The organism is Shewanella sp. 5_MG-2023 (assembly GCF_030547465.1).
In the GTDB taxonomy this organism is placed as follows: Bacteria; Pseudomonadota; Gammaproteobacteria; order Enterobacterales; family Shewanellaceae; genus Shewanella.
The window spans coordinates 57,672-115,342 of sequence record NZ_JAUORC010000001.1 but is presented as its reverse complement, the minus strand read 5'-3'; the positions used below and the strand labels follow the sequence as shown (position 1 = coordinate 115,342).

Genomic DNA, 57,671 nt, shown 5'->3' with positions numbered 1-57,671 from the left:
TGGGATAGCTGGCTTTTCCAATGTCGCCTGATCTCAGCCATATCGTGAACATTAACCGCTAAGTAAATCAGTGAAGCGGCAAGAAAAAACCAACCGCCAATATGGGCATATTCAGCCCGACTTGGGAAAAAAAAGAAACTGCCAATAACAAAAAGAATACCGCCGACTTTATAAGCAATTGCGTTGATGGTTTCCCAGCGAAATTGTGCTCTAAGTTCTTTCTTATTTGCAGTTAAATTAAGAATACGTCGACGATTTGAAAATATATGCGGCATGTAAGTTTTGTCTCGGTTCTGGGGGGAAGAGGTTTCTTAAGTTAGTTTTGCTCATAATCTACAAGTACATCAATAAATGTGTTTTACTGACGTTTGTTTAACCTAGGTGCCTAAGCGTCTAAATTAACACTTCGATTTAAAAATTCTGCTACAACTGCCAAAGGATGATAAACCACAGCTGTGAATAAGTGAAATATTCAACTCCACATCAGCCTAATTATAATCGCTAGTTACATTTATTGTTAAAACGAGTTGTCGCGACAAGAGTTGGCGGTTTGGATACAAGAAACCCTTGATAAATGGATAAAACTGGATTGATGTTCGTATTATGCACAATCAAGGTGTCCTAGCAGAGGATGATTGGCACTTAATCGCTTGGAATAATGCCTTAACTTATAGTCCAATATTTTCAGAAAATATAGTAGATAAATTTTCGCAAATTAGTAGTGAAACCTTTCTAATCATCGGCACTAGGGATAGAACAGGCCCTGGCCGAGGTTGGTTAAAAAAAGGTGTTAATAGAAAACTTGGAGATGACCAAAACCTTGGCAAACAAGCTCAGGCAATGATTAAAGGTTCAAGCCTTATTGAGTTGGAAGGTTTAGGTCACATGCCAAAATATGAAAATTATAAAGCTTTTCATGCGGCATTTACTCAAGTGATTGATGAATAGTTTACTTTGTTAATTAGGGTGACTTATCTATTTTAGCCATTCAAAACATTAAAAAGGCCGAACATATTACACTGTTCGGCCTTTTTATTATCGATTATTTGTGTTGTTGATAAGCTCTAAATCAGGGCTTAGCGCTTAGATTCAACCTCGTTATAACGCTCAAATGCTGCGGTTAAGTCGGCTATAAGATCATCGGGATCTTCAAGGCCAATATGTAGGCGAATAAGCGGCTTGCTGGTGTCCCATGTGGTGGCAGTTCTAATTCTATCAATGCCAAAGACACCGAGAATTAAACTTTCATAACCGCCCCAAGAAAAGCCCATTTTGAAGTGACGCATGTTTTCTACAAAAGCGGTCACAGAGGCTAAGTTGCCTTGTTTGAGTACGAATGAGAATAAGCCATTACCGCCACTGAAATCTCGCTGGTAAAACTCATGGCCCGGACAAGTTTCAAACCCAGGGTGGCGCAGGTGATCCACTTCAGGTCTGGTGGCTAACCAATTAGCGACCTTTAAGGCATTTTTGTCATGTTGCGCTAATCTGACGCCTAAGGTGCGTAAACCTCTTGCGGCAAGATAAACATCATCTGGTGAGGTGGTTTGACCCATGATGTAACTGTTTTCACGCAGTTGTTCCCAGCAGGCTTCATTAGCGGTTGCTGTGCCCATCATCACATCAGAGTGACCAACAATGTATTTAGTGGCAGCTTGAATTGAAATATCAACGCCCATCTCAAATGGACGACAATTAATTGGGGATGCCCAAGTGTTATCGAGCATGACGACCATATCATGTTCGTGTGCGATACGACTTAAAGTGGGAACATCTTGAATTTCCATGGTAATAGAGCCTGGAGATTCAAGGAATAACACCTTGGTATTGGGTTTAATCAGCGCTTTAATCCCTTCGCCAATTAACGGGTCGTAATAGGTGGTTTCAATGCCAAAGCCAGCTAATAGCTTATTACATAAATCGCGGGTGGGTTCGTAAGCATTATCAACCATTAATAAATGGTCACCACTTTTTAAAAATGACAATAACGCGCTGCTTATTGCTCCCGCGCCTGACGGATACAAAGCGGTGCCTACGCCACCTTCAAGTTCACTGATGGCTTGCTGAAATGAAAAATGCGTTGGGGTGCCACGGCGACCATAAAACATTTCGCCATTGGTTTTATTTTTAATGGCAAAACGCATGTCATCCATGGTGTCAAAGACTACGGTTGAGGCGCGAAATACCGGTGGGTTAATAATCCCTTTGGTGTATTTTTTGTCTCTGCCGACACTGACGATTTGCGTGGCTAATTTGTCTTGCTGATTGCTCATAGATTCATTCCCAACTGGCACAACGGACGTTATGAATTATTGTTTTAGCCATCCTAACATCTATACGGCTAAAATAAAGGTTATTTTGAGTCTGCTAAGGGGAATATCAGCACGAACTTAACCCCACTGCCATCGGCTAGATTCTCAGCCTTAATGCTGCCTTGGTGAAACTCAGTCACTAATCTTGCAATGTACAAACCTAGCCCTAGATGCGGCTTGGCTTGCACGCCTTGTGGACGTATTGACACCATAGATTCAAAGATTTGCGCTGTCATGTCTGCAGGCAATAATGGCCCTTGGTTAGCCAGTTCGATAATCGCAGTTTTAGCGGTGCGTTTAAGTGTCAGCCTAATAGGATCATCAGTACTGAACTCAATGGCGTTATTAATCAGTTTATCCATCAGCTGCGCTATGTATTCAGGTACACCGAACATGATCATTGGGCCATCATCAATGTCTAGGGTAAATTGAGTTTCAGGGTAGGTATATTGATAACCTTGCATGCAGCCGCTAATGACTTCTGTTAAAGAAAACTGGCTTTGCTCTGCATGGGATAAGCTGGCCTCTAAGCGGGTTGCTTCACTTAAGTTATTTAAGATTAAATGCAAACGGCTGACACCTTCTTGAGCGCGAGCGACGTATTTTTCACTGGCGGGCTCAAGTTGTTGCAAGCTTAAATGCTCAAGGGATGAACGCACTACGGCAACTGGGGTACGTAGTTCGTGTGACAGCCTTGATGACATGTTCTCTAAGTAGTGGGTGTATTGACCTAAACGGCCAACAATATTGGCAAAGCTGCGAGATAAATCGCCAATTTCATCACGGGTTTTAGAGGGGACAATTTGCTGTCTCACTCGGCCTTGGCTATCGATCGCTTGTTCAGATTGATCTCTGAGTTTGCGAATGCGGCTTGAAATGCTGGATGCAAAGATAAACAGCGCCAAGGTGCCCATACTCATGATGGTTAAGATGACATTAAACAGTTTTTCTAGCGCGCGGTTACGCAGGGTTCGAATTCCGTGGGTGGTTTCTTCTGCAATGACGGCGCCCATGACTTTATCATCAATCCAGATAGGACTGGCCGCGGCTAATACCACAGCTTTACTATCAGGGGTTAAGCGCCAGGTTGAGCCTTGTTTTCCATTAAGGGCTTGTTGAATATGACTGCCACTTAACTCGGTTGAGTCTTGCAATGAATCGACAAAATCCTTCGGCGGTTTAGTGAGGATTTTATAATATAGCGGCAATAGGTAATCAGTTTTAAATTGTCCCCAAATGCTTGGCTCACGGGTGTCATCTAAGCTTGATGACCAAAGATTATTGCTGGCGCGAATGTCACCCGATTTAGCTAATACCCGGCCATGATTATCAACCACCCAAATACGCGAGCTGTTATGACTCATACCTTTGATAATATTTTCAATTTCAGGTGATGGCACTAACACTGTGCCTAAATGCGCCACAGAATCGATAGCTGAGGTACCGATAATAGTATTCACTGTACGGGTTTGACTGTCATCAACATTGTAAATGGCGAACCCGAGTTTACTGCCTAGCATATTTAGCGGCATTCTAAATTCAATGTTATAACCACTATCGGTGGCAAGCCATTGTCCTTGAATGCGAATTTCTGGTGTTACGGGCATTGATTGAGTTGGATCTTGTGGCAGCTCAAAGGCACTTAACCAACCGTCTTGAGTGTTGGCGACAATATAACGCTTAAATTGGCCATCAGGTGTTTGAGTGGCAATCACTAAATGATCGTTTTTATCTACCCGTAAGCTATTTTTACTACGATAGACCAGATGCTTATCGGCAACCTCAAAAAATCCATATAAATAGCCGGCGTATTTACCCACCATGTGACTAAAGTGAATATCAACGACTTGGTTTTCATTACGATTAAAAATCACGTGATCAGTGCCATAATTGATCACTCTATGCTGATATTGCTGCCAATCAGTCAGTTTACCATCAAGTTGAATTGGCCCCGAAAGTGGATAGGCGTATAAGTCGCGGCCTTTTTCAACCTGACTTAAAAAACTGGCTTGGTGATTAAACAGTTTCGGGCGTTCATGCAATGCGGTGGCTAAGGCTTGAGTGGTGCCCACCAAGGTTTTTTCTTGGCCGTGGCGCAGGTATTTTTCCATTTCCCACACGTATTCATAGCCAAGCCAAGGTAAGCACAGCAAAAATAGCGATAAGATAACGACTTTAGCGCGCAGCCCTATGGGAATATTAAACATTAACTGACACTGTCCCAGCGGTAACCCATGCCATACACGGTATCGATGCAATTAAAGTCTTTATCTGCGCTTAAAAACTTTTTACGAATACGTTTAACGTGGGAGGTAATGGTACTGTCATCGACAAATATTTTAGCTTCTTGCATTAAGTCTTGGCGACTTCGCACATGACCTGGATGTTTTGCCATCGCGTGCACCATCCAAAACTCTGTCACGGTCAACTCTATAGGTTGCTGCTGCCAGTACACCTGAATACGGTTGCCATCAATGGTGAGCTTGCCGTGTTCAATCAGGTTATCTTCAACGATGGCTGCGCCAATCAGTTCTGAGCGTCTAAATAAAGCGGCAATACGAGCAATTAAGTGCGGAAAGCTGACATCTTTTGATAGGTAATCATCAGCGCCTAATCTAAGGCCGCAAACGGTATCAAAGTCACTGTCTCGGGCGGTTAAAAAGATAATCGGTAAACTGCTAGACATAGATCGCAGCGACTGACATAAGGTAAAGCCGCCATCTATTTCGGTCTCAAGGCCAATATCAATAATGGCTAGGTCAGGTAAACGGGCATTAAAAGCCAACATGGCAGCAGGGCGGTTGGCATAACCCTGCACGCTATAGCCTTGTTGTTGCAGTAACTCTTTATAGTTTTCTCTAATGGCTACTTCATCTTCTACAATCGCAATTCTTTTCATATCACCATCTTTGTTTTGTCTTATATGGCTGACTATACATTATTTTTATGGCCAAAAAAGCGCTCCCTAGCAATTGCCATATTGTTGCCACATTTCATCGCTACATTGCCACTTTTACGCCCCTTAATTGCCATTTCAATGCTGTTTAATAGTTTCATCGAATGAGCAAACGCACTTCATTCAAATTTAATTATTAATCTGAAATAAAGGACAACACCATGAAAAAGCAATTAATCGCCATCGCAATCATCAGCAGTTTATCGATCGCCAACATCACTCACTTACACGCAGAAGAAATGAAACCAGCGATTGATTCAACCATTGATTCAAGTGATGTTTTAGCACAAACACCAGAAAGAGAGCACACAGAAGAGTTAGTCGGCTTGTCATCTGGGGCCATATTAGGCGCTGTGGTAGGCGGACCTGTTGGCGCCATCGTTGGCAGCTTTGTTGGGGTACTTATTGGTAAGACTGTGGGTGATGATTCTGAGATTGAAACTCAAAATGAGTTACTCGCCAAGCAACAACAGGCACTCGAGCTGCAAACTTATGAACTTACGGCGCTACATGAAAAGCAACAGTCTTTGGCGGAGGTCAATGATGAATATATACAAGTGCAGACGCAATTAGCCGATTTGCGCCATGCTCAAGAGCAAAAAATGCAAGAGCTGGCCATCGGGCTAAATGTGCAATTCAAAACCGGCTCAGCGACTATCGAGCCTCATTTTGAACAACAACTCGATGATGTTGCTTATGTGATGGCATTATCACCAGATTTAATGTTGGATTTAACCGGTTACGCTGACCGCCGCGGTGACAGTAAATTTAACCAAGCACTATCAGAGCAGCGTTTAATAGCAGTGACCAAGTATTTGGCTAATCAAGGCATAGCTGATGAACGCTTACATGCCAAAGCCTATGGCGCGACAGCGCCTTTACATGAGCAACAAAATTTTGAAAACGACTTTTTTGATCGCCGCGTGACTTTAAAAATTATCCCTGTGGGTGAAGCTTTAGCCGCTAATTAATATGACGAAAATTCAGTGTAAACCTTGGACTGGTGAGAATGCTGGTTTTGAGGTTTACGCTAATTTCATGGAGAGAAAACAATGAATATTAGTGTTAATCGTCATAGGGTGCATTACCTTTGCTCGAGCTTAATTTTACTGGGTTTAGTGATTTTGAATGTGCTATTTCCAGTATATGCAATGCCAACAAGTAAAGCAGATGGGCGCTCTGCTGAGATAACCCAGGGTGTGCTTGAATATATACAAGAGGGTGAAATCCACTATAGCTTGCCTTTATCCACCGATGTGTCAATGAAAGTATCTGGCTGGGTTAATCGCGTTAAGGTTAAGCAAACCTTTACCAATAACACCCAAGGCTTTATAAACGGTAAGTATCATTTTCCGTTATCCCACAATGGAGCGGTGGATCAAATGCGGTTAGTCATTGGCGAGCGTATTATTGAAGGCGAAGTACAACCAAAATTACAAGCCAAAGCCACCTTTGAAAAAGCCAAAGCTGCAGGTAAACGTGCCAGTTTAGTGAGTCAGCAAAGGGTGAATATTTTTACCACAGAAGTGGCGAATTTAGCCCCTAACGAGACTTTAACTGTTGAGATAAGTTATCAAGAAAAACTTAATTATAAAGAGGGTCAGTTTAGTTTACGGTTTCCAATGACCATTACGCCGCGTTATTCGCCAACAGCTTTATCAGAGCAAGTTTTAGTCGGTAATAGTGCTAGCAGTCAGAGTTCTAGTGAAAGTCCTAGTCGGCAACAGCGCCATAACCATTTGGGCATATTTGATTCTATTGCTGAAATGCTACCTGAGATGCTAACCGGCTTTAATTTGAATAACTTTGCAGAAGGGGCTGTAACTGATGATGCCTCTTCGGATTCTGCTGGTAATATCATGGTTAATATTAATGTCGAATTAAATACAGGTTTTGAACTTGGTGCGGTAACCAGTCCGTATCACAAAATTAAAGCAGCGCCAGTGGTAGGCAAGCAACAATGGATGGTAGAACTTGATCGCGCTGTGGTCGCCAATCAAGATTTTGTATTGAATTGGAAGCCTGTTGATGCAGCTAAATCGCATGCTGCAAATCATGCTGAAGTTGCGTTGCCGCTGCCATCAATGTTCATTCAACAAGGATTAACTCATCAATCAGCTGAACTTAGGTCAGCTAAAAATAGTATCAACAATCAAGATTATTACGGCTTAGTGATGTTAACGCCGCCACAAGTTAAAACGTATAACGGGGTCACTCCTCGGGAGTTAATCTTGGTTATTGATACCTCTGGCTCTATGGAAGGGGACTCTATAGTGCAGGCCAAACAGGCTTTACTGTCTGCGCTTGCAGGTTTAAGAACGAAAGATAAGTTTAATATTATTGGATTTAATCATCAGTTAACAAAACTATCTGCATCATCTTTGAAAGTTAACAGCCGTAATATTGCTAAAGCCAATCAATTTGTCCAAGGATTACAAGCCAATGGCGGCACTGAAATTAGCATGGCGCTTTCTGCCTCTTTGCTAATTCAAGATCAAAGCAATCAAATCGGGAGTGAAAACGCGCTACGTCAGGTGATATTTATTACAGACGGCGCGGTGGCTAACGAGCAAGGTTTATTTAAGCAAATAGAAGCCGACTTAGGTCAAAGTCGATTATTCACTGTCGGGATAGGCTCGGCCCCGAATACGCACTTTATGGAGCGCGCAGCCATGTTTGGCCGTGGCATTTACACCTACATTGGTAAAACGGCTGAGGTAAAACAAAAAATCGAAGGGTTACTGCAAAAGATTGAGCAACCAGTGGCAACAGATGTAAAAGTCACTTATCAAGACGGCACAATTCCTGATCATTGGCCTGTAAGAATCCCTGATTTATATACTGATGAACCAATCTTAGTCAGCTTTAAATCTCCGGCATACAATCAGCAAGATATTGTTATATCAGGCGAGACTCAGGGCGAATATTGGCAACTACAGATACCTAATCCACACCAGACTCGTCATTTAGATAATTCAGACATTGAGGCCCCAGGGTTAGATCTTATCTGGGCTAATGCGCAAATCAATGCCATTGAAGCCACCCAAACTAGGGCGAACAGTGAAAGAATAAAACAGCAAGTTAAAGCATTAGGAATGAAGTATCACCTGGTGACTTCACAAACAAGTCTAGTGGCGGTCGATAAAACCCCAGTTAATTTTACCCCTGAATTTAACGCTGATTATCAAGTAAAGCCACATTTACCAAAGGGATTACAAAAAGCAGGTGTCTTACCGCAAACAGCAACATCGAGCCGTTTGAATATACTCATTGGATTAAGCTTTTTATTGATTGCGCTTTTGCATGGACTTTGGCTTAAGCAGTGTCTTCCTGGTCAGCGGTTAACCATACCTAAGCATAAATAAGGAGCGCTGCGTTGATAAGTTTAAAAATGCTCATCCCTGGTTGTTTAGCCGTCTTAGGAGTCAGTTTTTTATCACATGGAGCCTATATGCAAGTTAAAGCGAATTTTGCGCAATATTTAATTGAGCAAGCATGGAATAAAACCTTGCAAGACCAAACACCCCATAAGCCTTGGAGCTGGGCTGATACGCATCCAGTTGGCAAGTTAATGCTTTATGCAGATAAAGAAACAGATGTTTATCCTGTAGGAGATCCTATGTTTGTGCTAGCGGGGGCTTCGGGCCGAAATTTGGCGTTTGGCCCAAGCTTGATGCTTAAAGGTGCAGGGGTTGGAGAGGTTGGTAATACAATCATTGCTGGCCACAGAGACACCCATTTTTCACACTTAAAAAATGTTAAAAAAGGCGACATCGTAGAATTAGAAACCGCAATTGGGCAAATACAAAGTTACTTAATAACCGGCATCGATATAGTACATGAAACGCAAACAGAGATACTCGATATGACGGCGGATAATCAGCTAACATTGATAACCTGTTACCCGTTTGAAGACTTGTCTGCAAGCAGTGATTACCGTTACGTGGTAACGGCAAAACAAGTAAATCACAGTTAGTTGTTTTAATTGGACGGTTTAATTTAACTCGCTACTTAATCGCTTTAACTATATAGGCATGACTCTATTACGCCCTAATCTTTTTGCTTGATATAACAACTGGTCAGCAGCCTCAATTAGCTGACTAGTTGTTTGATTTTCTTGCCACTGCACCACACCAAATGACGCATTGACATTATCAATTCGAGTGTCACTGCGCCTGTCTTTGACCCTGAGTTTTTCAATGGAGCGTCTCATGGCTTCGGCTAATTGTCTGGCGATCCTTAATTGGCTATTTGGGACGATAATGGCAAACTCTTCACCGCCAAAACGGTATAACTTTACCCCTTCTCGACAAGATTCCTGTAGCCGTTTGGCTACCACTCTAAGTACTAAGTCCCCAAGCTGGTGGCCATAAGTATCATTAAATAGTTTAAAGTTATCAATGTCAGCCATAATCAAGCAGCAGCCTTGGGGCGATTGTGCAATAACCGCATTAATATCGTCATTAAAGGCGCGACGATTTAACGTTTCGGTGAGTGCATCATACAAAACATCTTTTTCTGTTTTAGCCAGCTTTTGTTTTAAAATATTAATCTCGGACTGCGCTTTATTGAGTTGTTCAGTAAAACTCTTGCTACTTGATTGAATACGCGAAGATTCTTTAACCATACTGCGCACCACAGTGACCAATTGTTCCAGTGAAAAATCTTGGTTTTCAAACTCAGTTAATTTACGGACATTTTTTTGTATTTGAGATTGAAAAGTACGGGTGTCATGATGGGTATCTTTGATTGATTGAGATAACTCGCACACCATAGCATCAAGATTTTGACGCATAGTTCTGACATCTAACTCAACAGGATCGGCGATATGTTCTCGATACAGTAACTCACTTGAAACGGGTGAATATTGTTGATTTAGCTTAATATTTTCATCAAGTGCCAGATTTAGCTTAGGATTGGTTTCGCTAACATAGGCATACCAAAGTGCATAATTGGTTGGTGTTGTTGGAATGCTGTGTTTTAGCATTAAAGGTACGGCTTTTTTTAGATGAAGCGCGGCCGTTTTCAATAAATCGTTAGACATTCAATCCCTCAACAAAATAGGTAATAAAGCGAATGAACCAATTAGGTTTATCAATGAAATATAACAATTAATTAATGTGATAGATATTTTGTTAGTAAGTTTTTTGATAAACAGGCAAACCTTAAATAAAGTTTGCCCGTTTATTGATTGAAGATAAGATATTTTGCCGTGATTAAAAATGTAGTTGTTTAAAAGCGGTAGGACACTGCAAACATAGGGCCGGTGAAACCATAGTTTATGTTGTAATCTAGGGTACGATATTCTTCATCTAAAATACTTCTAGATTGTTCAATATCAACATCGACATCATAATAGTTATACGCCAGTGCTAATTGCCAGTTATCGCTAATTTTTGCCTGCACGCCAGCCCTGATGTCGATTAACGAACCTTTAAAATTATCATATTTGATCGCAAAATATTGAACATGGGCGCCAAATGTCCAACCAGGATAAAATTCATAGTTACCATATAAGCCGATATTAGGCAGAGGCGCAGTGATTGCGTTATCAACAACTTTTGGAGTAAAGGTCGTCGTATCACACAAACTATTGGGGTCACTGTGACCTTCACATAAACTAATATTGCCTTCGAAAATGGTTTCAACAAACATGGTGTGAATACCAATCGATGCGCCGACAAAATATTGTTCACCTTGCCAAATATCATAACCATAACCTAAACGGAGGATATCGATATTTAACGTGGTGGAAATAGTGGCACTACCATCAATAAGGTAATTCTGATCATTATCGCCAAATTCAGGGATTTCAATATCAAACCCCAGTTGTGGGGTTTCAGCATCTCGATGTAGAGATTTCCAATCAAGGTAAATATTATGACGGTCTTTGAAGTGATAGCGGAATTCGAAAAAAGGTAGAAATTGATCTTCTGTTAAAAGTAAGTCGTCTTCAAAATCAAGCAAATAGTAATTACCTGTATCTCTGGCACTTTTAACTAACATGGTGGAATCTGTATTGGCATAAAAAGCCCCGAGAGTAAATTTATACTCGTCAGCAGACACACTGTTAGATATACATAGGGCTGTCAATAGACCGATAGGGACTCGCTTTAACATTATTTCTCCGCACTCTATGGGGCTCATTTGGGGTAATAAATGAGGGTCGTGCATTATTATTTTTTTAGTTTTACTAGGCTAATATCTTAGCGCTGAAATATATTAGCATTATGTAAGCAAATGTGAAGTTTTTGTTGCTAAAGCGGTGGTTTTTTTGATCTAGTACAGGTTAACTAGCGTATTGGGCTAAAAACAAACGAAAGTCGCATTAAACCAGCTTGTTTAATGCGCATTTATAACCATACCTGATAATAACTACATCGTAGAGGGGCGCAGAATTGCTGTGGCTGATTGACAAGATTAAAAAGTAAAAGAGACTAATTCAGCACATAGGCATTAATCAAAATACATGCCCAAGTGATCCCACATAGGGCTAGGCTCATAAATACTGCTGCAGAGGCAGTATCTTTGGCTTGGCCACTTAAGGGATGAATTTCATCACTAATGCGATCCACTACAGCTTCAATTGCAGAGTTAACTAATTCGGTGATCAGAACAATAAATAAAGTCATGATTAACAGCAACTTTTCAATAAGGCTGACATCGACCATAATAGCCACTGGCAGTAAAATCCCCGCTAAAATCAGTTCTTGTCTGAATGCTGCTTCGTTAACCCATGCACTTTTAAGCCCTTTAAATGAAAAACCTGTCGCACGTAAGACACGTTTTAATCCATGATTGTTTTCAGGTTTCATATTGGCTGACTTAGTCCCTAAATGGTTTGGTGGATGATGGTCCAATTGATGACAAAAGTAGCCAAACATTGGCTAACTTATGGCAGTTTATTGATCATGCACTAAAATTGCTAATCAATTTGTTTAATTATTAGTTTACTTTTACGGCAACAGGATGTTGTTCCAAATACCAGCAAGGATGCAGCTATGTCTATTTTTTTATCAAAAACTATTGCTACGCCAGTGTCAGCTCTGTCGTTGATAGTAATTATATTGGCTGATTTTATAAGGCGTAATATATCAATCATCATGACAGTATTGAGTCTCTTTGCGCCCCCCATATTGTTTGCTGCAGATAAGCCAGCAATCCAACTTGCTACCAAAATCACTGAAGGAATTGATATTAATCAATATTATGTCAGTGAAAAGTTAGATGGTGTACGTGGTTATTGGACTGGGGACAAAATGCTTTCACGTTCAGGTCGAGAGTTCATTTTACCGCAATGGTTCGTGGCAGATTTTCCCAAGCAGGTTTTAGAAGGGGAGTTATGGCTAGGAAGAGCAAGCTTTGAAGCCATGTCAGGGCTTGCACGAAAAAATATCCCAGACAGTGAAATGTGGCGGCAAGTGAAGTTTATGCTGTTTGACTTACCTGAACATGGGGGCATTTTTCGTGACAGATACATAGCACTGCAACAGCTGGCCAAGCAGTCTAAATATCTGCAAGTCATACCCCAAGAAACGATAACCTCTGACACCATGCTGTATAAAAAACTGCATTTAGTCGTGAGTGCCCAAGGTGAAGGGCTAATGCTTCATCGCAAGCAAGCTTTTTATAAAGTAGGTCGCAGCCAAGATATTATGAAATTAAAACCCAAATATGATGCTGAAGCCATTGTTATTAAGCATATTGAAGGCAAGGGGAAATATACCGGTATGCTAGGGGCAATAGTTGTCAGCATGCCCGATGGGCTTGAGTTTAAAATCGGTAGCGGCTTTAGCGATGAACAAAGGCGTAAGCCGCCCCAAATAGGCGCAACGATAACTTATCAGTACTTAGGTCTAACCAAAAATGGTGTGCCACGATTCGCTCATTTTTTAAAAGAAAGACCTAAAATGTGATAGACATAAAAACAATTTTTAATACGCTGAAAAAGGAACTTATGTGAATACAATTAACTCGGTACTATTCGTATGCCTAGGTAACATCTGCCGCTCACCTAGCGCTGAAGCTGTGTTTCGTAGTAAAGCGGCTGAATATGGCTTAGTCATCGAGATTGCCTCTGCTGGCACCTTAGCTTACCACCAAGGTAATGCGCCCGATCCGCGCGCGATTAAAGCGGGCAATGCCAGAGGCTTAGACTTTTCAGGCATGTATGCAAGGCAAATCGCTCAGGCTGATTTTGAAAAATTTGATTTAATACTGGCTGCAGATAATTTTAACTTAAAGGACTTGCAGGCAATATGCCCGCAAGAACATCAACATAAGCTTAAATTAATGCTTAGTTATATGAGTGACGATATAGCTGATTTTGATGAACTGAGTATGGATAAGTTTTCCCTTGAGCAAGTGAATCATGCCAAGGAAGTTCCTGACCCTTACTATGGCGGCGCTAATGGTTTTGAAACGGTTTTGGACTTACTGGAGTCTAGCCTTGATAATTTAGCAAAGCAGATAGCGAAAAACCGTTAATATTATCTATACATATTCGCTCTTTAACGGGTAAAAACAATAAAGGCTTAGCATTGCTGCTAAGCCTTTATTTTAAATATGTCGTTTATCAAACACATTGCAGATAAGCTGGATGTTTTTGTTAAAGCCTTATTCGCCTTGGTGACGTTTACCTGATCGTTTCAGATTTTCTTGCTCTAATTTCTGCTGCTTAATAGCTTCTTTTTCAGCCAACACTCTAGCGACTTCTTCTTTCTCGATTTCGGCCATTTCAGGGGTTTCAAGGGTAAGTAGCCCTGTTTTGCCAGAGCGGAATTCATGTAACAGTAATTCTGATGCTTTATGTAAATCGATACGGCCACCAGGTCTTAGTGCTCCGCGCTTACGGCCAATTTCTTCAAGTAATTCAATGTCGGTTTCTGGCAATGATTTAAGCTTATAACGCTCACAAATTTCTTGTGGGTAAGCTTTTAAGAAATATTCAGCAGCAAACATGGCAACGTCTTCATATTCCATTGCGGTGTCTTTAATTGCACCAGTAACAGCAAGGCGGTAGCTACTGGCTTCGTTATCTACTTTAGGCCATAAAATACCCGGCGTATCTGATAGTACGATGCCATTTCGTAAATTAATTCGTTGTTGACGTTTAGTTACAGCTGGCTCATTACCGGTTTTAGCAATGGTTCTACCTGCAAGTGTATTAATGATGGTAGATTTACCAACGTTAGGGATCCCCATGATCATGGTACGAATATCTTTTTCGATTTTGTCTCTGGCAGGTACCAGTTTGCGGCAGATATCAGGAATGTTTTTGACCTGACCAGGTTGTAGTGTGGTGATAGCAGTGGCTTTTACGCCTTGTTCCTGCTCAAGGTACTCAATCCAACGCGCCGTGACTTTTGGATCTGCTAAGTCAGACTTGTTCAGTAGTTTGATACATGGCTTATCGCCCCTTAGCTTAGAAACCATTGGGTTTTCACTACTGTAAGGAATACGGGCATCAAGCACCTCAATAACAAGATCGACTTGAGGCATTGCCTCTTCAATCTCTTTACGAGCTTTATGCATGTGACCTGGATACCATTGAATTGCCATGATTTTGCCTTTTATAAATCTACTACTAACAAAGGGGGCATATTCTACCTTGTTATGAGTAAAAATGATAAAAAAAAGCGCCTATTGGCGCTTTAATATCATTAACGATGTCACTAAATAAGCAGTAGGGTTAAATAACCCCAAGCTCACGCAGTCTTTCCATTAAGTAGCTGTCAGCGGTGTGACGCTCTGACAATACTACTTCTGGATTTGGGTGTAAGAATAGTGGTAATGAAATTCTTGATTTAGTTTTATCACTGCCTTGAGGGTTAATCACCCGATGTGACGTTGAAGGGTAGTAACCTGCTGATGCCTCTTGTAGCATATCACCGATATTGATAATGATATTACCAAAGTCACTGGGTACATCAACCCAGTTACCTTCTTTGGTTTTAACTTGTAGTCCTGGCTCATTGGCAGCAGGTAGTACAGTAATAAGGTTTATGTCCTCATGTGCAGCAGCTCTGATAGCGCCTAACTCTTCATCGCCAAGCATTGGCGGGTAGTGCAGTACTCTTAATAATGTCTTCTGACTATTTTCAATCATTTGTGGTAATGGCATTGAGAATTTGTCAGCAATATCCTTAGGTGCGTACTCTTCAATCCAGCCGAGTAACTCTGCTGCTAGCGCGTTGGCATGTGCATAATAGGCTAAGATATTTTGTTTTAACGATTCAGGAATACGGCCCCAAGGATAAACGTGAAAATATTCTTTGATATCTTTTACGCTATGGCCTTTAGCGGTTTCTGAAATTGAAGCAGGGAAAAATCCATCTTGGGTTTCTGGTTTAAATAGATAATCATTTTTTTGTTCAGATTGAAAAAAGGCATACCACTCTTGATAAATTTTTTCGACCAGTTCTTGACTGACTGGGTGGTTAGAAAGAACGCCAAACCCGGTTTCTCTTAATGAAGCGACAAACTGTTGTGGACAATCTTTTGCGCGGTAATCAATTGTTTCTAGTTTCATATTTTTCTTCTATTGTTTTTATTTGACCCAGCGCGATTCTAACCTTGGTCACACTTTGTCGCAATTTTTTGATGCGAAATATGTCTTGGTCAGTCGAAATAGTGATCTTTATTGTGCATACTGCCATAGTTGTAATACTTGCAGTACAGTAAACCTAATCAAAACAGAAGTAGAGATGGAACTCATGAAGCAGTTAACGGAATTCGAAAAGTATGTGATTGAACAAAAAGGAACTGAGCAACCTTTTAGCGGCGAATACGTCAAACATGATGCCCCAGGGGTGTATTTATGCAAAAAGTGCTTAGCGCCTCTGTATAAAAGTGAGCATAAATTTAATGCTCATTGTGGTTGGCCTGCTTTTGATGATGAAATACCGGGAGCAATTGACCGAACTCCCGATGAAGATGGCCATCGAATCGAAATCACCTGCCGAAAATGTGACGGCCACCTAGGGCATATATTTGAAGGCGAAATGTTAACCGCTAAAAATATCCGTCACTGTGTCAATTCTGTTTCGATGATATTTCAAACGGCAGATGAATTACAAAAAGTAAATAGTAATCAGTTTGCTACTTTTGGCGCGGGCTGTTTTTGGTGCATTGAAGCGGTATTTAATGAGTTAAAGGGAGTGATTGAGGTAACGCCAGGCTACAGTGGCGGTAGTGGTAGCGATGCAAATTATATGGCGGTATGTTCTGGTGATACTGGACATGCTGAAGTTATATTGGTGGAATTTGATCCTAGTATCATTAGTTACCAAAGCTTACTGGCGGTTTTCTTTGCCATTCACAATCCCACCACCTTAAATCAGCAGGGTAATGATAAAGGTCCGCAATACCGTTCAGTTATTTTTACTCATTCAACAGAGCAGGTTGATCAAGCGACCATCGCTATTAGTAAACTAATTCAGCAAGCCATTTGGCCTAAACCTATAGTGACCGAAGTTGCCATGTTCGAAGCTTTTTATCCTGCAGAAAGTGTTCACGAAAATTATTATGCTAATAATGCTGAGCAGCCATATTGTGAGTTAATTATTAAACCAAAATTTGAAATGGCGATGAAACGATTTGAGCAGTTGTTAAAGGACACTGATAAATAATGACTAGCTAAGGTTAGTTTACATCGGCAACAAAAAAGGCGAACTGAGTTCGCCTTTTTTAATGTGTAAACCTAACGATTAAGAGTCTAATGCGTCGTCAGCCACTTTGTAATGGGGATCTTCAATCACATTGACCTCGACTAACGCTCTAGCTTTATGGAGTAAATCTTTACAATCACCGCTCAAATGGCGCAAGTGTAACTTCTTACCGGCAGCAAGATAACGCTCTGCTAAGGTGTCAATTGCATCGAGAGCAGAATGATCTGCAACCCGTGAGTTTTGGAAGTCTACGATAATGTCTTCAGGATCATTCTCTGCGTCAAACAGCTCTAAGAAATTAGATACCGAACCAAAAAATAACGGTCCATTTAATTTGTAAACTTTCCAACCGTTGGCATCAATATTGGTTTCAACATTAATATGTTTGGCATGCTCCCAAGCAAAGACTAATGCAGACACAATAACGCCGACAAATACTGCGAAGGCTAAATCTGTGAACACGGTTACCGTTGTTACTAACACAATGACAAACGCATCATGCTTAGGCACTTTGCCCATGACTTTGAAACTGGCCCATTCAAAGGTACCTAAAACGACAATGAACATAACCCCAACTAATGCAGCTAACGGAATTATTTCAATAAAGGCTGCACCAAATAAGATAAATGCCAATAAAGCGAGTGCTGCAGTGATCCCTGATAATCGTCCACGACCGCCAGAGTTGATGTTAATCATCGATTGTCCAATCATCGCACAGCCACCCATAGCGCCGAAAAAGCCACTGGTAATATTACCAACACCTTGACCAACACATTCTTTGTTACCTTTACCACGGCTGTTAGTCATTTCATCAATAACGGTTAGCGTCAGCAATGATTCAATCAAGCCTACAGCAGCAAGAATACAGGCATAAGGCAGAATGATATAAAGCGTTTCTAGCGTGAATGGGACACTTGGGATAGCAAAGCTTGGCAGGCTACCAGCAATTGTTGCTTGTTCATCGCCGCTCATGGTTTTTAAGAAATCGAGTACATTGCGAGTATCTAAATCTAAGCCTACAACCAATGCCGTTACCGTTAAAATAGCCACCAATGAAGAAGGGATAGCAGTGGTTATTTTGGGTAAGAAGTGAATGATCGCCATAGTTAGTGCCACTAAAGCTAACATAATCATTAGGGGCTCTTGTGCAAGCCATACCATGTTGCCAGCAGCATCTTTTACTTTAAATTGGCCTAATTGTGCAAGGAAAATCACAATGGCTAAGCCATTCACAAAACCTATCATCACAGGATAAGGAACAATACGGATAAATTTACCCAGTTTAAAAATACCGGCAGAAATTTGTATTATCCCTGCCAGTACTACTGCGGCAAATAGGTATTGAACACCATGTTCAACCACCAGTGATACCATAACAACAGCCATCGCGCCGGTAGCGCCAGAAATCATCCCAGGACGGCCACCAATAACAGCAGTAATTAGCCCCATGATGAAGGCTGCGTAAAGTCCTACCATAGGCTCAACTTGTGCGACAAAAGCAAAAGCAACGGCTTCAGGAATAAGCGCGAGTGCAACGGTTAAACCAGATAATATATCTGCTTTGCCGCTACTGGTTTTATGACGTAGTAGATCGAACATTTAACCTCTGAAATCTATTGATGTGTTTGATAATAAAAGTGTGAGCATGTTAACAAAAATGACAAACCTTCTAAACCTGAAATTAAACTTAATTTGTGCTAATTCGTATCGTTAGGGTTTTAGAGAGAATTTTTAAGAGGATAAGCTAAGCTTGATATTTTCGTTAGTAACAGAAAAACTAGATCACAGCTGAGGTTTTATAATCAGGATTAATATCAAGGCTTGATAAGGGCTGGTAGTTTGAACAGTCTCTAAGTTTTTAGTAAAAGTTAAGCATAAAAAAACCACGCTAAGAAGCGTGGTTTTTATTACCATCAAAGGTGAATGCTAACAGTTATGCTTTAGACATATCTGCTGAAGCACTATTGGCCACTTTTGACTTAACGCTATTGGCTTCAGTTTGCGAAGCTTGATACTCGCGGCCTTTTGGCACAGCTTGCTGAGTACGAACCTCTGTTACTGGCTTAGTCGTATCTGACATGACCATAGAGCCGAAGCGGCTAGCGACAGGTGCTTTTTTAACAGCTGGTTCAGCTTTAACTTCGGTTGTTGCGACAGTTGTTGGTGCGACTGCGGCTTTACGTTGTATTGCAACAGGCTTAGTCATAGGTGCAGATGCAACCGTTTTAACTTCAACTTTAGCTGTTTCAGGTTTAACTTCAACCGCTGGCGTTTCAGTTTTCACTTCAACCGCTGGCGTTTCAGTTTTCACTTCAACCGCTGGCGTTTCAGTTTTTACTTCAACTGCTGGCGTTTCAGTTTTAACTTCAACCGCTGGCGTTTCAGTTTTCACTTCAACTGCTGGCGTTTCAGTTTTTACTTCAACTGTTGGCGTTTCAGTTTTAACTTCAACTGCTGGCGTTTCAGTTTTCACTTCAACTGCTGGGGTTTCAGTTTTAACTTCAACCGCTGGGGTTTCAGTTTTAACTTCAACCGCTGGCGTTTCAATTTTAACTTCTACTGCAGGTGTTTCGGCTTTAACTTCGACAGCTGGCGTTTCTACAGTAGGTGCAGCTTTAGCTTCGTTAGCTTGCTCTGCATCAAGTTGTTTTTCTAGCTCATCAACAGATGTAAATACAGCAGGGCTTGACGAGGTATCATCTTCATCACGACGACGACGTTGACCCGCTGCACGAAGGTGGCGAGGGCTACGACGGCTACGGCGCTGTCCTTCACGCTTGTCATCAGCATCTTCATTTACGGTTTCAGAAGCATCTTGAGTTGCAGTGATTTCTTCTGCAGATGTTGTGTTAGCAACAGCGGTTTCAGTAACAGGCGCCTGAACCGGTGCTTGCGCTTCAACTGGCGTTTCAGCTTCTACTTTAATGTCAGTTTCAGTGCTAACGTCTTTAGTCACTGGAACAGTAGCCTTAGCTTCAGATTTAGCTGAATCATTTTTAGTGATAACTTCAGCGTCTTTTCTTGGGCGGCGAGTACGGGCAGGTTTTGAATCCTGTTTGGTCTCTGGCTTAGCTTTAGGTTCAACTGCAACTTCAACCTGTGAAGTGGTGGTTTCCGCTAATTTAGCTTCGTTTTGCTCATTTTCAATTCGCACTTTACGACGCATGTTACGACGTTGACGACGCTCTCTCGCTGCTTCTTGCTTAGGCGATTTCTCAGCATCTTGACGTGGCTTTTCTGTCTTCGCTTTTGGCTCTGCTTTAGTTGGACGCTTATCAAGTTGTTCTTTATTAGCTACATCTCTGTCCGACTTTTTATTGCGCGCTTTATTATCACGACCTTTATTATCAGCGTCGTTGCGAGTATTACGGCGGTTGTCATTTCGAGAATCGTTACGACGACTGTCATTACGAGAGTCGTTACGACGATTACGACGGTTGTTTTGTGCTTCTTTACGGTTCTTATCAGCAGATTTAGTTTCAGTTTTAACTGGCTCTGGTGAGGCGAATAAACCACTAATAGCAGCAACAATTTTTGAGAAGAACCCAGGCTCTGCAGGCGCAGCCGGTTTGGCTACTGCAGCAGGTTTAGCTGCAATTGTAGCTGCTGGCGCCGCTTTAGGGGTACCGAAGCCTTTAATTGCTGGCTGTTGTGCTTCCGCGCGCTCTAATTTGCGAGGCTCGTAAAGTTTTGCAGCAGGCTTTTCAACACGCTTGTAGCTTGACTCAACCACTTCATCATCGCTTCTGAGGCGTGATACGCGGTAATCTGGTGTGGTCATATGTGCATCTGGGATGACATAAACTTCAACTTTATGGCGCTCTTCAGTAATACGAATTGCTTTACGCTTTTCATTTAACAAGAAGGCCGCTACATCGACAGGCACTACTGCTTCTATTTGAGTGGTGTTTTCTTTAATTGCTTCTTCTTCCATTAAGCGAAGAATAGAAAGCGCTAAAGACTCAGTGCTACGAATCGTACCTTGACCGTGACAGCGAGGGCATAAATGGCCAGCTGATTCACCAAGAGAAGGACGAAGACGTTGACGAGACATTTCCATCAGGCCGAAGCGTGAGATGCGACCGAGTTGAACACGGGCACGATCTAAATGAACCGCATCACGCATTCTATTTTCAACTTCACGTTGGTGTCTAACAGGGGTCATATCGATGAAATCGATAACCACTAAACCGCCTAAGTCACGAAGACGTAATTGACGGGCAATTTCATCAGCAGCTTCTAGGTTAGTGTTTAATGCTGTTTCTTCGATATCACCGCCTTTGGTTGCGCGTGCAGAGTTAATATCGATAGAGGTCAACGCTTCAGTTGGGTCAATAACGATTGAACCACCTGAAGGCAAACGTACTTCACGTTGGAAAGCCGACTCGATTTGAGATTCAATTTGGAAGTGAGTAAATAACGGCACTTCTGATTCATAACGCTTAACGCGCTCAACAAAATCTGGTCGAACTAAACCTATGTGCTGTTTAGCTTCTTCAAAAATGCGCGGGTGGTCGATTAGAATTTCACCGACATCACGGCGTAAGTAGTCACGTATTGCGCGAACAATAACGTTACTCTCTTGGTGAATTAAGAAAGGTGCAGGTTTGGTTTGCGCGGCCTCTTGAATTGCATCCCAGTGATGTTGTAAAACTTTCAAGTCCCACTTTAATTCAGCAGCATCTTTACCAACACCTGCAGTTCGAACGATTAAGCCCATACCGTTTGGCACTGATAACTCAGACATTGCCGCTTTAAGTTCAGTACGCTCATCACCTTCAATGCGACGAGAAATACCGCCAGCACGTGGGTTATTAGGCATAAGTACTAAGTAAGAACCTGCAAGACTGATAAAGGTTGTTAGCGCAGCGCCTTTATTACCGCGTTCTTCTTTATCAATTTGAACGATAACTTCTTGACCTTCAGATACCACTTCTTTGATATTTGGACGGCCTTGGAAAGAGTAACCTTTAGGGAAGTATTCGCGAGCAATTTCTTTTAGCGGTAAGAAACCATGGCGATCAGCACCATAGTCAACAAAAGCAGCTTCTAAAGAAGGTTCTACGCGGGTGATAGTACCTTTATAGATATTTGATTTTTTTTGTTCATGGCCTGGGCTTTCGATGTCCAGATCATACAATTGTTGCCCATCAACTAGGGCAACACGCAACTCTTCAGACTGAGTTGCATTAATTAACATACGTTTCATGATGACTTAATTCTTCTAATAAGGTCATCAAACAAAGTAAATTCGCTGCATTACGGGCCTAAAATGGTTATGCACAAAGCCTCGCGGCTGGTTTTTAGGCAAGTTAGGTGCGCATTACTGTAAGACGCATCGCTGCGTGTCGCATCCTATTTATGGCTTATTTTTTAATAATTACAAAAACAAGGAATTGGTTGTTCATTATCAACCAACCCCATAAATTTAATATTTCTTCCGATAATGCCCAAGTCGAATTGGTTTGTTTGATAACAAGCTAAAATTTGTTCGAATTTGGGATGGTATTTTTCAGGAAAACTTTTAAAATAAAGATGACACCGACGGTTTAATTGTAAAAACGAATTATTTCGTTTTGTGATGTTTACAATTTGCAAATCAATGACTTGCTACCAGTCTTGTTCATGAATTCTACTGAAAAAACACCGTAATAAATTGAGTTTGTGAACATTTTATCCACTGTTTATCCTCAATCACAGCGCAAATATAGCAATAATCAATTTAGACAGCAATCAAAACTCTCATTCTTATTGTCCCATCAGGTAGAAACTTAGGTTACAATACGCGCCGTAATAACTTAAGGCGCATCATGAATACAGAAACTCCCACAAAAGTTCAATTGGTCACTATTGATGAAGACCATTTCGAACAACGCATTGACAATTTTCTTCTCACCAAATTGAAAGGTGTACCTAAAAGCATGATTTACCGAATCGTGCGTAAAGGTGAGGTGAGGGTTAATAAAAAAAGAGTGAAGCCAGAATACAAGCTTCAACTTGAAGATGTTGTTCGTATTCCGCCAGTTAGAATTGCGGAAAAAGACAACCGCACAGCGCCGTCTGCAAAACTGTCTAAAGTAAGCCAGTTAGAAAGCAGAATCATTCATGAAGATAATCATCTTATCGTGCTGAACAAACCTGCAGGTATCGCAGTTCATGGTGGTAGCGGTGTCGATTACGGTGTGATTGAAGGATTACGTTCTTTAAGGCCACAGCAAAAATTTTTAGAGCTAGTACATCGTTTAGATAAAGACACCTCTGGCGTGTTGCTTATTGCCAAAAAGCGCAGTGCACTTAAGCATTTGCATGAGCAACTTAGAAACAAAACGATGCAAAAGGATTACCTTGCATTAGTTAGAGGTGATTGGCAGGCAAAAGACAAAGTGGTTAAAGTGCCTTTGCTAAAAATTACCTTAAAATCCGGCGAACGTATTGTTCGTGCCAATCAAGAAGGTAAACCTTCTGAAACACGTTACAAAATTATGCAGCGTTACCAAGGATGTACCTTAGTCAAAGCCAGTCCAGTGACAGGTCGAACTCACCAAATTCGCGTGCATTGTCAATATGCCGGCCATGCTATTGCGTGTGACGACAAATACAGTGAGCAAAAATTTGACGATTCTATGCGGGCTAAAGGTTTAAATCGTTTGTTCTTGCATGCTGCAGAGCTTAAATTTAAACATCCTGACAATGATGAAGTCACCACAGTCAAAGCGCCACTTGATGATGTTTTGTTAGCCACTTTAGATAAATTGACTCGTGCATGAAGCTAAATAATATAAAGCAGTACCAATTAGTGATTTTTGATTGGGATGGCACCTTAATGGATTCAGTCGGTAAAATTGTCGATTGTATGCAAAGCGTGGCGCAATCATTAGCACTTGATATTCCCTCTGAGCAAGCGGTTAGGGATATCATTGGCTTGTCTTTATTACCTGCGTTAGAAAAATTATTTCCTCATCATGGGAATAAGTACGATGAATTAATCGCAGGTTATAAACACTATTACCTTAATGTTAATCTAACACCATCGCCTTTGTTTGACGGCATAGAGCATTTACTTGCACAACTCAAAACCGCTGGTTACACCTTGGCAATTGCCACTGGTAAAAGGCGGGCGGGCTTAGACCGAATGTTGGCTGAAACTGGTTTAGGGCAATATTTTGTCGCGACTCGCTCAGCCGATGAAGCGCATTCGAAACCGCATCCGTCGATGATTTTATCTTTGCTCGAAGAGTTAAATATTAACGCGGATCAAGCGGTGATGATCGGTGATTCAAAACTTGATATTGCGATGGCGAACAATGCTAAGGTAAACAGTATTGCGGTCACCTATGGCGCCCATAGCCTAGAGGATCTGTTAACTGAAGGGCCCACAGCCACAGTTAATCAGCCGAAAGATATTTTATTACATATATAAGCAGAGCCATAATACGCTTTGCTTACTTTTGTAATTCATAAAGCCGATGTTAACCGCATCGGCTTTTTTGTGAGCCAATTACCAGTTGAACTGACAGCTAGCCAAAGCGGCATTGTGCAAGCTAAAGACGGTCTTGTTGAAAATTTAGCATTGTGTAAATATTTTTTAGCATCAAAAAGTTTATAGCACGTTTATATTATGGCGCTTTAATAGCTCGATTAAGCGGATTAATGGCAGACCAATGAGGGTATTAGGGTCATCTCCCTCAAGGCGTTCAAATAAAGCAATACCCAGTCCTTCAGATTTAAAACTACCTGCGCAATATAAAGGCTGCTCTAAATCAACATAACGCTCAATTTCTGCAGTCGTTAATTTTTTAAAGTGCACAGTGAAGGGTTCTACAATGCTATAAGCTTGCTGTGTGACATTATGGATAACACTTAAGCCAGTATAAAAGGTAATAGATTGACCTGAGGCTTGCTTAAGTTGTTTAACTGCGTTTTGTTTGTTTAGTGGTTTACCAATGATTTGTCCATTAATGACGGCCACTTGATCAGAGCCGATGATCACAGCAGGAATATGCGCTTGCTGACAGCTCGTTTGATTAAATAACTCAACACCAGCTTTTGCTTTTAATTGCGCTAAACGCAAAACTAATTGCTGCGCTGTTTCATCTTTAAGCGGCGTTTCATTGGTTTTTGGGCTGACACATTCAAACGGCAGTTGTAATTTTTCTAATAACGCTTTGCGATAAATAGAGGTGGAAGCTAGGATGATTTTAGTGTTCATGGCTCACTATTCGGGGAATTAGACAATTACTTCTATAATACGATAAAAAAGCGACTGAATGGAGTAATTTTAGTCGGATCGCGCTTGTGATCGCGGGCTGTGACAGGTAAAATTTCGCTTCGATCCATTTTAATGTTGGTGTTTAAGTAATGAGTCTATTTTGTTTGGTTAAGTCATTAACCACAATTTGGATAAATTTTCTTTGACTCTAGCGTTTTCAAACTATAATATGCGCGCCTTATGCAAACAGTAAAGATACCAGTATCAATTGATCCTATTCGAACTGCAGCCAGTGGTCTTCGTTATGAAGGCATAGTGCCTGGGGTTCAAAATAAGCGATTAAATGAATTATGTGCTGGCGATTGTTCCGATGTGACAGTGTCGTTAGAATGTGGCGTCGATATTCAGGGGATAGTCTACCTTCGCGGGAAGGCTGTGACGGAGCTCACTCTGCTATGTCAACGTTGTATGACACCATATACCACAAAGGTTACGGTCGACTTCAGCTTTGGTCTTTGTAAGACCCAAGATGAAATCGATGAGCTCCCGGATGCGTATGAGCCGATTGAGTGCAATGAAATTGGTGAAGTTCGTCTACATCAATTGGTTGAAGATGAATTGATAATCGCTATGCCAATTATTCCTATGCATCAGAATGATGATTGCAATTTAGGAACGAGCGACGTAGTTGTAGGCGAGATTGACCCCTCTCATGAGGAGCGTCCAAATCCGTTTGCAGTGTTAGAAAAACTGAAGAGCAAGTAATCTAGGAGACAGGTCAAATGGCTGTACAACAGAATAAAAAATCACGTTCAAAGCGCGGCATGCGCCGTTCACACGATGCATTGAGCACAGCTCAATTATCTGTAGACGCTACTAGCGGTGAATTACATCTACGTCACAATGTGACTGCTGATGGTTTTTACCGCGGTAAAAAGGTTATCAACAAGTAATTGTTGCTAATCTTATGACGAATCTGACGCTCGCGTTAGATGTGATGGGGGGCGATCATGGCCCCCTCGTCACAGTGCCTGCAGCCTTGCAGGCACTGAAATTTAACCCTCAATTATCAATTTATCTAGTCGGTAATCAAGCCGAAATAGACCCATATCTAATTGATATTGAAACGGCTATTCAAGCAAGAATTCAAATTATCCATACCACTGAAGTCATCACTATGTGTGATCGACCAATTCATGCTATCCGTTCTAAAAAACAAAGTTCAATGCGCTTAGCATTAGAATTAGTTAAAGATGGTAAGGCTCAGGCCTGTGTGAGTGCGGGTAATACTGGCGCGTTAATGGCGCTATCAAAGATCTTATTAAAAACCTTGCCCGGTGTAGATAGACCTGCATTAGTCAGTTGTTTACCTGCTATGACAGGTAAACCAGTCTATTTACTCGATCTGGGTGCTAACGTTTCTTGCGATTCTGAAACCTTGTTTCAGTTTGCTGTCATGGGCTCGGTGTTATGTGAAGTTGTGCATAAACGCTCTAGACCAAAAATTGCGTTACTTAACGTCGGTATTGAAGACGTTAAAGGTAACGATCAAGTCCAACAAGCAGCTCAGCACCTGATACACACTTCTCAAGTCAATTACGATGGCTTTATTGAAGGTGATGAGATATTTACCGGCAAAGTCGATGTTATCGTCTGTGACGGCTTTGTTGGCAACATTACATTAAAAACATCTGAAGGTATTGCTAAGTTATTAGTTCATCAATTAAAACATGGATTAACTCAAGGCTTTTTCGTTCGTTTGTTATCAAAATTCCTCGCTCCACGTATCCAAGCTGTACTGAGTAAGATGAACCCCGACCACTACAATGGTGCAAGTCTGATAGGATTGCGCGGAATAGTAGTAAAAAGTCACGGAAATGCTGATGAAGCCGCTTATTTACAAGCAATCAATTTAGCTGCAACGGAAGCAAAACGTCGTTTACCGGAAATGATTAAAGATCGTCTGGAGACGATTCTTTTAGACATCAATAGCTGATCTCATAATATGTATACAAAAATTCTCGGAACTGGTAGTTATCTGCCGGTGCAAGTTCGTAGTAACCACGATCTAGAAAAAATGGTCGACACCTCTGACCAATGGATTGTGGAACGTACGGGTATTTCAGAGCGACGCATCGCTGCTGAATATGAATCTGTGACTACCATGGGTTATCAAGCTGCGCTGAAAGCCTTAGAAATGGCAGGTGTTGAAGCAAGCGAATTAGATATGATTGTCTGTGGTACAACCAGTGCCAATAATGCATTTCCAGCTGCGGCTTGCGAAATACAAAAATTATTAGGCATTCATACTATTCCTGCATTTGATATTGCTGCCGCATGTTCAGGCTTTGTTTATGCATTGTCGGTTGCAGATCAATTTATTAAAACCGGTGCCGCTAAGAAAATATTGGTGGTGGGCGCTGACGTGTTGTCACGCCTGTGCGATCCTGAAGATCGCAGTACCATCATATTATTTGGTGATGGTGCTGGCGCTGCGGTTATTGGCGCCAGTGAGCAACCGGGTATTATTTCAACCCATATTTATGCCGATGGCCGCCAGGGGGATTTGCTAAAGTGCACATTCCCGCCTCGGGCCAGCGAAACATCAGAAGCTGTGAGCTTTATGACCATGAAGGGCAATGATGTCTTTAAGTTTGCGGTGACGCAATTATCCCATGTGGTGACAGAAACCCTGCGAATTAATAATATCGACAAGTCTGAAATTGATTGGTTAGTACCACATCAAGCCAACTTTAGAATTATTAAAGCGACCGCCAAAAAGTTAGATATGAGTTTAGATAAAGTGGTATTAACGCTGGCAAAGCACGGTAATACTTCAGCAGCTTCTGTGCCTATCGCGTTAGATGAGGCAGTAAGAGATGGCCGTATTAAACGCGGACAGCTTATTTTACTTGAAGCATTTGGCGGTGGATTTGCTTGGGGCAGTGCGCTAGTTAGATTCTAGATATCATTGATAAATAGCAGTAGGATATAACGCGATTAATTTATATTTTACAGCTAGCAAAAAATAAAAAGTTGTTTTTCAAAAAAGAATAAAGGTAATAATTATAATGGAAAATATAGCGTTTGTTTTTCCAGGTCAAGGCTCGCAATCAGTTGGTATGCTTGCTGATTTAGCAGCTGATTACCCTGTAGTAACTGAGACATTTGCTCAGGCGAGTGCCGTATTAGGTTACGACTTATGGGCATTGGTGCAAGATGGACCTGCTGAAACTCTAAATGAAACAGATAAAACTCAGCCTGCATTATTAACCGCAAGTGTGGCTATCTGGCGCGTTATCGAAGCAAGTGGCACGATTAAACCTGCTGTTTTAGCAGGCCATAGTTTAGGTGAGTATTCAGCATTAGTGTGTGCTGGCATTATTGCCTTTGAAGATGCGGTAAAATTAGTTGAATTGCGCGGTCAATTAATGCAGCAAGCAGTACCAGCAGGTACCGGTGCTATGTACGCCATTATTGGTTTAGATAATGATGCAATTGCTAAGGCATGTGAAGAGTCAGCAAATGGCGCTGTTGTTAGCCCTGTGAATTTTAATAGTCCTGGCCAAGTAGTTATTGCGGGTGAAAAAGAAGCCACAGAAAGAGCCGCTGGCGCATGTAAAGCTGCTGGCGCTAAAATGGCAGTTGCTTTACCTGTGAGTGTGCCGTCACATTGCGCATTAATGAAACCTGCAGCTGATAAACTGGCACTTGCATTAGAGAATATCAAGTTTAACTCGCCGGTTATTTCTGTGATTAATAACGTTGATGTAGCAAGCCCTAATGATGCAGCTGCAATTAAAGATGCGCTAGTTCGCCAATTATATTGCCCGGTACGTTGGAGTGAGACAGTTGAGTTAATGGCAAGTCAGGGGATTACTGATTTAGCTGAAATTGGCCCTGGTAAAGTATTAACTGGGTTATCAAAAAGAATTAATAAGTCATTAAAAGGGCAAGCAATTAATAATGCAGCCACTTTATCAGCTTTAATCCAATAAGGAATATTCATGAGCATTAGCTTTGATTTAACAGGTAAAGTCGCGTTAGTTACTGGCGCAAGTCGTGGTATTGGCCGTGCCATCAGTGAAACACTGGTAGAAGCAGGCGCTACCGTGATCGGCACTGCAACCAGTGAAAAAGGTGCCGCTGCAATTCAAGATTACCTTGGTGATAACGGCTTTGGTTTAGTATTAAATGTGACTGATAGTGAATCAGTTACACAATTATTTAGCCAGATAAAAGAAAAAGCCGGTGATGTTGATATCTTAGTAAACAATGCTGGTATCACACGTGATAATTTATTAATGCGCATGAAAGATGATGAGTGGCATGATATTCTTGACACTAATTTGACATCACTGTTTAGATTATCCAAACCGGTTATGCGGTCTATGATGAAAAAGCGCAGCGGCCGTATTATTAATATTGGCTCTGTGGTCGGAACCATGGGTAATGCCGGGCAAGTAAACTACTCAGCAGCTAAAGCTGGTTTGATTGGATTTACAAAATCTCTTGCAAGAGAGGTTGCATCTCGTCAAATTACCGTTAATGCTGTTGCCCCTGGATTTATCCAAACAGACATGACAGATGAGCTTAATGAAGAGCAGCAAAAAGCTTTCATGGCGCAAGTTCCAATGGCTCGACTCGGTCAGGCGCAAGAGATTGCCAATGCGGTATTGTTTCTAGCTTCTGACTCTGCAGCTTACATCACTGGTGAAACTTTGCATGTAAACGGCGGAATGTACATGGTCTAAGGACCATAATTGATAACGACTTTTATTGAATCTCGTTTGATATCAAAGTATGATAATTTTCGTGGTTAGACCACGAAAACTAAGCTTGCAATGTCAGCTGGATCGAATAAACTACTCTCAATCTTACGCAAGTGTGTAATTTGAATAGGAAAGAAAACTAATGAGCAACATCGAAGAACGTGTAAAGAAAATCATTATTGAGCAACTTGGCGTTAAGGAAGAAGACGTTAAATCAGCTGCATCATTCGTAGACGATTTAGGTGCAGATTCTCTGGACACTGTTGAATTGGTTATGGCTCTAGAAGAAGAGTTTGACACTGAGATCCCTGATGAAGAAGCTGAAAAGATCACTACTGTTCAAGCAGCGATCGATTACGTTTCAAAAAATCAGTAATCCCTGATTCACTAAAACAGGTGGCATTTATGCCGCCTGTTTTTGTTTGTGGCGTCGAATAAATGTCGACTTAACTCTCTATAAAAGTGAGTTAACCCATCATTTCTTATCATCCGTTTGATCTTTTTCCTTTGATTGGTGGTGGGTTAACAGAATATCTCTTGGCGAATGCCTAATAAAATACAAAGGTGAATGCTGTGTCTAAACGTCGTGTGGTAATTACAGGTTTAGGACTAGTTACTCCAGTGGGTAACGATGTCGAATCTTCTTGGCAATCTTTATTAGCTGGTAAAAGTGGTATTGCACCTATTACCAAATTTGATGCAACTGAATTTAGTACTCGTTTCAGTGGCTCGGTAAAAGACTTCGATGTTGAGCATTATATGTCTCGCAAAGATGCCCGTAAAATGGATTTATTTATCCAATACGGCATGGCTGCAGGTATACAAGCAATGACAGACTCAGGTCTTGATATGGAACAAGAAAATCCAGCGCGAGTTGGCACAGCGATTGGTGCTGGTATGGGCGGAATGCCATTAATTGAGCAAAATCATGCAGCATTGCTTAAAGGTGGCCCTCGAAAAGTGTCGCCATTTTTTGTTCCTAGCACCATTATTAATATGATTTCTGGTCATTTATCTATTAAGTATGGCATGACTGGGCCAAACTTTGCAGTGACAACAGCTTGTACAACGGGTGTGCATAATATTGGTTTTGCAGCGCGTACGATTGCCTACGGTGACGCCGACGTTATGGTTGCTGGCGGCGCTGAAGATGTTACTTGTCCGTTAGCTGTTGCTGGTTTTGGCAGCGCCAAAGCCTTGTCAACTCGTAATGACGATCCAACCGCTGCAAGCCGCCCATGGGATAAAGACCGTGATGGTTTTGTTATCGGTGATGGCGCAGGTGTGTTGGTGATGGAAGAGTATGAGCATGCTAAGGCGCGCGGCGCTAAAATTTATGCAGAGCTTGTTGGCTTTGGTATGAGTGGCGATGCTTTTCATATGACATCACCACCAAGTGATGGTGCGGGCGCTGCTGCAGCAATGGTTAATGCCATTAATGATGCGCAAATTGCCAATGAAGAGGTTGGTTATATCAATGCCCATGGCACTTCGACTCCAGCAGGTGATAAAGCTGAAGCGGCTGCGGTTAAGTCGGTGTTTGGCGACCATGCTTATGATTTACTTGTAAGTTCTACTAAATCTATGACCGGACATTTATTAGGTGCAGCGGGCTCAGTTGAAGCAATTATTACAATCTTAGCGTTGCGGGATCAAATTGTACCGCCGACCATTAATTTGGATAACTCTGATGAAGGTTGTGACTTAGATTTTGTACCGCACGTAGCCAAACCCCATAGTTTTGATTATGCATTGTGTAACTCATTTGGCTTTGGTGGCACTAATGGTTCACTTTTATTTAAAAAGTAACGTGATTAAAATGTAATAAAAAGGCAGTCACTTTAAAAGTGACTGCCTTTTTATTTAAATTAATTAAAGCTTACAGTTTTATTAGTCGCTGCTGTACTCGCTCAATGTCGTTACTCTTACCCACTAATTGAATATGATCGCCTTCTTCAGTTATCAGATCAGGAGTAATCAACATATCAAATTTATTTCTGGCAAGTGCTGTAATACATACTGAACTGTCGGTATTGGCATTCAGCATTTTTTTAATCGCTTTTAGTGACAGACCAACTAAGTGGTTAGGCTTAATCACGTATTCAAATGTCGTTTCAATAATGTTGCTATCATCAATAGCGATTTCAGTACCAATGATATTATCATCATAATAATAAAGTGCATTATTAGGTCCGGTAATGGTCACAATATCACCTGCTGCAATCATATCAGGCTGTTGTTTATCAAGGTTTTGGCTTAAGGTTAATTCAAAACTCACATCAATTGCTGCCTCATTAAGTTGTAACAAGGTTTTATCGACGACCGTACTATCGTTATTTACTTCAAATGAGCGAGAAACAATATTTTTAGTGGTATTGATATTTTTTGGCTTAAATGGATCCATTAACAAGAGTTTACTCTCTGTATATTTAGAGCCAGATAAAAAACCAATGATATAGATAAATATACCCAATAGCAGTACACCAAGTTCTGGCTCTAAATGGAGATGAAGCAGTGTGATGGTGATGCAACCACCGATAAAACTAGCCAGAATACCAAACACAACTCTGTGCATGCTAATTAAGCCGATTAAAAAACCTATTACTAATGTTAAAACAAAAGTGATGTATGGGTTGGAATGAAATAAATTTTCAATTGTTTCCATAATTATGACTACTTTATTTTGGAGCGATTTATGCCAACAATACTCATTACTGTATATATTAATTACATAGTAGGGATATTCACCCTTGGTAAAATATCACCAACGATAATCAATACAGTGTGGTGTTATGCAGTCATAATAAAGTGCAGTCAGTTTTATAGACAATCTCATTTGAAGGATGAAACCCTGCATTGAAGTTGCTGAAGATAACTAAAGGGATGAAAGCCTCTTAATGCAGAGGCTACTAATACAAATATGATGCTATTATTTGGATCTAACTCTATTTATATAGTTAGCTATGGCTGATGTGATAGACTTTTTGGCCGGCATAACTTGTTTTGAGTGTGGGTTCCAAAGTGATATAGGTACTTGTAATGCGTCTTGTATTTGTTCTATTTCTATCGGTATAAGATCGTGTGCAGTATATTCCATGGAATTGATTAACAATGGGAAAATGCTCCACCCAAGACCTTCTTCAACCATTTTAATGATGAGAGTCAGTTGATCTACCACTTCATAATTGGAGGAGACAATGATTTTTTTACTCATATCATCATCAAGCATGGATTTTAAGATAAACTGACGGCTAGTCTTCATTTTCGCCAAGGTTGCTTCAGAGTTTAGTGTTGCTAGGTCAGCGTCTTTGTTGGTGAAAGCGGCAAATGACATGTTACATAAAAAAGTATGATCGATGCTGTTTAGCACTTTGCTTTCGTATACATTCACAATTCCAAAATGAATACTGCCGTCTTGTATTCCCACTTTAATATCATTTTTGGTTCTGACGAGGAAGTTAACTTTTAATGATGGGCTGTCAATTAGCAGTTGTTTTCTAATCTCAGATATCACTTGTTGCGGTATAAAACTGCAATACCCAATTGTAATTGAATTAAGCTCACCAAATGCCAAGCTCATGGCCACTTGGTCAAAGGTTTTGGATTGCTCAATAGCCTGTTTGGCATAGTTATAAAGTAGTACTGCATCTTCAGTCGGTTCAACGGTTCTACCGATCCGTTCAAACAGGGTAATGGCTAATTGATCTTCAAGGTTATTAATGACTTGGCCAATAGTTGTACGATGTTTGTCCAGTTTCACCGCTGCTTTACTGAAAGCTTTCTGCTCATAGACAGTTACAAAGGCAAGAAGTTGTTCCAAACTAAAGTTCATAGTTGTCTCTTCAAATAATAAAAAATGCGATGTGGTATGCATTTGGGGTTATACCGTCACTTAAATCACAATTTATCACACATAAAAACAATTGTTTATAGATTTCGATGGGTGAGATCCATCATAGATGATTACAAGATTTTCTCTGCCGCCATTAAAATATATGCATAAATGAGTAAGAAGACATTAAGTCAATGTTTTTTAAATAGTTAATATTATTTAGGTGATAGGCGTATGAGCATAATGCCCCATGAAGTGGTAATCGGTGATGTGTATTTTCCGCCATTATTACTGGTTGCCGCTATGGCATATATATTAACCGGCGTAGTTACCGCTATTGGTACTAAAATTGGTTTACATAAATATGTCGCAGCTCCGGCCATAGTTGAATTGTCTATGGTTATTCTTTTTATCGGCTTAATTAGCCAATTTATTTCCATATTTTAAGTAGGTAACGCCAATGTTTAAACGTTATTTTATTACCCTGTTGCTGATGGCGGCGGCAATAGGTGTTTTGTATAGTCAGTATCAAACTTACACTGATAATCCTTGGACAAGAGACGGTCAAGTCAGAGCCTATGTTATCCAAGTAACCCCACGAGTGACAGGTCAAATTGTAAAAGTTAATGTCATTGATAATAGTCATGTACAAAAAGGTGATGTGCTTTTTGAGATTGACGCTAGCCTATACCAAACCAGTTTACAAAAAGCGGTAGCAACTGAAAAGCAATCACAAGCATTAGTTCGTAAGGCTCAGAACGAGTCTAGTCGTGCTATTGAATTAGAAAAGCTAACCCCTGGTGCTCAGTCAGTGTTAACCCTTAATAATCTACAAAATGCAGTTGAAACCGCACAAGCGAACTTGTTAATGGCAAAAGCCCAAGTGGCAGAAGCTAAATTAAATCTAGCTTACACTAAAATTACTGCACCAACAGATGGCTATATTACTAATTTGAATTATCGAGTAGGCTCACAAGTCGTTGCTAATTCGCCTGTTGTTGCTTTGATTGATGAAAACAGCTTTTGGATTGACGGTTTTTTTAAAGAAACTGATTTAAAAGATGTGGCTATTGATAATAAAGCCCAAGTCACATTAATGATGCATGACCAAGTCACTTTAGAAGGTAAAGTACAAAGTATTGGTTACGGCATTTCGAAAACTGATGGCAGTACCGGCAATTCGTTACTACCTAATGTGAACCCGAATTTCGAGTGGATCCGCTTAGCACAACGCATTCCAGTTAAGATAAAACTTGATAAGTTACCTGAAGATATTCAGCTGCGAGTTGGTATGACGGCATCGGTAAAAATTCTGAAGCATTAAATTTTATAGAGTGAGAATGTGTATGCTCAGTTTACCCGTTAAGGAAGCGATAAAAGTTTCTGTCTCTGTCGGTATAGCAATTGCCTTAGCATTGTTTTTTCAATGGGAAAAACCGTATTGGGCTGCTATTACCGTTATTGCCATTGCTTCAAATGAAACTCTTGGGCATGGCTTACACAAAGGTAAAAACCGCCTTATAGGTACAGTTTGCGGCATTAGTGTGGCGTTATTTCTGGTGAGCTTTTTTGCCCAGACTCCGATGTTATTCATTGGTTGTTTACTGTTGCTTTTGGCTGTTAGCGTGTGGTTTGCTGATAATTTGCGTTATGGTTATGCATTTACCATGGGCTTTACTGTGTGCACTATTGTTGCGGTAATGGGAGGCTTTAATGGTGAAGCTTCATTTGATATTGCGGTTTTACGAATACAAGATAATTTACTTGGAGTGCTAGTTTATTCAATTGTTTATCGTTTTATTTGGCCTTTAAACACTGAATCTTTATTCTTTAGCAGCGTTGACTCTGCGTTAAATGCTTTTCATAAAATAGATAACGCGCTTAACGAGGCTGCAAAAAGTGCTCATCATGATAATATTCAAGACTTATTAGTCGATGCACAATTACTGATTGATAAATTAAGTGACTTGATCAGTATGCCATTGAGTTCCAGTTATAAACTTCAACATGAAAAAGATAAATGGACTGTCATAGTCGATGGTTTTTCTCACGTTCTGCAGCATAGCAAATCCACCATCAAGTTGTTATCCAGTGATAAACCCAATGATGATAAGTTGCAACAGTTAGGTTATTTTTCCCAAGAAATTAAAATGCTTGATAATGCCATTAATGGCGAAAAGTTAGATGTTGAAATTTTAGCTAACTACTGGAAGCAAGAGAGCATAAAGCCCCAAAACTCGAAAGAGGCTGTAAAAGAAAATTTATTGAAAGTGAGAATTAACAGAGTTATAAAGGCGGTTGCAATAGCCTCAACTTGTTATGGCGCATGGATATATTTTGCCTTACCTGGTGGTATTTTTATCCCTATGTTTGGTTCAATTTTTGCCAATATAACAGTCAGTTTACCATTTCCTTTAATGAAGCAGGTGATATTATCTGCACTGCTATGGGGAGTGTTTTTTTTACTGCAATATATTTTTATAATGCCCGCATTTACAGAGCTTTGGCAGTTAGTTGGTTTTTATATGATTAACGTTTTCCTCATTTGGGGACTTTTTCCAAAGCCTGCAATGATGCTAGTGCGTATGCTAGGTGGCAATTTACTTATGGTAATGACTATGAGTGCATTACATTTAACGCCTAGTTATGACATTAATACGCCATTGCTGATACTGGTCATATTAATGATTACCGTGATTGTTGCACGTTTCTATAATCAATTATTTATGCTCAAATAAGAGAAATAAGATTTCCTCATGACGCTCAATACAGCATTGAGCGTCATTAATAGCCTCGAATTTACATTCTTTTATATATAATTCCAGTTTAACCCCCTAATCCTTCTATTGGTTTTGATCCGTTTTTATTTTATCTACTTAGGTAATTTTGATGCTGATTTGCTGTTTATCTCAGTAGTGGTTTTTATTCATGTAGGGTTTAATCCATCAATAGCGATTAAATATCTAATAAATAAACACATACAATATTCCCATTGAACGGAAAAAGCGCGTTAGCCAATAACGTTTGCTGAACTTGCATTATGTTTTTCCGAAATTTGAATCAGGAAATGATTCGATAACTTATTTGCCATAGATTGGCTTTCAAAGGGTACTATTAATGAATCAAACGCTATTTTGTTCACTTAATCATTTTTCTACTTCTCGCTGTATTCTAAAAGCAATACCAATAGCCATATTGTTAACACTCTCAAACGTAAGTTATGCGCAGGAAAGTATTTTTGTTGAAGATAAAAACAACAAACAACTCATTAATTCAGCGGAGCAAAATGTTTTTCAACAATACGGCGTTTCAGAAGATATTTTGAAATTAGGCTTAAGCTCGCTGTCACTAGGTGATCAGCAAGTTGAGCGTGTGGTTAGAACCTTGGAAGTCGGCGATAAGGTAAAAAGTTCAGATGTGTTTTTGGTTCAAAGTACAGATACTCGCGGTAATATTGATCTGAGAATTAAATATGACCAATCTAAATTAGATGATAATGAGGATGTCATAAAAACTATCGAACAAATAACTAAAACAGAATATCGCTTGAAAAATTACATGGAAAGTTATGATAAGTCTTCCGTCGTTGTTGATGAGATATCTGCCAATGAAATAGAAATAAGCTTTAATTACTCTAAATATGGTTTACCGCAAGATATTGCTTATTTTCGTTTTATGCGGGTTAAGCTTACTGTAGTAAATGGTGTTGCAACCAAAATGGTCATGACCAATTCAAAACCATTTGATTTTGATGCGTTTAGTGTCGAAGATTATCGTCAAGAAGTTGATTTAATGACACTGGTTAACGGACACACAGCCATTGCAAATAAAGTGATTCACGCTACTGGTAAAAAAGGTAACAAAGAAGCAAGTTATCACGCAACTATCAAGCCCGTGGCATTTTATGATGATGAACATGGTGCATTAGTTTTTGATGAAGCGTCATTAAAAATGGTTTCTGATCCGCGCATTCATGAGGAAAAGGTCGATTTAGATAGACTCTTTCCGTTAATGAGTGATTTAGTTCGCCAGCAAGGTATTGATGTGCCACTGCCATTTGGTTTTTCGGTCGCTTATCGAAATCAAGATATGGATTTTGGTTTTGATAGTTTTAATATTATGGGGGTAGATTTGGATGAATGGTTTGATCCATCGAGCTCAGTTGGCACTGTTAATGCTGAAAGTTATTCATTCAGAGCTGATGTCAATATTTTACCGTTTTGGAATATATATGCTTTAGTGGGCAAGGTGAATGTGGATGCAGTCGTTGATGCCCAATATACTGGAAAACTTAAAGATGTGTTTGAAGATAAGCTCGGGGTTATCGGTGGCAGTTTGGCATGCAGTTTATTAGAAAGTCAGGGCGCTGATTTATGCTCACCAGGAAGAGTCGAAGTGCCGCTACATTTAGAATATGATCTGGCAGGTTTGGGGACAACGCTTTCTGTCGGTTATAAAGAATTTTTTGCATCTGTTACTGCAACTTACTCTAAAACTCGTCTTGATGGCCAGGATTGGGGAGATGGTATTGTGACTATCCAGCCAATGCTTGGTTATCAATTCCTTGAGTCGCGAGCACAAATTTTTATCGGCGCAGAATATCAAGGCCTTAAGCCTTCGATGACTGGTAATTTAGGCGATATATTGGGAACCGGTGAAGACTTTACTTTTGATGTGGGTGTAGGGTTAGAACAATGGGCTTATTTAGTGGGTTTTAATAAACAGATAGGTCGTCATTTAAATTTGACAGGGCTGTACAATAAAGGTGAAACAAGAAGTTCATTTACTTTAAATTTAGGTTATCGTTTTTGATGTATTCAGTGGTAATTCAAGAGCCACCCATTAGCTAACCCTTTATAGTGTCAGTTTTAGTAAGCACAACTTTTTTAAGTTGTGCTTTTTTGTTTTTTGAAACTCAGCAGTATTTTTTTGAACTACCAAATAGCAATTAAGTACTCTTTCATCAAATATTTTCATTTAGGCATAATTTTTACTCATTTCTTTGATTAATTATCGTAAACTGACATTAATTAGCTGAATTAGGAGTCGTTATGGCCGGATTAGAAAGAGAAATTACCTTAAGGTTTTTAGCTGAACCTGCAGATGTGAACTTTGGCGGCAAAGTGCATGGTGGCGCGGTGATGAAATGGATTGATTTAGCTGCATATGCTGGTGCTGCAGGTTGGAGTGGTAAATATTGCATTACCGCTTATGCTGGTGGTATTCGTTTTGTAAAGCCTATCCATGTGGGCAATATTGTTGAAGTAAGCGCCAAAGTTATTTATACCGGCACATCGTCCATGCATTTTGGTATAGCGGTTAAAGCGGGTGACCCTAAAGAGCCTGAACGTCATCTTACTACCCATTGTATCGTGATTATGGTCGCAGTTGATGATGATGGTAAACCTACATCAGTACCTGAGTGGGTCCCCCAAACAGATGATGATATTCGTTTGAGGGATTCAGCATTACGTTTAATGGATATGCGCAAAAAAATTGGCTCTGAAATGGAAGCCCATGTAAAACCGGCTTTGTAATCAATGTATTAGCCAAAATTCAATCGCTTACTCATAAAGCCTAACTCGTTTTGGCTTGTAGCACAATCAACACTATTTTTAATAAACAACCACAATAATAATGAACGAAGGAATGATATGGCTAAAGTAGCATTTATCGGCTTGGGCGTGATGGGATACCCAATGGCAGGGCATTTGGCTAACCAAGGGCATCAAGTTACGGTTTATAATCGCACCACAGCAAAAGCGCAGCAATGGGCAGCGCAATATTCTGGTGAGTTAGCATTGACCCCAAAACTTGCGGCAGTAGAGCAAGATATCGTGTTTACTTGTGTGGGTAATGATGACGATCTTCGCCAAGTGGTTTTAGGGGAAGATGGCATTGTTCATGGGATAAAAGCTGGTGCAATTTTGGTCGATCACACCACCGCATCTGCCGATGTTGCTCGTGAACTGGCAGCCGTGCTTGCTAAGCAAGAGGTTGAGTTTCTAGATGCGCCCGTATCAGGTGGTCAAGCCGGTGCTGAAAATGGCGTGTTAACTGTGATGATGGGCGGAAAAGAAGCCGTTTTTAACCAAGTAAAACCGGTCATTGAGGCCTATAGTCGCTGCGCAGAATTATTAGGGGAGGTTGGCGCGGGCCAGTTAACCAAAATGGTCAATCAAATCTGTATCGCAGGAGTGGTGCAAGGGCTTGCCGAAGGGTTACACTTTGCTAAAAGTGCAGGTCTTGATGGTTTAAAAGTGGTTGAGGTTATCAGTAAGGGTGCAGCCCAAAGTTGGCAAATGGAAAATCGTTATCAAACCATGTGGCAAGGTGAGTATGACTTTGGCTTTGCCATTGACTGGATGCGTAAAGATTTAGCTATTGCTTTAGATGAAGGGCGTCGTAATGGTAGCCAGTTACCAGTTACTGCCTTAGTGGATCAATTTTATTCTGAAGTACAAGCCATGAAAGGTAACCGCTGGGATACTTCAAGTTTGTTAGCGCGTTTAGAAAAAAACCGCTAGACGCTCTCAATGGTGATGCCTTATTAGCCATTGCACAATTTTGTCGTTTAAGTTGCGAATTTAGTTTGTTGGTAACATAAAAGCTCGCTGGTATTTAACATTGCCAGTGAGCTTTTTTGTTATCGTATTAGCCCTTGGTATTTGTAAAAAATTCAATAATTTACTATCACTTGTTGTAATAATGTTCATTGGTTCTCAAGGTGATTGATTAGCTTATAAGCATTTGCTGCTCATAAATGGCGCTTAAGTTAATAGGTCGTTAATTTGTATTAAATTATACTATCGAAAATATAAATTCGATTTAATTTAAATGCCGCATTTTACTCAATAAAATCGTAATAAATGCTAGTAAATTAAGTTTAGCTAACGTAAAATTCCAGCTTTTGTTTTACCCCCATGCTTTAGGCATAAAGTTGACTTTGTGCCTAGACTACTATGTCGCCTGATAATCAGGCACCCAATAGCATTTGATATGCAAAAATGCAGTGGATGAGAAAATGCAGCAGTTAACAGAGATCGTAGAACAAGCCTTAGAAGTAATAGGTAAGGCCAGTGATCTAAAGACACTGGATGATATCCGTGTCGACTACCTTGGTAAGAAAGGTAAGATCACTGACATGATGAAAATGATGGGTAGCTTAAGTCCAGCAGAGAAACCTGCCTTTGGACAAGCAGTCAACCAAGCTAAGCAAGCGGTACAGAAGCAACTTTCTGAGCGTATTGAAGGCTTAAAGGCTGCTGAATTAGAAGCGCAACTTATCGCAGATAAAATCGATGTAACCTTACCAGGTCGTACGCTTGAAATGGGCGGTTTACACCCAGTAACACGTACGATTGAACGTATTGAAACTTTCTTTGGCGAGCTTGGTTTTACCACTAAGCATGGTCCTGAAATCGAAGATGACTTTCATAACTTCGATGCTTTGAATATTTCTGAGCATCATCCAGCTCGTGCTGATCATGACACCTTTTATTTCAATCCAAAAGTGATGTTGCGTACGCAAACTTCAGGGGTACAAATTCGTACCATGGAGCATGAAAAGCCACCTTTACGTATCATTTCTCCAGGTCGTGTTTATCGTAACGACTACGATCAAACTCACACGCCAATGTTCCACCAAGTGGAAGGTTTGTTAGTTGATGAAAAAGTTAACTTTGCAGAGCTGAAAGGCATTTTGCATGACTTCTTACGTAACTTTTTCGAAGAAGATTTAGAAGTGCGATTCCGTCCATCTTACTTCCCGTTTACTGAGCCTTCAGCTGAAGTTGATGTTATGGGTAAAAACGGTAAGTGGCTTGAAGTATTAGGTTGCGGCATGGTGCACCCTAATGTCCTTCGCAGTGTCGGTATCGACCCAGAAAAATACTCTGGTTTTGCTTTTGGTATGGGTGTTGAGCGTTTGACTATGCTGCGCTACGGTGTTAACGACTTACGTGCCTTCTTTGAAAACGATTTACGTTTTCTTAAGCAATTCAAATAACGGAGCAATATAAAGATGAAATTCAGTGAATCTTGGCTTCGTGAATGGGTTAGCCCATCTGTAAGCCGTGAAGAATTATCACACCAAATCACAATGGCCGGTCTTGAAGTTGACGGTATTGATGCCGTTGCAGCCGAATTTAGCGGTGTGATTGTTGGTGAAGTGGTTGAGTGTGGTCAGCATCCAGATGCTGACAAATTACGCGTAACTAAAATTAATGTTGGCGGCGATGAGTTAATTGATATCGTTTGCGGTGCACCAAACTGCCGTTTAGGCTTAAAAGTTGCGGTAGCAATGGTTGGGGCAGTGCTACCTGGCGATTTTAAAATTAAAAAAGCCAAACTACGCGGCCAGCCATCATTTGGTATGTTGTGTTCATACGGTGAGATCGGTATTGATATCGAAAGTGACGGTATTATTGAATTACCTGCAGATGCGCCGATTGGTAAAGATATCCGTGAATATCTTCAACTAAACGATGCCATCATCGACGTTGATTTAACCGCTAACCGTGCAGATTGTTTAGGTATGGCAGGCTTAGCGCGCGAAGTTGGTGTATTAAACCGTCAAGCGGTTGCTGAGCCGACGTGGGATCCTGTTACTGCAACTATCGATGATAAAGTTGAAATTAACGTTATTGCAGCAGATGCCTGTCCTCGTTATTTAGGCCGTGTGGTTAAGAATGTAAACTTAGCGGCAGCAACGCCTTTATGGATGCAAGAGAAGTTACGTCGTAGCGGTATTCGCTCAATCGATCCCATTGTAGATATTACTAACTACGTATTGATTGAATATGGTCAGCCAATGCATGCGTTTGATTTAGCAGCCTTAAATGGTGCTATTCAAGTGCGTTTAAGCGACGGCGTTGAAAAGCTTACTTTACTTGACGGTAACGAAATTACAGTACCAAGTGACACCCTAGTAATTGCTGACGATAAAGCAGCCGTTGCCTTAGCGGGTGTATTTGGCGGTGAAGCGTCAGGCGTAACTGCAAAGACCCAAGATATTTTATTAGAGTGCGCATTCTTTGCGCCTTTAGCCATTATGGGTAAATCGCGTCGCTTAGGCTTACACACAGATGCATCACACCGTTTTGAACGTGGTGTAGACCCAGAGCTTCAACATAAAGTGATGGACCGAGCTACGCGCTTAGTACTTGATATTTGTGGTGGTGAAGCAGGTCCTGTTGCTGAAGCAGTGTCTGAAGCGCATTTACCTAAGCCGGCTCAAATCACTTTGCGTCGCAGCAAGTTAGACAAAATTCTAGGTCATCATATTCCTGATACTGATGTAACAGAAATTCTTGAGCGTCTTGGATTTACTGTTGCAGTAACTGCTGACGCTTGGAATGTGACCACGGCAACATATCGTTTTGATATGGCCATTGAAGAAGATTTAATCGAAGAGGTTGCCCGTATTTATGGATATAACAATATCCCAAATATTGCACCTGTTGCTTCATTAAGTATGTCTGATCACAAAGAAGCGAATATTTCATTAAGCAAAGTGCGCAGTGTATTAGTGGCGCGCGGTTTCCAAGAGGCGGTGACCTATAGCTTTGTTGATCCTAAGTTACAAAACATTGTTCATCCAAATGAGCCAGCAATGATTTTACCGAATCCTATTTCGGTTGAAATGTCAGCGATGCGTTTATCGATGTTCACCGGTTTGTTAACTTCTGTTGGTTATAACCAAAGTCGTCAACAAGGTCGCGTACGTTTATTTGAAACCGGTTTACGCTTTGTTCCTGATGCCAAAGCAGATTCTGATGTTAGACAAGAAGCGATGATTGGTGCAGTAATTTCTGGTGTTCAAAATGATGAACATTGGTCAATGGAATCTAAAACTGTCGACTTCTTTGATTTAAAAGGCGATTTAGAATCAATAATCGGCTTGACAGTTTCGACTTCTGAATTTACTTTTAGAAGTGCAACACATTCAGCTCTTCATCCAGGGCAATGTGCTGAAATATTGAGAAATAATCGAGTCATTGGTGTTATAGGTGCTATCCATCCGAGTTTGGAGAAGCCTTTTGGCCTTAATGGCAAAACAATTGTTTTTGAGTTAGAACTGGACGCTTTACTGCAAGCCAGTTTGCCGCTAGCCCAGGCTGTATCTAAGTTTCCTGCTAATCGACGTGATATTGCAGTCGTTGTAGACGAAGAAGTTTCTGCAACTAATGTTATGGATTTGATAAGAAAAGTTGGCGAAAATCAGTTGGTTGGCTTAAACTTGTTCGATGTATACCGGGGTAAAGGTGTTGACGCTGGCAAAAAGAGCCTTGCAATCGCACTTACATTACAAGACATTACTCGTACACTTGAAGAAAAAGACATCACTGAAACTGTTGATTCAGTTGTCTCGGCACTTAAGAGCGAGTTCAACGCATTGTTGAGGGATTAAAAGTATGGCACTTACCAAAGCCGAAATGGCAGAACATCTTTTCGAAACACTTGGCATGAATAAACGTGTAGCCAAAGAGATGGTTGAGTCTTTCTTTGAAGAGATTAGAGAAGCACTTGAAAGTGGTGAGCAGGTCAAGTTATCTGGCTTTGGAAACTTTGATTTGCGCGATAAAAACCAAAGACCGGGAAGGAACCCAAAAACTGGTGAAGATATTCCTATTTCAGCTCGCCGTGTAGTGACGTTCCGTCCGGGACAAAAACTCAAAACACGTGTTGAAGAAGCAAATGCTGAAAAGAAGTAGTTTCACTGTTTAATAAAAAAGCCACTCATTGAGTGGCTTTTTTATTTTAACAAATTAAGCAAGATTCAAAGTAGCAATTTTACAATATTCAGATGTTGTCCCGCTGATAAATTGGTATTATGGCCAATTCCTTAGGCTCTTTGTTTCACTGTGTTAATGTAATCTTTGAGGTTTCTTTTGGCTAGACAAGCAAAACATTTCGATCGTCGCTTTACCCTATCTTTATTGCACCCGAAATATTGGGGTACATGGCTAGCCATTATGGTGTTATTTATGTTTGGGGTGATGCCTGCTTGGTTGCGAGATCCTATAGCGCGACTATTAGCCAAGCTGGTACTGTCTTATGCGAAAAAACCCATCAATATTGCGCGTATCAATATTCAAACATGTTTTCCTGAGAAGTCAGCGACTGAGGTGGATGAGTTAATTAACGCCAACGTCGATATGTTTGTTTTAACCTTGGTATCTCAAGCTGAATTATTAATTCGCTCAGATGCGCATCTAAGGCGTCGAGTCAGTATTACAGGTTTTGAACATGTGCAAGCCGCGCGTGATGCTGGCCAGCCGATTATTTTTATCATGCCCCATGTATGGCCGATTGATTATGCCGGGCTGCGTTTAAATATCGAACTGCCTATGGTTACCATGGCCAAAGCTCATAATAACGGCTTATTCAATTGGTTTAGTAATCGACTACGCAGTAGTAAGAATGGCCGCGTTTACATGCGAGAGGCGGGCATACGCGCGCTAATCACTGAATTAAAGCAAGATAATAGCTTCTTTTATTTACCAGATGAAGATTTAGGTCCTGAGCAAAGTGTATTTGCTCCATTGCTGGCAACAGAAAAAGCCACCTTACCGGTAGTAGGGCGTTTAGCGCAAGCAGGTAAGGCGCAGGTTTTACCGGTAAAAATTGGTTACGACAAAGCAGCTTACCAGTTTAAGTTGACCGTGATGCCGCAAGTTAAGCCTGAAGATATGCAAGGTAAGGATAACGAAGCCATTGCTTTAAATAAAATGGTTGAGCAAGTTATTCAAGCTTACCCTGAGCAATATATGTGGTTTTTGAAATTCCTTAAAACCCGTCCAGAAGGGCAAGCAAAAATCTATTAATTTGAATAACTAATAAACCAAAAAAGCACTCGATGAGTGCTTTTTTTGGTTAAAGGAAAATTAGTGTGGCGCTAAGATGTCACTTTAATTAACGGTTACTCTGAAAAGTAATACCAACCTTGATTGATAAGCTGGGTTAATACCGTCATGACTTGCTGATCATTGAGCCAGTTTTGAAGCTGCGATTGAGTGAGTAGGTGATTATTGGCGATCTCGGCGATGATGTCTTGTTCAATCCCTGCGGCGCAAACCACTTCACCATTGATATACAACTGCGCTTGGGTATCAGCCTCTAGGCTTAATACCTTTAAGCCGCCAATACGTTGCATGTTAGCGCCATCTTCAATGGCTTCCTTAACATCTGTTGTTGAAATTGGCGCTTCAAAGGGATTGATATCGAGTTCAAAACGATTTTGGCTGAGTAACTTACCTAGCATAGTTTGGTATTGGGCAGGATCAGTTGCTAATTGAGCCAGTAAATCCATGATCCCTTGCTGCTGAGTTTGACTGACTAGGCCATGGCTTGCAGCTTCTTCGCTAGAGGTAAATCTATGTTGGCCAGCACTGTTATCAATCAGCGAATCAGCCAACTCAGTTAATAATTCTTGCTGACTTGGCGCTCTAAAACCAATAGAATAACTCATTGCAAGACTTAAGGTTTCACCGCAATGAGGGTAGCCTGGCGGAATATATAACATATCGCCTTTGCTGAGCACCACATCAATAATGGGTTCAAAGTCATCGACTAATGGACTTGATGGATCTCCCCCACGGCATTGATGTTCGCCATTATGGCCCACTTTCCAGCGGCGTTTCCCTTCTCCTTGGATCAAGAACACATCATAATTATCAATATGTGGCCCAATGCCGCCTTGTGGGGTGGCAAACGATACCATTAAGTCATCAAAACGCCAATCAGGTAAAAATCTGAATGCTTCAACCAGTGGTTGAGACTCCGGATACCAATGGTTTACCGCTTGCACAAGTAACTGCCATTTGTCATCGCCATGTTCGTCATAGTCTTCAAACGGCCCTTGAATCACTTTCCAGTCATCGGTTTCAGTTTTAACGATGCGAGAAGAGATATCCTCTTCCATGGCTAGGCCTGCAAGTTCATCGGCCGATATTGGATCTTCAAATGCCTTAAAGGCATTTTTGATGACTATAGGTTTTTGTTGCCAATATTTACTGATGAACTCAGCAGTATCAAAATTTAATGTATACATAGTATTAAAAAAGGCGGCAATCCTTATGGAACTGCCGCCTATCCTTATTCAACAATCAATAGTTGTTATTGAGTGGAAGATTATTTTAACTCGTCAACAAATGCTTCAGCACGACCAATGTAGTTGGCTGGCGTCATTGTTTTAAGTTCAGCTTTAACGTTATCAGGTAACTCTAGACCATCGATAAAGACTGCAAGTTGATCGCCGTCGATACGCTTACCACGGGTTAACTCTTTTAATTTCTCGTATGGCTTTTCAATGCCGTAGCGACGCATCACTGTTTGTACTGGCTCTGCTAATACTTCCCAGTTTTTATCTAACTCAGCGCGAAGGTTTGCTTCATTCACTTCAAGCTTGCTGATGCCTTTCATTGTTGCTTGATAAGCAATTAATGAATGCGCCATACCAACACCTAAGTTACGCAATACTGTTGAGTCAGTTAAATCTCGCTGCCATCTTGATACAGGAAGCTTTGCGGCTAAATGCTGCATTAACGCGTTAGCAATACCTAAGTTACCTTCAGAATTTTCAAAATCAATTGGGTTAACTTTGTGCGGCATGGTTGATGAACCAATCTCGCCAGCGATAGTGCGTTGCTTGAAGTGACCTAATGCAATGTAGCCCCAAATGTCACGATCGAAATCGATTAAGATGGTGTTGAAACGGGCAATAGCATCAAATAACTCAGCGATGTAATCATGGGGCTCAATTTGAGTGGTGTATGCGTTCCAGTTAATACCTAAACTTGTCACAAAGCGTTGTGACAGCTCATGCCAGTTAACTTCTGGGTAAGCAGAAAGGTGAGCATTGTAGTTACCCACAGCGCCATTGATTTTACCCATGATTTCTACTGCATTGATTTGGTCTAGTTGGCGTTCTAAACGAACGGCAACGTTAGCCATTTCTTTACCCAGCGTAGAAGGCGAAGCCGGTTGACCATGTGTACGTGACATCAATGGTACTGATTTGTTGTCTCTTGCTAATTGCTTAAGCGCATTGACAATTTCTAGACACTGAGGCGCTAATACTAATTCACGTGCTTCTTTAAGCATTAATGCGTGAGATAAGTTATTAATATCTTCAGAAGTACAAGCAAAATGTACGAATTCGTCGATTGCAACTAATTCAGCGTTATCTGCAATTTGTTCTTTGATGAAATACTCAACCGCTTTAACGTCATGGTTAGTGGTTCTTTCAATCGTTTTAACGCGCAAAGCGTCTTCTTCACTGAAGTTATCCTTAATGCTATCTAGTAACGCTAATGCGTCTTCACTAAATGGCGGAACTTCTTCAATCTCTGGGCAACTTGAAAGTAGTTTTAACCAGTTAATTTCAACTTGAACACGGTATTTTGTTAAACCGAATTCGCTGAAAATACCTCGTAGAGAGGTGGTTTTACTACCGTAACGACCGTCTATCGGCGAGATAGCTGTCAGTGCAGAAAGATCCATTTGAAGCTCCTTGATGAACTTTTATTGTAAGTTGGAATATTTGTAGGGTGAATCGTTAATTATTTTTACGGCTACTGATAGCGGTATCCACAATGGCTTTACGGGCAAAAACTAAGTGACGGCGTTTGCCTCCCAGTTGTCGCCATAAAACGGCACTGCGCATCGCTGCTAGCAATAAAGCACGAATTTTTTGTTGTACTTGCGGTTGTTGTAAATAAGCTGGATTCCCAGAAATTTGCAATTTAGGTCCCAGTTCACTGATGGTATCACTGTAAATACTGGCAAGACTGGCGATGATTTGTTCATCAGTAATCGCAAAATGGTGTAGTTGTCGATGCACTTGGTTGATGCGTTCAGCTAACATGCCTAAGCCATTTGCTGAGCGAGCCAGTTTGCGCTCCAGTGCTAACATACCAACAAGGTAGCGGGTGGTTTCCACATCCTTGCTATTACCATCACCCAATTGGTTTTCAATGAGCTGATAACCTTTATTAAGTGCTTGCTTATCGGTATAGATATCACTAATAGAATCAGGATCTGTGACCATGATGGTGTTCAGACTTGCAGCAAGTGCGCTTTCATCTGAATCACCATGACGAGCAATATGTTGTACTTGAGCAATAGCTTGTAATATTCCGGCAAACGCCATAGTGCGTTCAAATAAGACTTGGCTCACAGACTATCCTCTAATTAAACAATCAATGATTCCGCCGCCAAGGCAGACTTCACCATCATAAAATACTGCAGATTGCCCCGGCGTTACCGCAGCAACGGGTTCATCAAAAATAACCCTTAAGTTACTGTCATCATCATAAGTCACAGTGCAGTGCACATCTTGCTGACGATAACGAGTTTTAACGGTAATTTTTGCTGGTGCGCTTGGGCCTTTGCGGTCAACCCAATGTAATTGATTGACCAACATGCCAGTAGACATTAACCGTGGATGCTTACCACCTTGGGCCACAACGAGCACATTGCGGGTTAAATCTTTATCAACCACATACCAAGGATCATCGTTACTATTTTTCAAGCCACCAATACCCAGACCTTTACGCTGGCCTAGTGTGTGGTACATCAATCCTTGGTGGGTACCAATCACTTCACCTTCATCAGCGGTTTCAATATCACCAGGCTGAGCAGGTAAGTAGGTTGCTAAAAAGTCAGTAAACTTGCGCTCACCGATAAAGCAGATGCCAGTACTGTCTTTTTTATCATGGGTGATTAAGCCCATTTCTTTGGCGATATCACGAACTTGGTGTTTTTCTAATTCGCCCACAGGGAATAAACTTTTAGCCACTTGCTCATGACTAAGGGTATAGAGGAAATAACTTTGATCTTTATTGCCATCAACGCCACGTAACATTTGAGTTCCGTCAGCACTGTCATAACGGCGAACGTAGTGGCCCATAGCAATATAGTCAGCATCAAGAATTTCGTCAGCGAATTCTAAAAATGCTTTGAATTTGATTTCTTTGTTACAGATGATATCGGGATTTGGGGTACGACCTGCTTTATATTCCGCTAAGAAATACTCGAAAACATTGTCCCAATACTCTGCCGCAAAGTTAACTGTATGAAGTTTAATGCCTAATTTATCACAGACGGACTGGGCATCTTTTAAGTCTTCAGAAGCCGCACAATACTCATCGGTATCATCTTCTTCCCAGTTCTTCATGAACAATCCTTCTACTTGGTAGCCTTGCTGCATAAGCAAATACGCAGAAACAGAAGAATCTACACCGCCGGACATGCCAACGATGACTTTTTTACCATTTGGATTGGGAGTACTTAATGTCATAAAACCTAGAAACCATGAGTGTTTGGGTAGTTAGAGATCATAATGTGGTCGCCGTTAGCGCATTTCAAGTGCGCTGACAAATGAACCTTTAAATCTCTAAAATGTGCGGCGCATATTCTATCATGCATTATTAGTTGCGGCTATCACCTGAAGTTCACTATTAATCAGTGATAATGGGCTGTGGGGTTTATGTAAATAGTCTTCAATAGATTTGAGCACTAATGGGCTACGGAGTTGATTTTGGCGGGCTTTTACCTGTTCTATAGTTAACCAATGGCAGGCACTAATAGCAGGATCTATTGGGGTGCATTCAACGCATTTGTTTACTTGTGCGCAAAAAGTAAATCGCATAAAAGACAATGCGTTTGATGCACTAAATTGGTAGATGCAAACGAGTGCCGAAATAGTAATATTTAATCCGGTTTCTTCTTTTACTTCCCGAATGCAGGCGTCAATGATGGTTTCATTAGCTTCTAAATGCCCTGCAGGTTGGTTAAAGCGCACTTCACCATCAATAATTTCTTCAACTAATAAAAATTTATTATCACAATGGATAACACAAGCAACAGTGGTATTGGGTTTATAACGTGGTTTCACCATGACTTATCCTATTGCCTAAAAATCTTGTGTGACAGATTAACTTTCTTGTTTGTGGACTTTATATTCACCACAATTAATGTCATCTAAACTCCATTGACCTATTTTATAGCGAATTAATCTTAAAGTAGGGTGGCCGATATGCGCGGTCATGCGTCTCACTTGTCGGTTTCTGCCTTCACAAATTTGAATTTCTAACCAGGTTGTTGGAATAGACTTTCGCTCACGCACTGGCGGGGTTCGCTCCCAAACCGCAGGTTCATCGATTACTTTTGCTTTTGCTGGCAAGGTCATGCCATCTTTTAGTTCAACCCCTTGGCAGAGTGCTTTTATTGACGCTGCATCTGGCTCACCTTCAACTTGAGCCCAATAAGTCTTAAAGGTTTTCTTTTTCGGCTGGGTCAATTTCGCCTGCAGTTTACCGTCATTAGTGAGTAGCAATAAGCCTTCACTGTCTCTATCTAAACGTCCTGCAGCATAAACGTCTTTTACTGGAATAAAATCTTTTAAGGTTTGGCGACCAGATTCATCGGTAAATTGACATAAAACATCAAAAGGTTTGTTAAACAACACAATTACGGGATCGGATACTGGCTTAGCTACTGGGCGTTTAAAGCCTTTTTTCATTGGGCGAGTTGATGTTGGGGATGCAAATTTATTACTGAAACGTTTTGGTTTGCCATTGACTGACATATAAAAGCCTTTAATGATGAAATTGATTCATTTTGTATAGTTTACTCGGCATTGGGCCTTAGTGGAATTTGAATCTTGCACATAATGGTCTATGATGTTGGCCTAAAAATGTGATCTGTACCCGTTTTTAAAAAACAAGCAGCCACTATTTATTTTTCAAATTTCATATGGATTTGTGCCGCAAAATTACACTTTAACAATAGATTAAAGGTCTTTTTAGGTAGATACTTATTACAATAATAATTTATAAAAACTATTTATTTCAATAATGTAGGAAAAAGCATGAAAGATAATTCTCCAACGATCATTTATACTGAAACTGATGAAGCCCCCGCATTAGCTACGCTGTCATTACTCCCTATCATCCGCACATTTACCAATGCTGCAGGTGTAAAAGTCGAGACTAGAGATATATCTTTATCTGGCCGTATTATTGCTAACTTTCCTGAAAAGTTAACTGCAGAGCAAAAAATTGCTGATGCACTCACTGAGTTAGGCCTAATGGCAAATACGCCTGAAGCTAATATTATCAAGTTACCTAACATCAGTGCGTCAATTCCACAGTTAAAAGCCTGTATCGCTGAACTTCAAGCGAAAGGTTACGACATACCAAACTACCCAGATGAGCCATTGACTGATGCAGAGCGTGAATCTCAGTCACGTTATGACAAGATTAAAGGCAGTGCAGTAAACCCGGTATTGCGTGAAGGTAACTCTGATCGCCGCGCGCCAACATCGGTAAAAAATTACGCTAAGAAAAACCCGCATTCAATGGGTAAATGGGCAAGTGATTCAGCATCACACGTTGCGCATATGAATGAAGGTGATTTTTACGGTAGTGAGCAATCAGTCACCCTGACTGATGCTGATACTGTAGATATCGTGCTAACCCAAGCAGATGGCCAAAAAGTAGCTTTGAAAACGGGCTTATCTTTATTAGCCGGTGAAGTAATTGATACCGCAGTAATGAGCAACAAAGCTTTAGTTGCCTTTTACGAGCGAGAAATCGAAGCGGCTAAATCTGAAGATGTACTATTGTCATTGCACCTTAAAGCAACAATGATGAAAGTATCAGACCCGATTTTATTTGGTCACGCTGTAAAAGTTTTCTTTAAAGAGGTTTTTGACAAGCACCAAGTGCTGTTTGATGAATTAGGCGTTGATGTTAACAATGGTTTTGGTGATGTATACGCAAAAATTGCCACATTACCAGAAGCCCAGCGCGCAGAAATCGAGGCTGATATTGCTGCGGTTTATGCTAAACGTCCAGCATTGGCGATGGTTGATTCAGATAAAGGCATCACTAACTTACACGTACCAAGTGATATTATTATTGATGCATCTATGCCTGCAGCTATTCGTTCTTCAGGTAAAATGTGGGGCCCAGATGGCCAACTTAAAGACACCAAAGCAATGATCCCTGATCGTTGTTATGCCGGTGTGTATCAAGAAACAATTGCATTTTGTAAAACCAATGGCGCATTTAACCCAACCACAATGGGCAGTGTGCCAAACGTCGGTTTGATGGCTCAAAAAGCCGAAGAATACGGTAGTCATGATAAAACATTTGAAATTGCACAAGCAGGTGTTGTTAACGTTGTTAACCGTGCTGGCAAGGTGTTGATGACGCATAATGTTGAAGTTGGTGACATTTTCAGAATGTGCCAGGTAAAAGATGCACCAATCCGCGATTGGGTTAAGTTAGCAGTTCGACGTTCACGTTTAAGTGCCACGCCTGCAATTTTCTGGTTAGACAGTAAGCGTGCTCATGACGCTCAATTAATCACTAAAGTTGAAGCTTATCTTCAAGATCATGATACTGACGGCTTGGATATACAAATTCTTGCACCAGTAGAAGCAACTCGAGTGACACTCGCTCGCGTTAAACAAGGTTTAGATACTATTTCTGTAACGGGTAACGTACTGCGTGATTACCTGACTGATCTATTCCCAATTCTTGAATTAGGCACTAGTGCTAAAATGCTATCAATTGTGCCGTTAATGAATGGCGGTGGCTTATTTGAAACAGGCGCGGGTGGTAGTGCACCTAAGCATGTTCAACAAGTTGAGAAAGAAGGCCATTTACGCTGGGATTCACTGGGTGAATTTTTGGCATTAGCGGCTTCTTTAGAGCATTTAAGCCAAACAGCAAATAACCCTAAAGCACAGGTGCTAGCGGATACGTTAGATATTGCTATCGGCCAATTCCTTGATAGCAATAAATCACCTTCACGTCGTGTTGGTGAGCTTGATAACCGTGGTAGTCACTTTTATTTAGCCATGTATTGGGCTCAAGCTGTCTCAGTGCAAACTGTTGATACGGAATTAGCTGCGCAGTTTACTGAACTTGCTGAGTCGCTAACATCTAACGAAGCGGCAATTGTGGCGGAATTGAATGCATCACAAGGCCCTGCTGTTGATTTAGGTGGTTACTACCGTTTAGACGCAGCAAAAGCTGAAGCTGCCATGCGTCCAAGTGCATTACTAAATCAATTTATTACACATTAAGCGTTTTTTTGTGGCTAAATTGAAGGCATAAAATTGATGCCGTAAAGCAGAGGGCTTGCTCTCTGCTTTTTTGTGCCTGTTTGCCGCCATAGCCAGTTCGACTGATTTTAATCGCACTCAGTTAATGGGATAAGCTTTCAAGGCTTGAATACTGAAACTAGGCTCAGTGAGATTTAGCCTCTGTCAGCAAATTTGTTAACGCCGGAGGTTGAAGTTGCTTAAGTTAAGATGAATTGAACCTCAGTTTTATTTACGATTAGGTGTTTTTTTGGGCAAACAGTTTAATATTTACTTTTTATTTGCCCAATAAAAAAGGCAGAGATTAAAATCTCTGCCTTTTTGATTTAAAGTTTCACCGACTATTTTGTTGGTGAAATGGCTGAAGCATGCATGCCCTTTGGGCCCTGCTCAGTTTCGAAATCGACAGGCTGACCCGCTTTTAGCGTTCTGTAGCCTTCCATTTCAATAGTTGAATAATGTGCAAAAACATCTTCGCCACCCTGATCTGGGCATATAAACCCGAATCCTTTGGCGTTGTTGAACCATTTAACAGTTCCGCTTGCCATACTTCCACTTCCTTCTGTTGCCTACTTACCAGTAAGATAGTAAAACTTATTAAGAGCGGTCTACATGTGCCGCCTGCAAACAGAATGAAATTTGTACGAAAAGATGTCAAGTAAAAATTAACAAAATGACAACATTTAATTAATTTAATAATATCAATTGGTCTTGTACCAAACTAGAGGCTAGTATTAACACATGGGTAGATTAGGCAGCGTAGAGCACACTAAAGAGCGTGTTGAATCGGAGCTACAACCACCTTCAATGTATAAGGTCGTGTTAAATAACGATGATTACACACCGATGGATTTTGTTATTGAAGTGCTTCAACGCTTTTTTAACAAGGATGAACAGCAAGCCACAGACATCATGTTGGCTATCCATCACCAAGGTAAAGGAATATGTGGTGTTTTTTCATTTGGGATCGCTGAAACCAAAGTCTTACAAGTAAATCAATTTGCCAGAGAAAACGAACATCCGTTGCTGTGTACATTAGAAGCCGCATAGTGAACTTGCTGTTCACAACCGGTAACTCTGCAGTATTTGAGTATTTTTAGGGGGTGCTATGCTAAACAAAGATCTTGAAGTCACCTTGAATCTCGCTTTTCAACAAGCTCGAGATTCACGTCATGAATATATGACAGTAGAACATTTATTATTAGCATTAATTAATAACCCATCGGCTAAAGAAGCACTATTAGCCTGTGGTGCAGATCTGTCTCGTTTACACGAGGAGGTATCTAACTTCATCCAACAAACAACCCCATTAATCGCTGACACCACAGAAGAACGTGAAACTCAGCCTACCTTAGGCTTTCAACGTGTGCTTCAGCGTGCAGTATTTCATGTGCAGTCATCAGGTCGTAATGAAGTGACAGGTGCCAATGTCTTAGTTGCTATTTTTAGTGAGCAAGAGTCTCAGGCTGTATATTTACTGCGTCGCTGCGAAATAACGCGTTTAGATGTGGTTAACTATATCTCCCACGGTTTACCAAAAGACGATAGTGACGAAGAGATAAATAACCCAGAAGCCAGCGAAGAAGGCACTGAAGCCGGTGAAGATAGAAGTTTATTGGCTCAATTTGCTACAGACTTAAATCAATTATCTAAAGATGGGGTCATAGACCCACTCATTGGCCGTGATGATGAAGTTGAGCGTGCGATTCAAACCTTATGTCGTCGTCGTAAAAATAACCCATTATTGGTCGGTGAGGCTGGTGTGGGTAAAACAGCCATTGCTGAAGGTTTAGCCTACCGTATCGTTAATGAGCAAGTACCTGATGTTATCAAAGATGCGACTGTGTATTCGTTAGATTTAGGCTCATTACTCGCGGGCACTAAATACCGTGGTGATTTTGAAAAACGCTTTAAAGGGCTATTAAAAGAGCTGGCCAAAAATGAACATGCGATTTTATTTATTGATGAAATTCATACCATCATTGGTGCAGGTGCCGCTTCAGGTGGGGTAATGGATGCCTCAAATCTGTTAAAACCTTTGTTATCCAACGGCTCACTTCGATGTATGGGCTCAACCACATTCCAGGAATACCAAAGTATTTTTGAGAAAGACAGGGCTTTAGCCCGTCGTTTCCAAAAAATTGATATTAACGAACCTTCGGTTGCTGAAACCACTAAGATTTTACTGGGACTTAAATCAAAGTATGAAGAACATCATGGGGTTCGTTACACTCAGGCTGCAATCAGTTCTGCGGCCAGCTTGTCAGCTAAGCACATTAATGACCGTCACTTGCCTGACAAGGCCATTGATGTGATTGATGAGGCGGGCGCTAGAATGGTGATGCTGCCAGCTAGCAAACGTAAAAAAACCATCGGTCAGCCAGAAATTGAAGCCATTATTGCCAAAATAGCACGTATTCCTGAGAAGTCCGTATCGTCTACTGACAAAGATTTACTTAAGAACCTTGAACGTAACCTTAAGATGTTGGTATTCGGGCAGGACAAAGCCATTGAGGGCCTTAGCTCTGCCATACGTTTATCTCGAAGCGGCTTAGGTGCAGAGAAAAAGCCTGTGGGCAGTTTCTTATTTGCCGGCCCTACTGGGGTGGGTAAAACCGAGGTGACCAATCAGTTGGCATCATGTTTAAACATGAAGCTTATCCGTTTTGATATGTCTGAGTATACCGAAAGACATACGGTTTCACGTTTAATTGGTTCACCACCCGGTTATGTCGGTTACGAGCAAGGCGGTTTACTTACTGATGCCGTAATTAAAAACCCGCATTGTGTGGTGCTGCTAGATGAAATCGAAAAAGCTCACCCTGACATTTATAATTTGCTGTTGCAAGTCATGGATCACGGTACCTTAACCGATAATAACGGTCGCAAAGCAGACTTTAGAAATGTGACCTTGGTGATGACCACCAATGCTGGCGTTCAAGAGTCTATCCGTACTTCAATAGGCTTTAAGCAACAAGACAACAGCCTTAATGCGATGTCAGAAATTAATAAAGTGTTTTCACCAGAGTTTCGAAATCGTTTAGATTCGATTATTTGGTTTAATCATCTTGATATGACCATTATTGCTAAGGTTGTCGATAAGTTCCTTATTGAGCTGCAAGCGCAGTTAGATGAGAAGCGTGTCACCCTCGAGGTCACTGATGAAGCGCGCACTTTATTAGCTGAAAAGGGTTACGATAAAAATATGGGCGCTCGCCCGATGAGCCGTGTTGTTACTGAGTTAATCAAACGACCATTGGCTGATGAAATCTTATTTGGCAAGCTTGAAGCTGGTGGAATAGCAAAAGTTGATGTCAAAGATAATGAGCTGGTGATCAGTTGCGAATGTGAAGAGAAAGTCTCTTAAACCTTGTTAATTATTTGGCTCAAATAAAAATGGCTATCTGTTTTCAGATAGCCATTTTTTCTTGACGTTAATCGCCTAATTACTATTACTAAAAATTACTGCTAATTCTTAGTATTTGCCAGGATAGCTAGCAAATAAAAAACCCGACATTAAAGCCGGGTTTTTAATATATGAGGCAGGATTAACGTGCGCGGAAGACGATACGACCTTTACTTAAATCGTAAGGAGTCAACTGAACAGTGACTTTATCACCCGTTAAAATACGGATGTAGTTTTTGCGCATCTTGCCAGAAATGTGTGCTATCACTACATGACCATTTTCAAGTTCTACGCGGAACATTGTATTTGGCAAGGTCTCAAGGATAGTGCCCTGCATTTCAATGTTGTCTTCTTTCGCCATTAATTGGTTACCTTTATGCCTTCAAATATAAAAAA

At 40.8% G+C, this 57,671-nt stretch carries 52 protein-coding genes (1 of these 52 only partly in view); 30 read left to right on the top strand and 22 right to left on the bottom strand.

Translation table 11 applies throughout. The annotated features are described in order from the left end of the window. A protein-coding gene (locus Q4557_RS00500; RefSeq protein ID WP_102439603.1) for a YrhK family protein crosses the window boundary here: on the bottom strand, window positions 1-275 show its 5' portion. Its footprint begins 442 nt before the window's first position; only the first 275 of its 717 coding nucleotides appear in the window; its start codon is at window positions 273-275; its stop codon lies off the left edge, out of view. 328 nt (window positions 276-603) lie between these two features. Here Q4557_RS00500 and Q4557_RS00495 point away from each other — a divergent pair, with 328 nt between their 5' ends. Beyond that, complete coding sequence (locus Q4557_RS00495; RefSeq protein ID WP_198590480.1) at window positions 604-948, top strand: hypothetical protein; 345 nt, start codon at window positions 604-606, stop codon at window positions 946-948. Window positions 949-1,076: 128 nt separating this feature from the next. On the opposite strand, the gene Q4557_RS00490 is transcribed toward Q4557_RS00495, so the two are convergent. The 3 genes from Q4557_RS00490 to pdsR all read right to left on the bottom strand — a co-directional run bounded on the left by Q4557_RS00490 (window position 1,077) and on the right by pdsR (window position 5,211). Further along, a complete protein-coding gene (locus tag Q4557_RS00490; protein ID WP_303410003.1) occupies window positions 1,077-2,273 on the bottom strand; it encodes a cystathionine beta-lyase in 1,197 nt (398 codons plus the stop codon). Window positions 2,274-2,353: 80 nt separating this feature from the next. Next, on the bottom strand, window positions 2,354-4,519 hold the full coding sequence (gene pdsS, locus Q4557_RS00485; protein ID WP_303410135.1) for a proteobacterial dedicated sortase system histidine kinase: 2,166 nt from the start codon (window positions 4,517-4,519) through the stop codon (window positions 2,354-2,356). Then, entirely contained in the window at window positions 4,519-5,211 is a 693-nt protein-coding gene (pdsR, locus tag Q4557_RS00480) for a proteobacterial dedicated sortase system response regulator (RefSeq protein ID WP_102439606.1), read from the bottom strand. Before pdsR ends, pdsS begins: the two co-directional genes overlap by 1 nt. Before the next feature lie 218 nt (window positions 5,212-5,429). On the opposite strand from pdsR, the gene pdsO reads away from it, so the two are divergent. The 3 genes from pdsO (at window position 5,430) to Q4557_RS00465 (ending at window position 9,244) form a co-directional block, all read left to right on the top strand. Then, complete coding sequence (gene pdsO, locus Q4557_RS00475) at window positions 5,430-6,239, top strand: sortase-associated OmpA-like protein PdsO (RefSeq protein WP_102439607.1); 810 nt, start codon at window positions 5,430-5,432, stop codon at window positions 6,237-6,239. Between the two features lie 81 nt (window positions 6,240-6,320). Next, window positions 6,321-8,633 carry a marine proteobacterial sortase target protein gene (locus Q4557_RS00470; protein ID WP_303409999.1) on the top strand — a complete coding sequence of 771 codons (2,313 nt, stop codon included), beginning with the start codon at window positions 6,321-6,323 and terminating at the stop codon, window positions 8,631-8,633. A 26-nt stretch (window positions 8,634-8,659) separates the two neighbouring features. Beyond that, window positions 8,660-9,244 (top strand): class GN sortase, encoded by a 585-nt coding sequence (locus Q4557_RS00465; protein WP_102476395.1) that lies wholly within the window; start codon window positions 8,660-8,662, stop codon window positions 9,242-9,244. Window positions 9,245-9,292: 48 nt separating this feature from the next. Here the strand turns inward: Q4557_RS00465 and Q4557_RS00460 are convergent, their stop codons facing one another. The 3 genes from Q4557_RS00460 to Q4557_RS00450 form a co-directional block, all read right to left on the bottom strand. Then, window positions 9,293-10,312 carry a GGDEF domain-containing protein gene (locus tag Q4557_RS00460; RefSeq protein ID WP_102439610.1) on the bottom strand — a complete coding sequence of 340 codons (1,020 nt, stop codon included), beginning with the start codon at window positions 10,310-10,312 and terminating at the stop codon, window positions 9,293-9,295. Window positions 10,313-10,500: 188 nt separating this feature from the next. Next, window positions 10,501-11,388, bottom strand: coding sequence for a hypothetical protein (locus tag Q4557_RS00455; protein WP_303409995.1), 888 nt, complete (start codon window positions 11,386-11,388; stop codon window positions 10,501-10,503). Between the two features lie 317 nt (window positions 11,389-11,705). Next, window positions 11,706-12,083, bottom strand: a complete 378-nt coding sequence (locus Q4557_RS00450) for a diacylglycerol kinase (RefSeq protein WP_102439618.1) — start codon at window positions 12,081-12,083, stop codon at window positions 11,706-11,708. A gap of 186 nt (window positions 12,084-12,269) precedes the next feature. On the opposite strand from Q4557_RS00450, the gene Q4557_RS00445 reads away from it, so the two are divergent. Together Q4557_RS00445 and Q4557_RS00440 are read left to right on the top strand one after the other, a co-directional pair. Further along, window positions 12,270-13,184, top strand: coding sequence for a DNA ligase (locus Q4557_RS00445; protein WP_303409993.1), 915 nt, complete (start codon window positions 12,270-12,272; stop codon window positions 13,182-13,184). Window positions 13,185-13,227: 43 nt separating this feature from the next. Further along, a complete protein-coding gene (locus Q4557_RS00440) occupies window positions 13,228-13,755 on the top strand; it encodes a low molecular weight protein-tyrosine-phosphatase (protein WP_303409991.1) in 528 nt (175 codons plus the stop codon). 129 nt (window positions 13,756-13,884) lie between these two features. Here Q4557_RS00440 and ylqF read toward each other — a convergent pair whose 3' ends face one another. Together ylqF and Q4557_RS00430 are read right to left on the bottom strand one after the other, a co-directional pair. Continuing rightward, window positions 13,885-14,829, bottom strand: a complete 945-nt coding sequence (gene ylqF / locus Q4557_RS00435; protein ID WP_076536189.1) for a ribosome biogenesis GTPase YlqF — start codon at window positions 14,827-14,829, stop codon at window positions 13,885-13,887. 130 nt (window positions 14,830-14,959) lie between these two features. Beyond that, window positions 14,960-15,799 (bottom strand): isopenicillin N synthase family oxygenase, encoded by an 840-nt coding sequence (locus Q4557_RS00430; RefSeq protein WP_102439613.1) that lies wholly within the window; start codon window positions 15,797-15,799, stop codon window positions 14,960-14,962. 184 nt (window positions 15,800-15,983) lie between these two features. Between Q4557_RS00430 and Q4557_RS00425 the strand changes: the two genes are divergently transcribed. Then, window positions 15,984-16,898 (top strand): bifunctional methionine sulfoxide reductase B/A protein, encoded by a 915-nt coding sequence (locus Q4557_RS00425; RefSeq protein ID WP_102530768.1) that lies wholly within the window; start codon window positions 15,984-15,986, stop codon window positions 16,896-16,898. 78 nt (window positions 16,899-16,976) lie between these two features. Here the strand turns inward: Q4557_RS00425 and Q4557_RS00420 are convergent, their stop codons facing one another. Beyond that, window positions 16,977-18,536 carry a SulP family inorganic anion transporter gene (locus Q4557_RS00420; protein ID WP_076536194.1) on the bottom strand — a complete coding sequence of 520 codons (1,560 nt, stop codon included), beginning with the start codon at window positions 18,534-18,536 and terminating at the stop codon, window positions 16,977-16,979. 334 nt (window positions 18,537-18,870) lie between these two features. Next, a complete protein-coding gene (rne, locus tag Q4557_RS00415) occupies window positions 18,871-22,146 on the bottom strand; it encodes a ribonuclease E (RefSeq protein WP_303409979.1) in 3,276 nt (1,091 codons plus the stop codon). Between the two features lie 601 nt (window positions 22,147-22,747). Here rne and rluC point away from each other — a divergent pair. Both rluC and Q4557_RS00405 read left to right on the top strand, forming a co-directional pair. Next, the gene (gene rluC, locus Q4557_RS00410) at window positions 22,748-23,704 is read left to right on the top strand and encodes a 23S rRNA pseudouridine(955/2504/2580) synthase RluC (RefSeq protein ID WP_102520007.1); all 957 of its coding nucleotides are present in this window, start codon (window positions 22,748-22,750) and stop codon (window positions 23,702-23,704) included. After that, window positions 23,701-24,357 carry an HAD family hydrolase gene (locus Q4557_RS00405; protein ID WP_102440289.1) on the top strand — a complete coding sequence of 219 codons (657 nt, stop codon included), beginning with the start codon at window positions 23,701-23,703 and terminating at the stop codon, window positions 24,355-24,357. The genes rluC and Q4557_RS00405 overlap by 4 nt, the downstream gene beginning before the upstream one ends. Before the next feature lie 180 nt (window positions 24,358-24,537). Here the strand turns inward: Q4557_RS00405 and Q4557_RS00400 are convergent, their stop codons facing one another. Beyond that, on the bottom strand, window positions 24,538-25,146 hold the full coding sequence (locus Q4557_RS00400) for a nucleoside triphosphate pyrophosphatase (RefSeq protein WP_303409975.1): 609 nt from the start codon (window positions 25,144-25,146) through the stop codon (window positions 24,538-24,540). 240 nt (window positions 25,147-25,386) lie between these two features. On the opposite strand from Q4557_RS00400, the gene yceD reads away from it, so the two are divergent. From yceD to fabF, 8 genes are all read left to right on the top strand, one after another. Further along, window positions 25,387-25,911: a 23S rRNA accumulation protein YceD gene (gene yceD, locus Q4557_RS00395; protein WP_076536204.1), complete on the top strand. Its 525-nt coding sequence runs from the start codon at window positions 25,387-25,389 to the stop codon at window positions 25,909-25,911. Between the two features lie 17 nt (window positions 25,912-25,928). After that, a complete protein-coding gene (gene rpmF, locus Q4557_RS00390; RefSeq protein ID WP_011496728.1) occupies window positions 25,929-26,099 on the top strand; it encodes a 50S ribosomal protein L32 in 171 nt (56 codons plus the stop codon). A 14-nt stretch (window positions 26,100-26,113) separates the two neighbouring features. Further along, on the top strand, window positions 26,114-27,142 hold the full coding sequence (plsX, locus tag Q4557_RS00385) for a phosphate acyltransferase PlsX (RefSeq protein WP_076536206.1): 1,029 nt from the start codon (window positions 26,114-26,116) through the stop codon (window positions 27,140-27,142). Window positions 27,143-27,151: 9 nt separating this feature from the next. Next, on the top strand, window positions 27,152-28,111 hold the full coding sequence (locus Q4557_RS00380) for a beta-ketoacyl-ACP synthase III (protein WP_102440291.1): 960 nt from the start codon (window positions 27,152-27,154) through the stop codon (window positions 28,109-28,111). A gap of 106 nt (window positions 28,112-28,217) precedes the next feature. Then, window positions 28,218-29,144: an ACP S-malonyltransferase gene (gene fabD, locus Q4557_RS00375; RefSeq protein WP_102440292.1), complete on the top strand. Its 927-nt coding sequence runs from the start codon at window positions 28,218-28,220 to the stop codon at window positions 29,142-29,144. A gap of 9 nt (window positions 29,145-29,153) precedes the next feature. Then, on the top strand, window positions 29,154-29,900 hold the full coding sequence (gene fabG, locus Q4557_RS00370; protein ID WP_102477237.1) for a 3-oxoacyl-ACP reductase FabG: 747 nt from the start codon (window positions 29,154-29,156) through the stop codon (window positions 29,898-29,900). A 160-nt stretch (window positions 29,901-30,060) separates the two neighbouring features. Beyond that, window positions 30,061-30,294 (top strand): acyl carrier protein, encoded by a 234-nt coding sequence (gene acpP, locus Q4557_RS00365; protein WP_011496723.1) that lies wholly within the window; start codon window positions 30,061-30,063, stop codon window positions 30,292-30,294. A 197-nt stretch (window positions 30,295-30,491) separates the two neighbouring features. Further along, a complete protein-coding gene (gene fabF, locus Q4557_RS00360; protein WP_303409940.1) occupies window positions 30,492-31,727 on the top strand; it encodes a beta-ketoacyl-ACP synthase II in 1,236 nt (411 codons plus the stop codon). Between the two features lie 70 nt (window positions 31,728-31,797). Here the strand turns inward: fabF and Q4557_RS00355 are convergent, their stop codons facing one another. Both Q4557_RS00355 and Q4557_RS00350 read right to left on the bottom strand, forming a co-directional pair. Beyond that, window positions 31,798-32,493 (bottom strand): TrkA C-terminal domain-containing protein, encoded by a 696-nt coding sequence (locus Q4557_RS00355; RefSeq protein WP_157936432.1) that lies wholly within the window; start codon window positions 32,491-32,493, stop codon window positions 31,798-31,800. A 354-nt stretch (window positions 32,494-32,847) separates the two neighbouring features. Beyond that, window positions 32,848-33,792: a LysR family transcriptional regulator gene (locus Q4557_RS00350; protein WP_303409936.1), complete on the bottom strand. Its 945-nt coding sequence runs from the start codon at window positions 33,790-33,792 to the stop codon at window positions 32,848-32,850. Between the two features lie 192 nt (window positions 33,793-33,984). Here Q4557_RS00350 and Q4557_RS00345 point away from each other — a divergent pair, with 192 nt between their 5' ends. The 10 genes from Q4557_RS00345 (at window position 33,985) to lpxM (ending at window position 45,578) form a co-directional block, all read left to right on the top strand. Further along, complete coding sequence (locus Q4557_RS00345) at window positions 33,985-34,197, top strand: DUF1656 domain-containing protein (RefSeq protein ID WP_102437895.1); 213 nt, start codon at window positions 33,985-33,987, stop codon at window positions 34,195-34,197. Between the two features lie 13 nt (window positions 34,198-34,210). Then, entirely contained in the window at window positions 34,211-35,074 is an 864-nt protein-coding gene (locus Q4557_RS00340) for an HlyD family secretion protein (RefSeq protein ID WP_102437893.1), read from the top strand. Between the two features lie 16 nt (window positions 35,075-35,090). Continuing rightward, the gene (locus tag Q4557_RS00335) at window positions 35,091-36,488 is read left to right on the top strand and encodes an FUSC family protein (protein WP_102520010.1); all 1,398 of its coding nucleotides are present in this window, start codon (window positions 35,091-35,093) and stop codon (window positions 36,486-36,488) included. 379 nt (window positions 36,489-36,867) lie between these two features. Beyond that, window positions 36,868-38,562, top strand: coding sequence for a hypothetical protein (locus tag Q4557_RS00330; RefSeq protein WP_303409935.1), 1,695 nt, complete (start codon window positions 36,868-36,870; stop codon window positions 38,560-38,562). Between the two features lie 239 nt (window positions 38,563-38,801). After that, window positions 38,802-39,287: an acyl-CoA thioesterase gene (locus tag Q4557_RS00325; protein ID WP_102437889.1), complete on the top strand. Its 486-nt coding sequence runs from the start codon at window positions 38,802-38,804 to the stop codon at window positions 39,285-39,287. A gap of 117 nt (window positions 39,288-39,404) precedes the next feature. Further along, window positions 39,405-40,277, top strand: coding sequence for an NAD(P)-dependent oxidoreductase (locus Q4557_RS00320; protein WP_102437887.1), 873 nt, complete (start codon window positions 39,405-39,407; stop codon window positions 40,275-40,277). A gap of 497 nt (window positions 40,278-40,774) precedes the next feature. Then, window positions 40,775-41,758, top strand: coding sequence for a phenylalanine--tRNA ligase subunit alpha (pheS, locus tag Q4557_RS00315; RefSeq protein WP_076536230.1), 984 nt, complete (start codon window positions 40,775-40,777; stop codon window positions 41,756-41,758). Window positions 41,759-41,773: 15 nt separating this feature from the next. Next, entirely contained in the window at window positions 41,774-44,161 is a 2,388-nt protein-coding gene (gene pheT, locus Q4557_RS00310) for a phenylalanine--tRNA ligase subunit beta (protein WP_303409931.1), read from the top strand. Between the two features lie 4 nt (window positions 44,162-44,165). Further along, the gene (gene ihfA / locus Q4557_RS00305) at window positions 44,166-44,465 is read left to right on the top strand and encodes an integration host factor subunit alpha (RefSeq protein ID WP_102437883.1); all 300 of its coding nucleotides are present in this window, start codon (window positions 44,166-44,168) and stop codon (window positions 44,463-44,465) included. A 177-nt stretch (window positions 44,466-44,642) separates the two neighbouring features. Beyond that, window positions 44,643-45,578, top strand: a complete 936-nt coding sequence (gene lpxM, locus Q4557_RS00300; RefSeq protein ID WP_102437882.1) for a lauroyl-Kdo(2)-lipid IV(A) myristoyltransferase — start codon at window positions 44,643-44,645, stop codon at window positions 45,576-45,578. 95 nt (window positions 45,579-45,673) lie between these two features. Here lpxM and Q4557_RS00295 read toward each other — a convergent pair whose 3' ends face one another. The 6 genes from Q4557_RS00295 to Q4557_RS00270 form a co-directional block, all read right to left on the bottom strand. After that, window positions 45,674-46,804 (bottom strand): cupin domain-containing protein, encoded by a 1,131-nt coding sequence (locus Q4557_RS00295; RefSeq protein ID WP_303409929.1) that lies wholly within the window; start codon window positions 46,802-46,804, stop codon window positions 45,674-45,676. 80 nt (window positions 46,805-46,884) lie between these two features. Further along, window positions 46,885-48,255: an adenylosuccinate lyase gene (purB, locus tag Q4557_RS00290; protein WP_102437878.1), complete on the bottom strand. Its 1,371-nt coding sequence runs from the start codon at window positions 48,253-48,255 to the stop codon at window positions 46,885-46,887. 55 nt (window positions 48,256-48,310) lie between these two features. Continuing rightward, window positions 48,311-48,931 (bottom strand): high frequency lysogenization protein HflD, encoded by a 621-nt coding sequence (gene hflD / locus Q4557_RS00285; protein WP_076536241.1) that lies wholly within the window; start codon window positions 48,929-48,931, stop codon window positions 48,311-48,313. A gap of 3 nt (window positions 48,932-48,934) precedes the next feature. Further along, window positions 48,935-50,053 carry a tRNA 2-thiouridine(34) synthase MnmA gene (gene mnmA, locus Q4557_RS00280; protein WP_102520013.1) on the bottom strand — a complete coding sequence of 373 codons (1,119 nt, stop codon included), beginning with the start codon at window positions 50,051-50,053 and terminating at the stop codon, window positions 48,935-48,937. Between the two features lie 120 nt (window positions 50,054-50,173). After that, a complete protein-coding gene (locus Q4557_RS00275) occupies window positions 50,174-50,650 on the bottom strand; it encodes an NUDIX hydrolase (RefSeq protein WP_303410130.1) in 477 nt (158 codons plus the stop codon). Between the two features lie 39 nt (window positions 50,651-50,689). Next, window positions 50,690-51,343, bottom strand: a complete 654-nt coding sequence (locus Q4557_RS00270) for an rRNA large subunit pseudouridine synthase E (RefSeq protein ID WP_102477245.1) — start codon at window positions 51,341-51,343, stop codon at window positions 50,690-50,692. A gap of 282 nt (window positions 51,344-51,625) precedes the next feature. Between Q4557_RS00270 and Q4557_RS00265 the strand changes: the two genes are divergently transcribed. Next, window positions 51,626-53,851: an NADP-dependent isocitrate dehydrogenase gene (locus tag Q4557_RS00265; protein WP_303409924.1), complete on the top strand. Its 2,226-nt coding sequence runs from the start codon at window positions 51,626-51,628 to the stop codon at window positions 53,849-53,851. 359 nt (window positions 53,852-54,210) lie between these two features. On the opposite strand, the gene cspD is transcribed toward Q4557_RS00265, so the two are convergent. Beyond that, on the bottom strand, window positions 54,211-54,417 hold the full coding sequence (gene cspD, locus Q4557_RS00260) for a cold shock domain-containing protein CspD (protein WP_055024439.1): 207 nt from the start codon (window positions 54,415-54,417) through the stop codon (window positions 54,211-54,213). 193 nt (window positions 54,418-54,610) lie between these two features. On the opposite strand from cspD, the gene clpS reads away from it, so the two are divergent. Together clpS and clpA are read left to right on the top strand one after the other, a co-directional pair. Continuing rightward, complete coding sequence (gene clpS, locus Q4557_RS00255; protein WP_102437870.1) at window positions 54,611-54,919, top strand: ATP-dependent Clp protease adapter ClpS; 309 nt, start codon at window positions 54,611-54,613, stop codon at window positions 54,917-54,919. A 58-nt stretch (window positions 54,920-54,977) separates the two neighbouring features. After that, window positions 54,978-57,236: an ATP-dependent Clp protease ATP-binding subunit ClpA gene (gene clpA / locus Q4557_RS00250; RefSeq protein ID WP_102437868.1), complete on the top strand. Its 2,259-nt coding sequence runs from the start codon at window positions 54,978-54,980 to the stop codon at window positions 57,234-57,236. Window positions 57,237-57,417: 181 nt separating this feature from the next. On the opposite strand, the gene infA is transcribed toward clpA, so the two are convergent. Continuing rightward, complete coding sequence (gene infA / locus Q4557_RS00245) at window positions 57,418-57,636, bottom strand: translation initiation factor IF-1 (protein WP_011496276.1); 219 nt, start codon at window positions 57,634-57,636, stop codon at window positions 57,418-57,420. Window positions 57,637-57,671: the final 35 nt, after the last annotated feature.

Excerpts from the sequence above, each read along its gene's own strand:
- rne (WP_303409979.1), bottom strand. The coding sequence starts at position 22,146 with ATGAAACGTATGTTAATTAATGCAACTCAGTCTGAAGAGTTGCGTGTT.
- Q4557_RS00430 (WP_102439613.1), bottom strand. The coding sequence starts at position 15,799 with ATGAAACTAGAAACAATTGATTACCGCGCAAAAGATTGTCCACAACAG.
- rpmF (WP_011496728.1), top strand. The coding sequence starts at position 25,929 with ATGGCTGTACAACAGAATAAAAAATCACGTTCAAAGCGCGGCATGCGC.
- Q4557_RS00470 (WP_303409999.1), top strand. The coding sequence starts at position 6,321 with ATGAATATTAGTGTTAATCGTCATAGGGTGCATTACCTTTGCTCGAGC.
- pdsR (WP_102439606.1), bottom strand. The coding sequence starts at position 5,211 with ATGAAAAGAATTGCGATTGTAGAAGATGAAGTAGCCATTAGAGAAAAC.
- Q4557_RS00405 (WP_102440289.1), top strand. The coding sequence starts at position 23,701 with ATGAAGCTAAATAATATAAAGCAGTACCAATTAGTGATTTTTGATTGG.
- Q4557_RS00490 (WP_303410003.1), bottom strand. The coding sequence starts at position 2,273 with ATGAGCAATCAGCAAGACAAATTAGCCACGCAAATCGTCAGTGTCGGC.
- pdsS (WP_303410135.1), bottom strand. The coding sequence starts at position 4,519 with ATGTTTAATATTCCCATAGGGCTGCGCGCTAAAGTCGTTATCTTATCG.
- fabG (WP_102477237.1), top strand. The coding sequence starts at position 29,154 with ATGAGCATTAGCTTTGATTTAACAGGTAAAGTCGCGTTAGTTACTGGC.
- Q4557_RS00330 (WP_303409935.1), top strand. The coding sequence starts at position 36,868 with ATGAATCAAACGCTATTTTGTTCACTTAATCATTTTTCTACTTCTCGC.
- Q4557_RS00420 (WP_076536194.1), bottom strand. The coding sequence starts at position 18,536 with ATGTTCGATCTACTACGTCATAAAACCAGTAGCGGCAAAGCAGATATA.
- Q4557_RS00355 (WP_157936432.1), bottom strand. The coding sequence starts at position 32,493 with ATGCACAGAGTTGTGTTTGGTATTCTGGCTAGTTTTATCGGTGGTTGC.
- Q4557_RS00325 (WP_102437889.1), top strand. The coding sequence starts at position 38,802 with ATGGCCGGATTAGAAAGAGAAATTACCTTAAGGTTTTTAGCTGAACCT.
- Q4557_RS00295 (WP_303409929.1), bottom strand. The coding sequence starts at position 46,804 with ATGTATACATTAAATTTTGATACTGCTGAGTTCATCAGTAAATATTGG.
- Q4557_RS00465 (WP_102476395.1), top strand. The coding sequence starts at position 8,660 with ATGCTCATCCCTGGTTGTTTAGCCGTCTTAGGAGTCAGTTTTTTATCA.
- rluC (WP_102520007.1), top strand. The coding sequence starts at position 22,748 with ATGAATACAGAAACTCCCACAAAAGTTCAATTGGTCACTATTGATGAA.
- cspD (WP_055024439.1), bottom strand. The coding sequence starts at position 54,417 with ATGGCAAGCGGAACTGTTAAATGGTTCAACAACGCCAAAGGATTCGGG.
- Q4557_RS00425 (WP_102530768.1), top strand. The coding sequence starts at position 15,984 with ATGAAGCAGTTAACGGAATTCGAAAAGTATGTGATTGAACAAAAAGGA.
- Q4557_RS00445 (WP_303409993.1), top strand. The coding sequence starts at position 12,270 with ATGTCTATTTTTTTATCAAAAACTATTGCTACGCCAGTGTCAGCTCTG.
- Q4557_RS00455 (WP_303409995.1), bottom strand. The coding sequence starts at position 11,388 with ATGTTAAAGCGAGTCCCTATCGGTCTATTGACAGCCCTATGTATATCT.
- ihfA (WP_102437883.1), top strand. The coding sequence starts at position 44,166 with ATGGCACTTACCAAAGCCGAAATGGCAGAACATCTTTTCGAAACACTT.
- acpP (WP_011496723.1), top strand. The coding sequence starts at position 30,061 with ATGAGCAACATCGAAGAACGTGTAAAGAAAATCATTATTGAGCAACTT.
- Q4557_RS00335 (WP_102520010.1), top strand. The coding sequence starts at position 35,091 with ATGTGTATGCTCAGTTTACCCGTTAAGGAAGCGATAAAAGTTTCTGTC.
- clpA (WP_102437868.1), top strand. The coding sequence starts at position 54,978 with ATGCTAAACAAAGATCTTGAAGTCACCTTGAATCTCGCTTTTCAACAA.
- pheT (WP_303409931.1), top strand. The coding sequence starts at position 41,774 with ATGAAATTCAGTGAATCTTGGCTTCGTGAATGGGTTAGCCCATCTGTA.
- yceD (WP_076536204.1), top strand. The coding sequence starts at position 25,387 with ATGCAAACAGTAAAGATACCAGTATCAATTGATCCTATTCGAACTGCA.
- fabD (WP_102440292.1), top strand. The coding sequence starts at position 28,218 with ATGGAAAATATAGCGTTTGTTTTTCCAGGTCAAGGCTCGCAATCAGTT.
- Q4557_RS00270 (WP_102477245.1), bottom strand. The coding sequence starts at position 51,343 with ATGTCAGTCAATGGCAAACCAAAACGTTTCAGTAATAAATTTGCATCC.
- purB (WP_102437878.1), bottom strand. The coding sequence starts at position 48,255 with ATGGATCTTTCTGCACTGACAGCTATCTCGCCGATAGACGGTCGTTAC.
- Q4557_RS00340 (WP_102437893.1), top strand. The coding sequence starts at position 34,211 with ATGTTTAAACGTTATTTTATTACCCTGTTGCTGATGGCGGCGGCAATA.
- Q4557_RS00450 (WP_102439618.1), bottom strand. The coding sequence starts at position 12,083 with ATGAAACCTGAAAACAATCATGGATTAAAACGTGTCTTACGTGCGACA.
- Q4557_RS00350 (WP_303409936.1), bottom strand. The coding sequence starts at position 33,792 with ATGCATACCACATCGCATTTTTTATTATTTGAAGAGACAACTATGAAC.
- clpS (WP_102437870.1), top strand. The coding sequence starts at position 54,611 with ATGGGTAGATTAGGCAGCGTAGAGCACACTAAAGAGCGTGTTGAATCG.
- pdsO (WP_102439607.1), top strand. The coding sequence starts at position 5,430 with ATGAAAAAGCAATTAATCGCCATCGCAATCATCAGCAGTTTATCGATC.
- Q4557_RS00380 (WP_102440291.1), top strand. The coding sequence starts at position 27,152 with ATGTATACAAAAATTCTCGGAACTGGTAGTTATCTGCCGGTGCAAGTT.
- Q4557_RS00495 (WP_198590480.1), top strand. The coding sequence starts at position 604 with ATGCACAATCAAGGTGTCCTAGCAGAGGATGATTGGCACTTAATCGCT.
- mnmA (WP_102520013.1), bottom strand. The coding sequence starts at position 50,053 with ATGACATTAAGTACTCCCAATCCAAATGGTAAAAAAGTCATCGTTGGC.
- Q4557_RS00460 (WP_102439610.1), bottom strand. The coding sequence starts at position 10,312 with ATGTCTAACGATTTATTGAAAACGGCCGCGCTTCATCTAAAAAAAGCC.
- Q4557_RS00265 (WP_303409924.1), top strand. The coding sequence starts at position 51,626 with ATGAAAGATAATTCTCCAACGATCATTTATACTGAAACTGATGAAGCC.
- plsX (WP_076536206.1), top strand. The coding sequence starts at position 26,114 with ATGACGAATCTGACGCTCGCGTTAGATGTGATGGGGGGCGATCATGGC.
- Q4557_RS00320 (WP_102437887.1), top strand. The coding sequence starts at position 39,405 with ATGGCTAAAGTAGCATTTATCGGCTTGGGCGTGATGGGATACCCAATG.
- ylqF (WP_076536189.1), bottom strand. The coding sequence starts at position 14,829 with ATGGCAATTCAATGGTATCCAGGTCACATGCATAAAGCTCGTAAAGAG.
- Q4557_RS00400 (WP_303409975.1), bottom strand. The coding sequence starts at position 25,146 with ATGAACACTAAAATCATCCTAGCTTCCACCTCTATTTATCGCAAAGCG.
- infA (WP_011496276.1), bottom strand. The coding sequence starts at position 57,636 with ATGGCGAAAGAAGACAACATTGAAATGCAGGGCACTATCCTTGAGACC.
- Q4557_RS00345 (WP_102437895.1), top strand. The coding sequence starts at position 33,985 with ATGAGCATAATGCCCCATGAAGTGGTAATCGGTGATGTGTATTTTCCG.
- pheS (WP_076536230.1), top strand. The coding sequence starts at position 40,775 with ATGCAGCAGTTAACAGAGATCGTAGAACAAGCCTTAGAAGTAATAGGT.